The organism is Desulfoluna sp. (assembly GCF_030145185.1).
Classification (GTDB): domain Bacteria; phylum Desulfobacterota; class Desulfobacteria; order Desulfobacterales; family Desulfolunaceae; genus Desulfoluna.
Map to the genome: position 1 here is coordinate 1 of NZ_JAQYWB010000007.1, position 57,671 is coordinate 57,671.

Sequence of the window (57,671 nt, forward strand, 5' to 3'; positions counted from 1 at the left end):
TACAGTGCTGCGCCCCTGTTTTCTTTTTGAAATATCGAAGAATGCATAACCATTATGGCAAATAATGGATGGGGGGCTATTTGTCTCTTGACAGGGGGCAATCATATCAGGATGGGCAAAGCGCGAAGCGTGCCCATCATTGATTGATAAACCGCCGCCGATCATAGTCCCCGAAACCCTTGCTCTTAGCCTATTCCTGTTGTCGTGAGGGCACGCTTTATGTTTTGTCTTCCGTCATGTCAGCTGGAAGGGCTGTTCCTGCATTGGCCTATTCGGGCATCGATTTACAATCACACATTAAGTTCAGATAGAATCACCGGGATTGTCATTTCTTTTGTGCTGGAATCAGCCGAGAAGAACACCTCATGACATGAGATTCACGGGCCGGTGCCTGTCCCCTGGTTTGCTGGTTTTCGTCTGATCGTCTGATTGGTTGCACGGATCCGGTGCGGGTGGATCGTAAGGCTGCCGACTTGCTGGGGCTGAACCGGATACCCCGGCACCTGTCATAGATTGGCATCGTGAGGTTCCTGATGTCTGACAACCACCATATCATTCTTCTCCACCCCCAGAAGTTCGGCAATGGGGGTGCATTTTGCGATCAGAAGAAAAAAGATATTCGGATGATCGTTTTCCATCAGCCCCTCAAAATTCCCCTGTCCTTTTGAAATCACCAGATCCGCTGCGTAAAACGCCTGTTTGAATTCGTCCGAGCTGAGATCCATGAGTGTGGATGGCGCATCCGCTCCATTGGAAAGAATCCGGCACACGCGGTCCATGCCAACATACCCGGCATCTTCTTCTGTCACGTCATTGATGATCGGCTTCCCTCGTACGACAAAGGTGACATTCGGATGCCCAAGGGTCTCAATCAGCAGCTTGTCAAAAATCACCTCGCCGCAGTTATCCCCAAGGTAGAGCACGCTTTCCGCCCTGCCCAGCGCTTCTTTCAATTCCGCACGCATATCGACGGTCAGATCTCGTTGAAAAAAACCCTGGATTTGAGCGGAGATATCACTGCTTACACTGTGAGCACCATAATCGATGATATTTCCGATCACGGCTAATTTTACGGCAGTGAGTAACGGTTCATCGGTGCCGCGCACCGTCTTTTCCCAGTCTGCATACTGGCTGAGCAGCAGATCATTTGCCTGTTTTTTTTCCGCTGCATACAGATTCACCTTGTCAAGGTGTTGCTTGGCAATTCGGTGAACCTGCGTTGCAAGCTGCGGATTCGGCATACCACGGTTGGCGGCCAGCAAGTCATGCACGGCAAAAATAAAGTCTTCTGCGGTCTCCGCATCCGGCGTGAATTTACGAACCAATGCCTCAACAGTCTTGATATGACAAAAATAACACTCGTGTCTCATTGTGCTCTTTCCTTTCCTTTTTTCAAAAAGCGACCCGTCGGAGGCAACTGACCAACGCATGAAAAATGCCATGAAATGGTGTGCAACCTGACAGATCTCCCACCGCGTGGAGCAACCCAAACCCTCCCCATCGATAAATGCAGCCCTGAAGTGGGGGGCTAATTCCCCCGTCTTTCGAACAACACCCCGAGTTTGTTCATTCGGCTCTTGAGCGTGTTAACCGGTAGCCCGAGGAACTCCGCGGCCCCGCCTTGCCCGGTGATTTTCCCCTTTGTGAGCCTGAGCTCACTGGTGCCTGTCCCCTGGTTTTCTGCCTGGTCTGTTTTGACTTCAACCATCTACAGTTCAATCGTTTTGTAAACGATATTCTTCACGAGACACAGGGAAATGTCTTTCCCGGTGGAGCTCTTAAATCCCTTTTCCTTAAGGGCCTCAGCGGTCTTTTTCAGGGAAAGGCGTTTACCGTTCTGGGGTTTCCTGCGGAGTCTTTGAATTTCTGCGATGAGTTCTGGTTGAGTCTCTTCATATGACTTATGACCTTCACACGTCTCGGTTTTGGCCTTTATCCTGTCCCATGAGGCCTTCAGAGTCTGCATGGTCTTAAATCCTTCATTGTGGACCATGCCGTTGGTGCTTCTATTTTGATATCCATCTATGAAGTCTCCATAAAAACGTTGTAATGGGCGCTAAATCCTTGGCTAGCTGTGCTGGATTCTTATCTGCCTTCTTCAGAGAGAAGGGTGGCTACACGTCAGACAAAGCATGCTTTCTACATAATTTCAATTGTAACTATTCAGCTTCTGTTAAATCAAAAGAAGTTCCGGTGAAATGGGGCACGAAAAGGGAGGGCAAATGCGCTCGTATAAGACGCATTTTCCGCGGTGCGGGGACTATATGAGAAAGGGTGTGCTTGCGCACCATGGGCCAACCGTAACGGTCATGAAAACCCGTGGCCGGTGATCCCTTGCTCTGCCCAAAATGGCAAAAGTCGTTGGTGTTACAAGCAAATGGTGCGCAAGCACACCCTTGTGTGGTGTCACGTGGCGAAATGTTTTTGTTAACCTTTCGGCCTGAGGCAGATTGGGCTGAATAGTTACAAACAATCTTAGGTAAATCGATAACCAAAAGCACATTTGCAACCTGCTTTCCGAGGCGGCACACCTTGCCGCCGGGTTTATTCCGGTTAAAGTCAACGGCTGAGTTGAATTCTGAACACCTGCAACTCATGCACTTGCGAAATATTAACCCGGCGGTTAAATGCGTGAATGTCGAGGGACGTTATCGCCCCGAAAAAGTTGACATCTATTTTACCTGTTGTTTCGTATAGTAAGTTGCCGGGTTAATACCGTGCGTTTCCTCGTAATTCACGCGAATGCGAATACATTTCAGCCTGGAGTAACGACTCCCAGTGCGCATTCGCAACCCGCTTTCGAGGTGGCATACCTCGCCGCCGGAGTTATTTCAGTTAATGTCAACCCATGAGTTGATACGGAAGCACCGGTAACTTATGTGCTTGCGACACACGAGGTACCCCCTCACCCTTCACGCGAATGCGGACGCGGGGTGCTGCAAGTACCGATAGCCAGGGAGCATTCGCAAACCCGCTTTCAAGGTGGCGCCACCTTGCCGCTGGAGGCCCGATTTTGGTTTTTACTCCAATCCCCTGGCCTTCTCAATCTCCGTAAACGAATGAAACGGCATGGGACGGTTTTTTTCATTTTGGATCCGGTCGTACATAGCCTGGACGCTTTCCGGAACATCCGGCATCCGGTCGGTGTCGCGTTTGCTGAGCTGTGCGGCGCCTTCGGGGCAGGTGGTGGTGCAGAGCCCGCAGCCCATGCATTTCTCTGGGTGGATGGAGGCTTTGCCGTCGATGATGCGGATGGCTTTGAACATGCAGCGATCGAGGCAGGTTCCGCAGCCGGTGCATTTATCCAGGTCCACTGTGTTGATGTATGAGGCCTTGGTGAGCTGGTTGTGGAGGCCCAGGTGGACCACGGTGGCCATGATGCCGCAGCTGCATTTGCAGCAGTTGCAGATGTAGTCGAGGTCTCCGGCGGAGTTCTGGGTCTGGGTGACGAGGCCTTCCCGGTCGGCCATATCCATGATGGCGATGGCCTCTTCCTTGGTGATCTCTTCGGCGCGCAGGTCGTTTTCAATAAAGAAGTCGGCGCATCGGTTGAGGGAGAGGCAGGTTCGGATCGGGTGGTCACAGCCTCGCCCTTCAGCCTTGGATTTCAGGCGACAGAGGCAGTCGGTGAGGGCGATGCGATCCGCTTCCATGATTTTTGTCTTCACCACATCGTGGGGAAGGATCTCCTGAATGGATTCCACGCTTTTCTCAACGGGTACGATGCGGAACAGGGAGGTTTGACTCCCGAACACCTCGAATCCCATGGCCTCCATCATGTATTGATTATGAAGGTCTGTGTACTCTTTATCCAGACGATTGATCTGATATTCGTAGATTCCTACGATGTAGGGCGCCAGGATGTAATGGCGTTCACCTTCGATATCGGTGTTGATGAGGAGGCCACGCTTTCCCATGCGGTTCAGTCGGTTTTTGCAGAGCTCTTCCGTCAGCCCCGCTTTTTTTGCCACTTCATCTGCCCGCTGGGGGGTGGGGATGAGGGTCAGTGTCAGTTCGGCCTCCTCGGGCTCGAACATTTTTTTTAAGAGGGCGATGTCCACACCGCTTTCGGTGGCGGGGAACCCCATGGGGAGCTGGTTGAGGTGCTCTTGAAGTTTTCTGTAGACGGAATCCGGCATGAGGTCTCCTCGAAAATATCTGTGTCGTATTGTTTTGAGACAGTCAAGACGGTGGGTTTACTACCGCCTTGTAGATGGAGCATGACGGGCTGATGGCCCGGATCTGTAATTGCGTCTGTGAGGCTATCGGAAGTGGTGTGCCTTTGTCAATATACTTGATGTACGAACTAAAAAAGCTTGTTGTTCAATCTTCTGTCGTGTTGTGTACACACAAATAATGCGGTGTTTGGTGTGTCCGGTGTGGTTGGAATGGATGTGCATGAATGAAAGGAGTGCGTTTTATGGCAGGCGGGCGATACGATTATTCATCAGATATTATGAATTATTCTTAAATGATATTAGGAAAGTTATATTCTGTTTGAAAAAAAACTTTTAAAGTTTACTTGTATTGAAGCGATTAATGTAGAAAAGTGTCCATGACTGAATATAGCTCTGGTCGCTGCAGTATAGTTATGAATGATGCAGGGTCCTTTGATTCTGTGAATAATAAATGAAGTAGTGTGACGGCAGATAGCCGTTTTTGTGGTTCTGAAACAGGGAGAGAGTCTATGGCTGGTGGACGTATTGAACGACAACACAGGGATCAGGTAAATGAGAAAAAATACCAGGATCTTTACTCACTTTCGGGTGCTGCCGTGGTGGCATTTTTTGTAATTTTTTGTATTCTTCTGGGGGTCACGCCGATTGCGAAAGAGCACTCGGGGCTGGCGGGTTGTTTTTCCCTGGCCATCATCATCATGTGTGGGGTAAGGCTCGCGGCTTCCCGGCAGGTCGAGGACGCCTATGAGGGGAATCCCGAGTTCTGGAATCATTTTTTTGTTATTTCCACCATTGTGTCCGGGCTCCTTTGGGGCGTTTTAGAGTCTTGCGTGATTCACTGGTATGGTGTCACCTCAGCCTACAGCGTTTATTCCATGGTGATGACCTGCGGTTTGGTGGGGGGGTGTGTGATCTCCCTTGCACCGGATTATAAGCTTCTGGCCGGGTATGTTCTGTGTCTGGTGGGCCCCGTGATTCTTCTGACCGGGGTGACCATGGATTGGGCCATTGCCCTTGTATTTTTTGTGTATTTGCTGGGAATGATAAGCGTTGGGAAGAAGACCAACGCCTCGTACCGGCTGAATATTGAAAATTCCGTGTTGCTGGACGAAAGGGCCTCGGCCATTTCCCTTCTGGTGCATGAGTTGTCAGAAAAAGGTGAGAATCTTACCGGGACCTCCAAGGCCCTGCGAGATATTTCTGAAGAGATGGTCGGTGCCTCGGAAGAGACCTCCAGTCAGATTCATGGTGTGAAATCCGACGCCTCGGTCATGCGGGAGAACCTGGCCTCTATCTCTGCGGCGGTGGAGCAGGCATCCGGAAACATGGACACCACTTCGATCTCCATGAAAGAGATGGCCGATGCCGTGACTGAAATCGCCGGTCAGTCCTCACGGGCTCTTGAGATTACGGCCCAGGGCGTTCTTCGCGCTGAGGAAGCCTCGGTGAAGATCACAAGGCTCGATGAGGCGGCCCGGGAGATCGGCAAGATCACCGAAGTGATTACCGAAATATCAGAACAGACCAACCTTTTGGCCTTGAACGCCACCATCGAAGCCGCAAGGGCCGGGGAGGCAGGCAAGGGCTTTGCCGTGGTGGCCAATGAGATTAAGGAGTTGGCCCGTCAGACAGCCGAAGCCACCAGCGGGATTCGAGGGCAGGTGGGGGGGATCCAGGATGCCGCAGCCGATTCAGCAAAACAGATTGGACTCATTGCCCATGTGATTACCGATATCGATGCGATTGTTAACGGCGTGGCCGCCGCCATCGAAGAGCAAACCGCTTCGACCCGTGAAGTGGATCTCAATGTGGGAGAGATGAGCGGAGGCATGGGGGACATCACCTCCAAGGCAGCGGAAAGCAACCATGCCAGTGAAAACATCCTTGGTCGCATCGAACAGGCGGCCACGCAAACCCGGGGCAACTTGCAAAACAGTCGCCGGGTCATGGATCGCGCCAAAGAGGTCCTCGATATGGCCGACGCGTTGAATGAGGCGGTGGGAAGGCTTTCTGTCTAAAGGACCGCTGATATCAAAAGGTATTTGTCTCAGGTAAGGCCGTTTTTTGTGATCATCCGGAGCGCTTGATGCTTCGACGGGTGATCGCTGGAAAGCGGCCTTTTTTGGGTGTGCCCACGGATTTGGGTTTATTCGTTTGCCTGTTCCTGGGGTGCCAGAATGGTGAGAAGGACCCCGGTGAGAATGAGCACGCTGCCACCGTATCCCAGGAGCCCCATGGTTTCGTTCCAGAGAAGCCAGGCGAAGAAGGTGGCGACAACGGGTTCCAGAGTGGCCGTAAGGACCGCCCGGGTGGGGGCGAGGTAGCGCAGGCCCATGTAGTAGAAGCTGTTGGCGCTGTAGGAGAAGAAGGCCAGGAGCACCAGGTGGAACCAGTTGATGGGAGTCTTTGTGGTGAACTCCACAAAGGGGAGAAGGCCCAGGATGCCGGTGGGCAGGATCCAGAAAAAGAGGGTGTAGGGGGGGTAGGTGCCTGAGAATTTTTTCCCGATGATGTAGTAGAGGGAGTAGCAGACACCGGCGGTGAGTCCCCAGAGGACCGCTGTGCCCACGGACTCACCGGCCACAGGGCCGCCGTCGAGGCAGATGCCCCAGACTCCGGCGACCGCCAGCATCATGGCGACACCTTTAATAAGGGTCATGCGTTCTCCGAAGAGAAAGTAGGAGAAGAGGGCGACCCAGAAGGGAGCCGTGTACAGAAGGACCGAGGCGAGGGCGGCGCCGCCTTTGTCGATGGCCATCATGTTGGCGACATAGAAAAGAGAGATGCCCACAAACCCAAAGGCAAAAAGGATGGGCAGGTCTTTTTTATCGGCCTTTACCTGTTTTTTTGCGGTGGCATGGATGGCAAACATGATCCAGGTCAGGAGGGCACGGTAGAAGCTCGCTTCGATGGGGGTGATCCCTGCTGCGAAGAGGTATTTTGAGACCGGTCCGAGGAGACCCCAGAGAAGGGCGGCTCCAAAGATGAGAAAATAACCTCTGAGGCTGGATTGCGGGGTGTTCGTCACAGGGTGCTCCTCCACGTATTTTGGAAATTCATTACGACGTATTCTCTCCACGGGAATTTGCGGACTATCTTCCGATCGCCGGAGGCTAAGCTGAATAACGATGGCAAGTCAAGTTTTAAGGTGTTCGTGGGGGCTGCGTTCAGAGGGTGTCTGGGAAGAGTGAACCACAGAAATTTCATGACTCTCCGTTTTTCAATGCATAGTTCATGCGGTGGATGGCCTTTTTCGGGTGAGCCTGTGGTTACCACTATAACCCGGATATTTCACAAGTCGAGTGCGCCCATATTCAAGGCACAAAAGCTGCAAATGCAGTACATTTTGCATTTTTGAAACGACTGAAAATATTACTGCAAAAATCTGTAATTATGAATTATTCCTTTGCCACGATTGTTTTCTCATGAAATATCCGGGCTAAAGCCGCGGCAGGGGGCATGGTCTGGTGGCGTTCCTTGTTGCGTCCAGGCAAAAAGGTTGACAATAAAAATTGTGGCATGGTATTTCTGATTGATAGTTTGCTCAGATCCATTGTTTTTTTCTTGATCCAAGTCGGGTTTTCCCTTTTCAACGATTCCGTGAATGATAGCCCTTGTAGCGCCTGTTGACAGTGCTGTCATCTCTCCAGGGATGGCCCCTCGGGAGGGTCCGTACCCGCTGCGACCCGATTGTGGCTGTCTCTATCCGTCTTTTGATCGAAAAGAGGCTTCTATAAGCCCCTCCCACCCACCAAAGCACCTAAGCTGTCGGCTTATCCATCGGTTTTCTCTTTGAATATGCCTCCTCTAACCCGGATATTTCACGAGTCGATTGCACCCATGTTCAAGGTATCAAAGCTGCAGATGTAGTGGTTTATCTTAAATCTCTGATAACGCAGAAGCTGGGGGGCACTCGGCTCATCCGAAGGGTGAGAAAAGCGAGCAGAAAACGGTGAATTACGGTTTGCATTTTTGAAGTGTCTGCATCTTTCTTGGTAACGATCTGTAATAACGCATTATTATTTTGAAGCGGTCGTTTTTCATGAAATATTAACCCGGCAACTTAATATACAAAAAAGCAGATGAAAGAGATGCCAGCTTTATCGGGGTGATAACGCTCCTCGACATTCATGCATTTAACCGCCGGGTTAATATTCGGGTTCGTTTCTCTTTATCAACCCTGCATTGGAGACATCCATGAAGATTCATGAATACCAGGCAAAGGAACTCTTCAGGACCCACGGCATCTCTGTCCCCGAAGGGGTCGTGGCACGCACCCCGGGTGAGGCGGCTTTTCGTGCGGTGAGCATGAAAGGATGGCCAGTGGCCGTGAAAGCACAGATTCATGCCGGGGGACGTGGCAAGGCGGGCGGGGTGAAGCTGGTGCATTCGGCAGAAGAGGCAGAAGCCGCGGCGGAAGCCATTCTGGGGGCGACCCTGGTGACCCAGCAGACCGGTCCCGAAGGCAAGGAGGTGAACACCCTTCTTATTGAAGAGGGGCTTGATATTGCGAGGGAACTCTACCTCGGTATCGTTCCGGATCGGAAGAGCGGTGATATCGTGATCATGGCGAGTCTGGAAGGTGGCATGGAGATCGAAGAGGTGGCGGAAAAAAGTCCGGAAAAGATACTCAAGGTGCGCCTCGACCCCCTGGCAGGACTTTGGCCCAGTCATCTGCGTCAAGTGGTCTACGGCCTTGGGTTGGAAGGGGGGGCGGCCAAGTCAGTGATGGCCCTCATTAAAAAATTGTATGAATTCTTTGTGGCCAAAGACTGTTCTCTTGTGGAGATTAATCCTCTGGTTATCACCCGCGATGATGAGGCGGTCGTCCTGGATGCCAAAGTAGATTTTGACGACAACGCGCTTTATCGCCACGCAGAGATTTCTATCCTCCGGGATATTACCGAAGAGTCTCCTCTGGAGGTGGAAGCCTCCCGGCATCGCCTTAATTATATCAGTCTCGATGGCAACATCGGCAATATTGTCAATGGCGCTGGCCTGGCTATGGCCACCATGGATCTGATTAAACTGGCCGGCGGGAAACCCGCTAACTTTCTGGATGTGGGCGGCGGTGCGACCAGTGAGATGGTGGAAAATGCCTTTCGTATTCTCCTCAAGGACAAAAAGGTCAAGGGCGTCCTCATTAATATTTTCGGAGGGATCCTCCGGTGTGACATTTTCGCAAGGGGAGTGGTGGATGCAGCCGCCAAAATTGGCATGACGGTTCCTGTCGTGGTGCGCATGGAGGGGACCAATGTGGAAGACGGGCGCCGTATTCTTAAAGAGTCCGGCCTTGATCTTCAGACTGCCGTCGATCTAAATGACGCTGCAGAAAAAATTGCGGCCATTGTGGGCTGATTAACCACCGAAGGAAAGCGCAGATGCGCTGCCTCAGCAGGCCAATGGGGTTCGGACGCAATTTCTCTGGATTCGAGGAGACTCGGGTGAGATGCCTCGGCCGTCTGTTGGGTGCTTGTTTTTGTCCATGCTGGAAAGGAGGTTTTTTGTGAGTATATTCATTGATCAATCGACACGACTTCTGGTTCAGGGAATGACTGGGCGCGAAGGGAGTTTTCATACCGGCCAGTGCAAGGCGTATGGCACCCGGGTGGTGGCGGGGGTGACCCCGGGCAAGGGCGGGCAGGTGCATGAAGGTACCCCTGTGTTTAATACGGTCATGGAGGCCAAACGAGAGACCGGGGCCACCGCCGCGATGATTTTCGTGCCGCCTCCTTTTGCCGCCGATGCCATTGTGGAAGCCGCAGAGTCTGGACTCGGGCTGGTGGTTTGCATCACCGAGGGGATTCCCGTCCTCGACATGGCCCGGGTGAAGAAGGTTCTCAAAGGGACATCAACGCGCCTTATCGGGCCCAATTGCCCGGGTATCATCACGCCTGGTGAATGTAAGATAGGGATCATGCCCGGTCCCATGCATCGGTCCGGTGGTCCGGCCGGGGTGGTCTCTCGATCCGGGACCCTTACCTATGAGGTGGTTCACCAGCTGTCGGCCCAGGGCATCGGGCAAACGACCTGTGTGGGGATCGGCGGAGATCCGGTGAATGGCACCTCATTTATCGATGTTCTTGAAGCCTTTCAGGCCGATTCTGAGACCCGGGGGGTGGTCATGGTCGGCGAGATAGGCGGTGACGCCGAAGAGGAAGCGGCAGAGTATATTAAAGCCCATATGACCAAGCCTGTGGTGGGCTTTATCGCCGGTCTTACCGCTCCCCCCGGACGGCGTATGGGGCATGCCGGTGCCATTATCAGCGGGAACAGCGGTACGGGACAGGCCAAGGTCGCGGCCATGAAAGCCTGTGGGGTTCATGTCTGCAAAGACCTGGGCCGACTGGGGGAGATGTGCCGGGAGGTTTTTATGTAAGGATCACCGGTTGCTCTGTGCCCTCAAATAGAACAACGTCACCTAGCCCGAAGTGCGGGAAAATCGAACAGAAAATCGGGAATTACATTTTGTGTATTAGAAATATCGAAATTTTTAGCAATAACTGTCTGCAATAACGACTTGTTTCTTTTGGCTTGATCGGTTTCTCATGAACTGTCCGGGGTAGGGCGTTTTTTATGGGGTGATCCAGCTCCACAGAATTGAATGAATCAAGCAAGGTGATAATCATGGATTTCATCGGACGAATCGAGACGCCTGTGGGGAAAAAGATGCTCATGGGGATCACGGGGCTGGGATTTTGCGGGTTTCTGCTGGTGCACCTGGCAGGAAATTTTACCCTGTTTCAAGGGTCGGAAGCGTTTGGCGCGTATACGGCTAAGCTCCATTCTCTGGGCATTTTGCTTAAACTTTCTGAGTTTATCCTTTTGGTGATGGCCGCTCTGCATGTTTTGACGGGGGTGGTGCTGGCCTTGGAAAACCGGGCCGCTCGGCCGGAAAAGTACCAGATGACGGCTCGCCACGGTGGCCGGACGCTGGCCTCATCCTCCATGATATACACCGGCCTGTTGACTCTGGCTTTCATTACCCTTCACCTTATCGGCTTCAAGTTTGCCCCGTCCTCAGGGCCTTCCCGATACCCTGTGGTTGTGGCGACCTTCGCGCATTTTGAATATGTCGGGGCTTATCTCCTTGGGGTTATCGCGATCGCGTTTCATGTGAGCCATGGCTTTTGGAGTGCCTTTCAGAGCCTGGGGGCCAACGGGGAGGGGGGCACTCCTTTTTTGAGGCGGTGTGCCTTGGGGCTGGCCTTGGGGGTGGGTGTGGGGTTTGGATCGATGCCGGTGATTTTTTTTCTATTTCAGGGGAGATGATGAATGGCGCTTGACGCAAAGATTCCGGGCGGGCCTTTGGAGGAGAAGTGGGATCGGCATTGCTTTGATATGAAGCTTGTCAACCCCGCGAATAAGCGCAAATACACTGTCATTGTGCTGGGGACAGGGCTTGCTGGGGCATCGGCATCGGCCACCCTGGCTGAGCTGGGCTACCGGGTGAAGACCTTTTGCCTTCAGGACAGCCCCCGAAGGGCGCACAGCATCGCAGCCCAGGGGGGGATTAATGCGGCCAAAAATTATCAGAATGACGGGGACAGCGTCCATCGTCTCTTTTATGACACGATTAAGGGGGGGGATTTTCGAGCCCGTGAGGCCAATGTGTACCGCCTGGCTCAGCTCAGCTGCAACATCATCGATCAGTGTGTGGCACAAGGGGTACCCTTTGCGCGGGAGTACGGGGGGCTTCTTGCCAATCGGTCCTTTGGCGGGGCTCAGGTGTCGCGGACATTTTATGCGCGGGGTCAGACCGGGCAGCAGCTTTTACTGGGGGCCTACGGCGCTTTGTCCCGGCAGGTGGCGGCAGGGGGCGTGACTCTATTTACCCGCCGTGAGATGGCGGAGCTGGTTGTGGAAGAGGGGAGAGCTGCGGGGGTTATCGTCCGGAATCTTGTCACCGGTGAGCTGGAACGTTATGCGGCCGATGCCGTGGTGATGGCCACGGGCGGGTACGGCAACGTGTTTTATCTCTCCACCAACGCCATGAGTTGTAATGTGTCTGCGGCTATGGGCGCATACCGGAAGGGGGCACTTTTTGCCAACCCCTGTTTTACCCAGATTCATCCCACCTGTATCCCGGTTCATGGCGAGTGGCAGTCCAAATTGACGCTGATGAGTGAGAGCCTGCGAAATGACGGCAGGGTCTGGGTGCCGAAAAAAGCCGGGGATACGCGGAAGCCGTCAGATATCCCGGAAGGGGAGAGGGATTACTATCTGGAAAATAAATATCCGGCCTTCGGCAATCTCGTGCCCCGGGACGTGGCCTCCCGAAATGCCAAGGAGCAGTGCGACGCGGGTAAGGGGGTCGGGGCGACGGGGTACGCCGTTTATCTGGATTTCCGTGACGCCATCGTGCGGGACGGCCGGGATGTGATTCAGAGAAAATACGGCAATCTCTTTGCCATGTATCAGCGTATCACAGATGACGATCCTTATACCCTGCCTATGCGTATTTACCCGGCGTCTCACTACGCCATGGGGGGGCTTTGGGTGGATTATAACCTTATGAGTACTGTCCCCGGTCTTTTTGTGCTTGGGGAAGCCAACTTCTCTGATCACGGCGCGAACCGGCTGGGTGCCAGCGCCCTGATGCAGGGCCTTGCCGACGGTTATTTTATTATTCCCTACACCCTGGGCGGCTATCTGGCCGATCGGCCTTATAAGGCCCACACCGAATCTTCCGGGGCTTTTAACGATGCCGAAGAGGCCGTAAGACAACGCATCGAGGGACTCTTGAATGCCAGGGGGAGACGTACCTGTGACGATTTTCACCGTGAGCTGGGGCGCATCGTTTGGGAACATTGCGGCATGGCTCGCAGCAATGTCGGCCTGGATAAAGCCCTCTCCCGAGTGGAGGCGCTTCAGGAGGCCTTTCGGCAAGACCTGGCCATGGTGGGGACGGCCAAGGGGGTGAACCAGACCCTTGAAAAAGCGATGCGGGTCTCTGATTTTATCTCCTTTTCCAAAGTGATGATCGCCGATGCAAGGGCTCGCCAGGAGTCCTGCGGGAGCCATTACAACCTCGCATTTCAAACCGAAGACCATGAAGCGAGGCGAGACGATGCTGATTTTGCCCATGTCTCAGCCTGGAAATACACGGGGGAGGATGAGGCCCCGGAGAGGGAGGTCGAGAGGCTGACCTTTGAACATGTCAAGCTGAGCCAAAGGAGTTATAAATGACCCAATCCCTCGGATTGACCTTAAAAATCTGGAAGCAACGTGGCCCTGATGTCAAGGGGGCCCTTCAAACTTATGAAGTAAGGGATATTTCTACCGAGGCGTCTTTTCTTGAGATGCTTGATATTTTAAATGAGCGGTTGGTGCTGAATGGCGAGGAGCCTGTGGCCTTTGACCATGATTGCCGGGAAGGGATCTGCGGGGCCTGCGGGGCGGTGGTCAACGGCAAGGCCCACGGTCCCTTGAAGGAGACCACCTTGTGCCAGCTTCACATGCGTCATTTTAAAGACGGGGACGTGGTGGTGATTGAGCCCTGGCGATCCCGTGCGTTTACTCTGATTAAGGACTTGATGGTGGATCGAAGCGCTCTGGATGCCATTATTCAGGCGGGGGGGTATGTTTCTGTGAATACCGGGGGCGCTCCCGACGCCAACGCCGTGGCTGTTTCCCAAGAGCTTTCGGAAAAGGCCATGGACGCCGCCGAGTGCATCGGGTGCGGTGCGTGTGTGGCGGCGTGCCCGAATGGAGCAGCCATGCTTTTTACCAGCGCCAGAGTCTCCCATCTGGCTCAGCTCCCCCAGGGAAAGCCTGAGGCAAAAAAGCGGGTGGCGTCCATGGTGGCGTGTATGTCGGAGCAGGGATTCGGCAACTGCGGGAATGAAAGGGAGTGTGAGGCAGCCTGTCCTAAAGGAATTTCTATTACTCATATCGCACGCATGAATCGTGAATTTCTAAAATCCTTCTTTAAATGACTGAAAGTGAGTGGAATATCCATTTTTCATGCAATAGATAATTCTTTTCAAGCCTCTGTCCAGACGAGATATAACATGCTATAAAAACGCCGATACGTGCCGAAAATGAAAGGAATGGAAGTTATCTGCTTTTTTGATGAAGGGGATAGATGAAATATGGGTATTTATGATTTGCAGTTTGATGAATACGGCAACACCAGGGGCCTGAAGGTCAACGCGAAAGGCAATGCCGTTCTCTTCCACAACTACACGAATAAAGGAGTTGCTTTCTCTGAGGATGAACGCGAAAGATTCGAAATCAGCGGGCTGATTCCCCCTGAGGTGAAAAGCCTTTCCCAGCAGGTTCTCAATGTACAGGAGATCATCAAAGGGAAGGAGAGTGATTTTGAAAAATTCATTTATATCCGTTCCCTCTTTGACCGGAATGTCACCTTGGCCCACGCCCTCCTTGCAAGCGATATAACCCGCTACATGTCCATCGTGTATACCCCCACCGTGGGGCTGGTGTGCCAGAGATTTTCTGCCATGTTTCGGCAGGGCAACGGCCTTCACTTTTATCCCGGTAATATCGATCAGGCCGAAAAAATTTTGCGTCGCTACGAGCGGGGAGACATCCGTGTGGCCGTGGTTACTGACAACCAGGGGATCCTGGGAATCGGCGATCAGGGCGCAGGAGGTCAGGCCATCTGTCTCGGCAAACTCATGCTTTACACCCAAGGGGCAGGTATTGCTCCCTGGCACTGCTTGCCCATTTCCCTGGATGTGGGTACCGACAACGAAAGGCTCTTGAATGATCCCAAATACATCGGGTGGCACCACAGACGCCTTACCGGGGATGCGTACTTTGATTTTGTGGAGACCTTTGGGAAAGCCTTTAAGAAAGTGTTTCCCAAAGCCATCTGCCAGTGGGAAGATTTTTCCAAGCAGAATGCCTTTACCGTTCGTGACACCTACGTGGATGAGATGATCAGCTTCAACGACGATATCCAGGGTACCGGGTCCGTTGCTCTGGCCGGAATCTTTGCGGCCCTGAAGGTCAAGGCAGAAGGCCTTAAAGATCAAGTCTATCTGATCCACGGGGCCGGGGCGGGCGGCGTGGGAATCGCCGAACAGATCGAAGCGGCATTGATTGAAGAGGGCCTGGCCGTGGATGAGGCGCGTGCGAGAATTTATACTCTGGACTCACGCGGTCTCGTCACCACAGACCGCAAACTCGATCATTATAAAGAGAAATTTGCCAAAGATCCTGATGCACTGGCATGGTATGGCAACTCTGAAGACGGTGCCCTTCTCAATGTGATTGAAAAGGCGGGGGTTACCGTTCTCATCGGCACCTCGGGTCAGTATGGCTGTTTCACAAAAGAGGTGGTGACCAGGACCCTTAAAAATACCGATAGACCCATTATTTTTCCCTTGAGCAACCCCACGGCCAATGCCGAAGCCATTCCATCTGATATTTATGCCTGGACCGATGGAAAAGCCCTCGTGGCAACGGGCAGTCCCTTTGACTCTGTTGTTCACAATGGCTCTGAATATCGCATCGGGCAGTGTAACAACGTCTTTATCTTTCCCGGTGTAGGGCTGGGCGTTATTGCCTCCGGTGCGACCAAGGTGCTCCCCGAATTTTTCACCGCCGCCGCCTTCGCCGCAGCCAGTTGCGTGAGTGACGAGGAGCTGAAACGCGGGGCTCTCTTTCCTTCCGTGGATCGCCTCCAGGAGGTGACCGTGAAAGTGGCCAAGGCCGTTGGTCGCACAGCCATCCGGAACGGTGTGGCCCAGAAATGCGCTTTCAGCACCTTCGACCACCAGATGGATCCGGATCGCCTTGATGAGGCCATCGATCAGATGATCTGGAGACCGGTTTATCTGCCTTTGGAGGCTTAACCCGGATATTTCACAGTAACAGCCTGTTGTTGATATCTTATTACTGTGGCAGGATCGTTTTCTCATGAATAAGGCTGACCGTGTGCCCCCGAAGGAAAGGTGATCCCCTGTTTCTCGGGGGGCAAAAGATGGTATTAAGCCGGCAAGTCATATATGAATGGTCAGATGTAACTATTCAGATAGTGCCTCCGGCGGCCCTGCCGGGGGCTAAACTTTTGAAAAGTTTAACAAACAGGTCTTAAATAAATATTTCAAATTTACGTCGACCCAAATACGGATGTGATTTGATCCGAGGAACGAGGGGCAAAGCGCGTTCGTAACCAGCTTTCAAGGTGGCACACCTTGCCGCCGGAGGCTTTTTTTGGAGGTGAATAGTTACGGTCAGATGATGAAGACAGCAGGCATCCCAGGGTGCCTGTGCGTATCGACAATTCTGCATTTCACCGCCGGATTAATAAATAAGTAAAGTACATTGTAAGGGGACCATTTTTCACCCATGACCCGAGATTTTCTGTTAATTCATGTGGCAACCCTGCTTTTTGGCGTGGCAGGGCTTTTTGGTAAACTGGTTTATCTTTCGCCCGTGGGCATCGTCTTCGGGCGTGTTTTTTTTGCGGCTCTTTTCCTGGGGCCTGCGCTGTTTCTGGCCGGGCGAAAGATAAGGCTTCAAAGAAGACAGGATTACGTTTTTCTCGGGCTTCAGGGCCTGATTCTGGCCCTTCATTGGGGAACTTTTTTCAAGGCCATCCAGGTCTCCTCGGTGGCGGTGGGGCTTCTGACCTTTGCCACTTTTCCTGTGTTTACAACGCTTCTGGAACCTCTTTGTGAGAGGAAGGCCTTTCAGTGGACGTCCCTGGCCCCGGCTCTCTGGACCCTTGTCGGTGTCTTCCTGGTGGTGCCCAGCTTTGAGGTGGGAAGCGCGATGTGCGAGGGCGCGCTCTGGGGCCTGGCCTCTGGCCTCACCTTTGCCGTACTCTCCCTTTTTAACCGTCGTTTTACCAGGCGTTACCATGGTGCTGTGATCTCATTCTGGCAGGATACCGCCGCGGCTCTTTTTCTGCTTCCCGTCCTTCTCATATCGCCTGAAATTCCCACGAAAGCCGATGTCGGTCTTCTTCTCCTTCTCGGTGTGCTCTTTACCGGTATCTCCCATACCCTTTTTATCCAAGGCATGCGTACCGTCTCCGCTCGAAGGGCAAGCATCGTCGTTTCCCTGGAACCCGTCTACGGCATCGCCGCAGCGCTTTTGATCTTAGGGGAAGTGCCCGCCGTAAGATCCCTTGCAGGCGGTGCCATGATTCTTGCTGCGGCATCGTGGGTGACCTTGCGCAGGGCATGAAAAAAAGGCAACCATGACAGACATATTGAATGCGTCGCTTTTACTGGAATGGTACGACACCCACAGGCGACTTCTGCCTTGGCGAGAGACGGGTGATCCTTATCGGATCTGGCTTTCTGAGGTGATGTTACAGCAGACCCAGGTGGCCACGGTGATTCCTTATTATGAGCGGTTTATCAAGGCGTTTCCCACCCCCACGGCCCTGGCGGATGCCCCGGATGATCGGGTGCTGAAGATGTGGGAAGGGTTGGGGTACTACAACCGGTGTCACAATTTTCTTAAAGCGATGCGCAGGGTTCGGGACGAGCATGGGGGCCAGGTTCCCGATATACCGAGCCTGTTTTCATCATTGCCCGGTGTGGGGCCTTACACCTGCGCGGCGGTTCAGAGTATCGTTTTCGGCCATCGGCTCGCAGCCGTGGATGGGAACGTAAATCGTGTGGTAACACGTCTTTTTGCCATGGAGGGGGTGGTGACCGGCGCAGCCGTGAGGCGAGCCATTCAAGACGCCGTGGACATTGCCATTCCTGAAGAACGCCCTGGAGATTTCAATCAGGCGATGATGGAGCTTGGGGCCATCGTCTGCACCCCGAGACGACCGGATTGTCTCCATTGCCCTCTGCGGATAGGGTGTCAGGCCCGGATCCTTGGCCGGCAGGAATCCTTTCCCGTTCAAGGCATGAAGAAAAAAGTCCCCTTATACCCCGTGGCCCTGGCCGTGTTGGTGGATGATGGAAAAATTCTTGTCCAGAAACGCCCTGCAACCGGACATCTTGCCGGGATGTGGGAGTTCCCGGGGGGGCGTATCCTGACGGGTGAGGATCACGCCATGGCACTGAAAAGATGTCTCTCCGAAGAGCTGGGGGTGGTCCCGGAGGTGGGGCTCCTGGTGGGATGCGTCACCCACGCCTATTCCCATTTTAAGGTGGAGCTTTCCCTTTACCTTGCCACCGTTCGAGAGGGCACCGCTCTCCCCAAAAAAGGCCAGGCCCTGGCGTGGATTACCTCGGAGGCGTTTGAGACTCTGGCCTTTCCTGCGGCCAATCGAAAACTTTTTCCCTTGCTGGCGGACGCGTTGAAAGTTCTGCCTTCTGCGATTTAATCTTGGTAAAAATTTGCCATCGGCCTTAAGGCGCCCCCTTGAAAACAGGTTGAGAATATTCCCAACCGTCGTACCTCGGGTCGATTGCATTTATAGACGCTATCCGGCCGTTGTGGATGTCCAGGTATGGACATTTTCTCAGGGTATTTTGCATGCGTGTTGATGCGTGAGGTCTGCTATCTGGAGTAGGGTGTTTGAAATATGAATTGATTTAATACGTGGAATCGTTATCATACGTTATCATTTATTATCGTATGAATCCAAACAGGTGACACTATATGGACGTGATGAAGGACAAATGGCTGACCATTGATGAGCTGGTAGCCTATCTTAAGATGGGGCGGACCAAACTCTACACAATGGCTCAAAAGGGAGATATTCCTGGCTGCAAGATCGGTAACCAGTGGCGCTTTGATCGTGAAGAGATCGATGAATGGATTAAATCTGGGCGAGCTGCCGATATGAGTAAATCTTGAAATTGTGGACATGACATTACGATTATATGGATTCCACGTTTATATAGAGATAGGCGAATAATGAAACCGCAACTGACAAAAGAGATCGCGTATAAAGCCCTTCAAAATTTTTTCACCCATAAACCCTTTGTCCTTTTTGGCACCGGGACCTCTTGCGCCGTGGATAAAAATTTTGGCATGGGGGCATTAGAAGCCTATCTAAAAGATGAAATCCCCAAGGTTATTCAAGATGATACCCAGATAAGTGAGTGGGGGAAAGTGTTGGAGGCGTTGAAGGATCATGGTGATTTCGAAGCCTCCATGAACTCCATTCAAGATGAGACGTTGCTTTTTCAGGTAATTAACAAGACAGCTGACTTGGTCTCACGTGTAGACCGCAAGAATGCGTATTTAATTTTAAATGGGACGATTAAATGGCCTGCCATCGGTTTGCTTCAACGCCTTGTGGAACGGCTTCCTGAAACGGATCGTACCCTTCATGTGGCGACCCCTAATTATGATTTGATGGCTGAGTATGCATTCGTGAAGGCCAATATCCCTTACACAACTGGCTTTTGGGGAGGTGTGTTGCGTAAGCTTGATTGGACGCAGGCTGAGCGACAGATGACCAGACCTGAAAAAATGGTGAGTGGACGAACTAAGGTGGCCTATATAACCCGGGTAATAAAACATCTTCGTCTTTACAAAGTGCATGGGTCGCTGAATACCTTTGTCCATGACCACCAAGCGGTGGAAACGGATATGTGGAGTGTGGTTCCCAAAGGTGTGGAGAGACTTATGATAACACCTGGGACGTCGAAACATGAAAAGCTTCTTGGTTGCAGGGACATTCTCCTTAAAGATTATGATCGTGCCGTCAGTGCGCACAGCGCCTTTCTCTTTCTTGGCTTTGGATTCAACGATAAACAGTTGGTAGACAATGCCATTGGAGAGAAGCTATCCTCACAATGTTCTCCGGCCTTGATCATTACGCGCGACAGTAATCCTCGGATTGAAGCATTGCTAAAAGTAAGCCCGAAAACCTGGCTTGTATGCAAGCATCCCGATAATGATAATTCTTCTACCGTTATCAAAAATTCTCAATATATGAATGACCTTATTTTGTCGGATAGCAGGCTTTGGCAATTCGACCACTTTACATCTGAGATTCTCGGAGGCTGATATGGCACTTTTTGAATTCATTGATAACGCACATCTTCTGGGTACGGTCAGGGAAGTGGATACCCGCAAAGTCTCCATTCATGTCAAAAGTGATGAAGACCTCCGGAAGGCGAGGGTAGGGCAGCTGGTGTCACTTCAAATTCCAGGTGGTGTTGAAACCTGGCTTATCGGTTTGATAGATAAGGTGATCAAATCGGTCGCCATCACCCCGCCAACAATGAATTCGGAAGAGGTTGAAGAGCTCGAACTTGAGGGTGCAAGTGAGGAGGTCGTTAATACGGTGCGTTTGACGTTGGTGGGTACGGCGCGTTGGGATGCCGCAACAAGCCGAAATGTGTTTTCTCGATCCCTCATGCAGGTGCCGGAGATCGAGTCTCGATGTTATGTCCTTCAGGACAAGCAGCTTGAGTCATTTATGAATCTTCTTGTAACAGCTGGAGATACGGAACACTCCCTTGCTCTTGGGGTTTATGCCATGGATGATTCAGCAACGGCGTATTTGGATGGAAATAGGTTTTTCCAGCGGCATGCTGCTCTGCTTGGGAGTACAGGCTCTGGCAAATCGTGGACCGTTGCTTCCATTTTGGAGCGGGCCTCCAAACTTCCCACATCAAATCTTATTGTTTTTGACCTGCACGGTGAATACAGAAAACTCAGTTATGCACGGCATCTTCGCATTCCCGGTCCTGAAGAGTTGGGGCAATCTTCAGACAATCTTCTCTATCTTCCGTACTGGCTTTTAAATGCCGATGAGATGCAGGCGATGTTCATCGATCGGTCTGAATTCAGTGCCCACAATCAGGTGATGGCCTTTCAGGATGCCGTGATAGAAGAGAAAAAGGCTGTCTTGCAGGAGCTTGGAAAATCAGAGGTTTTAAATGCCTTTACTTTGGACAGCCCCATTCCATTTTCCATCGACCGTGTGGTCACGAAACTGACAGATCTTAACGAGGAGATGGTACAGGGTGCCCGGGGGCTCAAGCAGGGGAATTTTTATGGTCAATTCAGCAGGCTCCTGACTCGCCTCCGAAGCAAGTTGAGCGATAAACGATACGGTTTTCTTTTTCATGCTCCCGAAAAAGCACACCATTACGATGCCATGGCAGCCATGGTGCACCAGTTGATGGATTACAAATCGGACAAGGCACAGGTCAAAGTCATCGATTTTTCCGAGGTGCCTTCGGAAATTTTGCCGGTGATAGTGGCGCTTGTGGCTCGGATTGTCTATCAGGTTCAGTTCTGGACCAATCAGGAGACGCGTCGTCCTATTGCCCTGGTTTGTGACGAGGCTCATCTTTACTTGCCTAAAAAAGAGGGCCAGAACCCTGTGGAAAGGCGAGCCATTGAAGCCTTTGAGAAGATCGCCAAAGAGGGGCGGAAGTACGGGGTGGCCCTTCTCATTGTCAGCCAGCGACCGTCGGATGTGAGTACCACGGTGTTGAGCCAGTGCAACAATGTGATTGCCTTGCGGCTGACCAATGGAGATGACCAGTCAACAGTGAAGAAATTGATGCCTGAAAGCCTTGAAAGTTTGCTTGATGTGTTGCCTATTATGGATGTCGGGGAGGCCCTGGTGGTGGGGGATGCGGTGCTTCTTCCAAGCCGGATCAAAATTACCGAACCCACAGAGAAACCGTTGAGTGCGACCATCGATTTTTGGTCGGAGTGGCAACAGGATGCAGATCAACCCGATTATGTGCGTGCGGTTGAAAACATGCGTAGACAGGGGCGAGGTTAAATGAAACGCAATACATTTGGAATCAACGTGGATGAGGGGATCGCTCTTACCACGGATGAGGAGTTTGACCAACTTTTTGTCGATGTTGACTCAGAAGCGGCGGTAAAACTGGAAGCCTGGATGAAAACAGGTCGACTGTCTGCTCTTTTCGGGGGGCAGATTGGTTGCGGTAAAACAACGCTCATTGAATACATCTTTAAGAAAACAGGGTGCCTACCGGATATTACCTTCCATTTTGATAGAGGGAGCCTGAATCTTTCATCCATTGATGCTTGGTCAATCGTATTTACGGGCTTGTTTAAATACATTGCTGAGATGTCACATGAGTCTATTCCTCTGATTCCCAAAGATTTTTGTGGGATTATTGGTAATAATCCAGAGGCTATTCTTCAGTCTGTTTCACAGATTCGGCTGGAATCTTTTTCTACTGAGGCTCGTGAGAAAAATAGACGATTCAGCGATCTTTTAAACTCGATTGAATCTGATTTATCATCATTTTTCGAGACCATTGTCGCTGATTTAGAATCCAAAAGAACCACCCCGTTGTTTTTTTTCGCCTCCGGTATTGATAAATTTGAGCCAGGAACAACAGCCTTTTATGCCTTAAGGGAGGTGGTTTATCCTCTGTCAGAAGAAAAAACCCTATTTGAGGCCAATGCTGTTCATCTTTTTTTGAATGAGCCCCTGATGATGGCTGCAGATAAAATTTATCTTGCAGCATGGGATACGCCCCAAATCGTGGAGATGCTAAAAAAACGCCTGGGTGGATATGCCAATGCCTACGACAAGGAGTTGCCTTTGATCGCGGAGTTTTCGGCGGGCATGCCGCGGCAGGCACTTCGACTTTTGGACTCATTTTTAGCTCATAGGAAAAAGGCAGCTAACTTTACAGAAGCCTTTACTCAGGCCGTGGCCCAATCGAACCGGGATTTTTTTGCATTTGCCCCGAGGCCGGAACAGGACCTCATGGCTGCGGTGTCCAAAAAGGAGATGTTGGAAACGAGTTTGGTGGGTGTGCCTGGGGACTCAGCCACCGCAAAAAGGGCTGTTTTTGGCAACTGGATTGTGTTGAAAAGCCCCGCCGCAGAAAGTTGGTGGAAGGCATCCATAAATCCCTTGATCAAGGACACCTTTGTAAAGGTCACCCCTGAGGAGCCGGAAAGGGTTTTATTGAGAGAGTACGCTCAGCAGCAGGGGATGAGTGATTTTGGGCTTGATGTGAGGGTTGATTCTTTTAAAGGAAATCAGATCTTGCAGGATCAGTTGGAAACGCCCATAGCCCATCGGATCTTGCAGGATCAGCTGGAAACGCCCATAGCCCATCAGATCCTACTGGGTCAGTTAGAAACGCCCATAGCCCTTAATGTGACCGAGATTCTCGATGCGATTTCCAGTGCGTTGTTGTCGGTTAATCGATCGGACCGTGTGATTGTCGCCTACGAAGACAAAGCCATAGCAGGTGTGGTGCGGGCCTATTTTGCGGCGAATTCCAATGCGTATGAATATCAGACGTGGAAACATCACAGCCTTCGGGGTGATTCCGAAATTTCGCCGCTTTTTCAGCTCATGGAGATATTTTCCGAGAATGCTGCTGATATTATTTCCCTCGATTTTGTAGGAGATTTTTCCCAAGAATCCTTGGATGAATTGAATGTACGAAGAGATTCATTTCTGGACAGGCAACTTATCTGGTGGATTCCCAAAGATAAATTGAACACGTACCTCGCACGGTGGACTCAGCTGAGGCAGCTTTTTCAGGTCTTTGTTTTGGAAGAGGACTTGAGAAGATCCCTGAGCGTCGAAGAGATTGAAGCGGATCTTGATTTCATGGCGGAGCTTGTGGATTCAGAAGGGACGGCACCTTTTTCTTATGTCCAGAATTTAAAGGTTGTTCTGGCGTATCTGAAAGGGGTGAATCATGGCTAAAGCGAAAGGCATGGATGAAAAAATAATTCGGGCTTACCTTTGGCAGGATATTCTCAGACTGGCTTTTTCTCCCTCTAAGACGAGTGATCAAAAAACGTGGTTGCTACTTTATGGGCGTAGCTTAAAAGATTTTTGGGGGGTAGAATCGTATCCGAGTCTTCCCGGGCGCAAAGGTAAAGGACCACTATCAGGCGAAGTCGATTCTTGCGCGGATTTTGGTGTTACTTTTGAGTATGATATTACAACCGATCAAAAGTATGGTACCACATGGAATCATTATCCACCCTCTCAAGAAAAACAACCGATGTGGGTTCATGATGTGGATGGGAAGTATTTCACTATTCCAGTTCAAGAGTTGCTTACGGCCCATGGTTCACGAAATGACGCTGCCCGGAAGATGAAGTCAGAAGATGTGTCATTCGTTGTCGAATCTATGATTTTTCATCCAATGTCTCACCAGCATATCGATAGCAAAATCATCATGGATGATGATACCGACGAAATGAAAAAGAAGAAGCATACAATACGTATTGGTGGGGGTATTTTAAACCCCTTTCATTACCTGTTCCATCTGAGAGTCCAGCTCTGTTTGGATCAGAGAATAAAAAATCTGGAGAAGGCGCGTTTGAAAGATCTTTTTACCACTGCGATAAAGACGAATAGCCCCATTTCGGCCAATGATTTGATGAGAGTTCCATCATAATCACAAAATGTATGGATAACGAAATTGACCATGAATACATTTGAAAAATGCCCCTGGTGCGGTGAGACCCCTGTCTATGTGGCGTATCATGACGAAGAGTGGGGCGTTCCAGAGCGCGACAGCAGAAAGCTTTTTGCCATGCTGCTCCTGGAAGGATTCCAGGCCGGGCTCTCCTGGATTACGGTGCTCAAGAAGAGGGAACACTATCTTGAGGTGATGGATGGGCTCGATCCGGAGAAGATTGCACTCTATGATGAAACGAAAATCGCGGCGCTTCTGACCGACCCTGGGATTATTCGAAACAAGCTGAAGGTACGGGGTGCGGTGAAAAACGCAAAAGCGCTTCTGGCTTATGAAGCCGAGGTCGGCTCTTTTTCTGACCTTCTCTGGAGTTTTACCGGTGGGAAGACCCTGGACAATGGGTTTGTCTCCATAGAGGAGGTTCCGGCCAGCACTCCGGCGTCTGATGCCATGAGTAAGGACCTTAAAAAACGTGGATTTACCTTTGTGGGGTCCACCATCTGTTATGCGTTCATGGAGGCCGTGGGAATGGTGAACGATCATCTGGTGACCTGCCCGAGGTACCGGGAATTGGGCGGGGTTAAAACCAGAATCAGTTAAGCATGCGCGGATAATTTTTAGAAGAACCGGCCTATTTTTAATGTGGCTGGCCGAAACGATGAGTAAGTCCGCTTTTTGATATGCTTTTGGCTCATCTTAAGCTTGCAGTATAAATTCTGTACACTGGGTATTGTTGGCAACCTGTAGGATGGGCAAAGGTAGTGCCGTGCCCATCTGGCGCGGGTGCAACCGATCACACCGGGGAGAGATGCTGCGTCGTCAAAATTTATACAATTTTCAGCGTTGTGGGTTTCCCGACTGCCAGATGGGCACGCTTCGCGCTTTGCCCATCGATGCTACGCTTGTTCTGCCCTCACCAGCTCTGCCACCCTCTCAACATACCCTTCAATATTGCATTTTCGTTTCAGGCCTGAGGCCATCATGGACCGCACCTTCCCAAAACCGGGTTGGTTGGGCCAGGCGCGGTCGTGGAGCCCGAAGATCCAGCCTACCCCGGCGTAGGAGTTGGGGTCCCTTCCGTCCAGAAAGTATCGGTTGTTGAGGTAAAGTGCTGTTTGATAGGCCTCCTTGGCATCGCGGTGCCATTCTAAAATTTTTTTTCCCCAGTACATTCGCATGTAGTTGTGCATGAAGCCGGTGTGGACCATCTCGGCCATGGCGGCGTTCCAATAGGGGTCATGCGTGGCACAGGCCGTGAGCTGCTCCCGGGTGTAGAGGTCTTTTTTGATGCCGCGGGCAGCCAGAGTCTCTATCGCCCATGCAGGGGCTGTCGCTTCGAAGGTGTCGTAATCGGGTTCATACCAGGCGTAATTGACGGCCAGCTCCCGACGGACGATGAGCTCCTCGATAAAAACAGCCACGGAGTCTGAATGGCCTGCGTCGTTATGGCTTACGGCAAGGGCTGCTTCTATGGGGGAAAGCTGGCCGAAGTGGAGGTAAGGGGAGATTTCAGATATGGCATTTTCCTCGGGGCGGTTTCGATGGGTGGCGTATCGTGGAAGGCCCTCATCAACAAAGAGGTGCAACCGCCGGAGGGCTTCTTTCTCTCCTCCCTTAAAACGTTCGGTTGCCCCCACGTCGCGGTCTACATGGAAGCTCCCCGGAAGGGATTTTAAGGGATTGATTCGGTCCGAAGGCAGCAGGGTAGACGGACAGGGATTTTCAATGGGCGTTGGGACAAGCCCGATGAGATAGCGATCCAGGAGCCTCTCAATTTTGGGGCGAAGGGTCCGGGCTGCATACTCTCGTTTGATCGAAGCAACCTCCACCGGAATCACGGCATCCGATTCTACCTCCATAACGGGGCAGGGGATTCGTTTTGCCATCTCTTTTCGCCACATCCTCTGATGGCGAAGATAGCCCCGATCACAGACGAGAAAGGCGGCCTCTTCTCCCAGCTTGATGGCTGCGTCTACCGGGGTTCCGTTGAGGATGCAGAAGCCAATTCCCCGTTCATCCAGTCGTTTCATCACCTCAACGAGACCCTCCATCATAAAGTGATAGTGGCGGTATGTGGCCTCGGGGTAAGCTTCCATGAGGCCAAATCCTACGAGAAGGGGCAGCCCGAGTGTGTTTGCCTGACGGACCGCATACTCCAGGGCATGGTTGAAACGAGTGCGCTGACTTTGTTGCATGAGGTAGAGGACATAGCGTCCCGGTACCGGTTGGGTTTCGTTGAGACGGTGGAGGCGACTTTCGTCGATGAAGGGGGTTGCGGTGATGACCATGATGATCTCCAGAGCCCTTTTTTGATGGCGTGTGTCTGCTTTAAAGGTATGAAATCTATTTTCTCACGATTGCGGGATCAGGGCAATGAAGATGCAGAGGGTTGAAGAGACAGGACGATACGCTCGGCTGTGGTCGGGGTATCCGTTCCGGGGGCAGGAAAAGGGGTTCCACGGCTTTGTGGGGTGAGGTAGGTTTAGAAGGCGAAAGGTGAAAGGTGAAAGGCAATAGGCGAAAGGCAATAGGCAATAGGCAATAGGCAATAGGCGAAAGGCCAAGGGCGATAGGCAAAGGGCAAAGGGCAAAGGGCGAGGGGCAAAGGGCAAAGGGCAAAGGGCGAGGGGCAAAGGGCGAGGGGCGAGCGTTAAACGTAAAAGATCGATTGGCGTATTGAATGTCGGGTGGGTTCATGGTTTTTTGTAAAAGGATCATATTCGGGTTTCGTTTGTTTTGTTGACGTATCATATGGGAAATCATGAAAGAGTTTAAAGAAAAGCTACGATATTATGGTGAAATTGTCATTGTGGTCTTGCTCCCTGGGTTGGGATATGTGGCAGGGCTTTTTTTATATCTCTGGGAGTATGGCATTGAAGGCCGGAAACCTCATCGAGTTCCGGGATTGGACAGGAGGAACCTTCGATGAAGAATCAACCCTCCTCTCTTCGCATCTGTCTGGTGAGTTACCGGAGTAACCCTTATTGCGGCGGTCAGGGTGTCTATATCCGCCATCTTGCACGCGCCCTGGCGGATTTGGGGCATCAGGTCCATGTCCTCTCTGGCGATCCGGCGCCTCATCTCGATGATGATATCGGTTTGACGGTCCTGGGGGGGCTGGATCTGTACAGCCGAGAAAACTTCGATCAGATGCCCGCCTATAAACGGTTGAAAACCCCCCTTAACTTGTGCGAGTGGTGGATCAATTCAACCATGGGGTACCCCGAGCCCTTTGCCTTTGGGATCCGTGCCCAACGGTTCATGGAAACCGAGGGGCACAGGTTTGATATCATCCACGATAATCAGTCGCTTTCGTGGGGGCTTCTCCATATCAGCCGGAACATTCCCACGGTGGCCACCATTCACCATCCCATAACAAGGGATCGGGATATTGAGGTTATGAGTACCCGATCCCTCTGGAAACGGGCCAAAGCCATGCGGTGGTATTCGTTTATCGGGATGCAGAAACGAGTGGCTCGAAAGCTCCCGGCCCTCATCACGGTCTCTCATGTCTCGAAGAGAGATATTGTTGCTGACTTCAGCGTGTCTCCCGATAAATTACATGTCATTCCCATTGGCATCGATACGACTCGGTTTTATCCCGTCGAGGGGATCCAGAGGGAACCCCATCGGTTGATCGTGACCAACAGCGCAGACAGCCCGCTAAAGGGGCTCTATTACCTGATGCATGCCGTGGCCTCCATGAAGAAAAAAAACCGCTTTGTGCTGCTTACTGTGATTGGCCAGCCCAAGGAGGGGGGGATCGTTCAGCGGCTTGTGACCTCTCTGGGGCTTTCCGAGGTGGTGGAGTTTACCGGACGGGTTTCTGACGAGCGCCTTGTCGAGGAGTATGCACGGGCCTCCGTGGCGGTGGTCCCCTCACTGTATGAAGGCTTTGGCTTGCCCGTTGGTGAGGCCATGGCCTGTGGTGTCCCTGTGGTTTGTACCGACGGAGGCGCATTGTCGGAGGTGGCAGGGGATGCGGCACGGATCGTGCCGGCCGGTGATGTTTCTGCCCTTGAAACAGCTATTTGTGATCTTCTTGACGACAGAAAGCTGGGTGTTGACCTTGCGCGTAAAGGCGTCGATAGAGTTCATGAGCGTTTTGTCTGGAGGCAGACGGCCGAAGCGACGGTGAGTGTTTACCGTCGGATGATTCATTCGCGCTAAACAATCCGTTATTTGATTTGCCAGGATTATTTTCGGATTGACAGAATGGATCGAGGTGATCAACTGAACCGCAACCTCGCGAGGAACTAAGGCGCGTGCTAAAGATAATGTGTATTTAGACGAATTTATATAATTTACGCGAACAAGGTTGACACGCTGTGACTATGTTTATAGGCTATTTGTGCTTTTTTGATGGTTTTGTAAAAAAGTTCGTGTGTCGGTTTATGGTCACTGGCATTGTCTCCTGTTTTGAGTTTTCAGGTATGAAGTTTTAATGCCTGTCGATGATGTTTTTTAAGGACGATTTTATTCAGTACGCACGATTCGGCACGTCTCACGAAGTGAAGGTGATCGTGCCGGTGGTTGCCCTCAAAGTTGATGGTGGATGATTGCGGCCAGTCAATGATGACTGGTTCATCACCTTTGCACATGGGGGAAGAGGGGAGAGAAGGGTGAGCAGGATGCTTTGGTTATGATGCATTCGTAAGGATTTAAATGGTCGAATTGTAGGGAGGTATGGCTGTGATTGATCACAACGGACCCACATATTACACAGATGTTGCTGCTGTCGTGGATTATATTATTGAAAAGTTTGATAAGAAGATCACCTTTTGTATGCCGATCGCCTTGGGTAAATCGTATCAGATTTCTAATGAAATGTACCGACGAGCCAAGAATGATCCGTCGATTGATTTGACGTTCGTCACGGCTCTTTCCCTCGAGAAACCCACGTGGTCAAACGATCTCGAGAGACGTATGATGCAGCCCCTTCGAGATCGTGTCTGGAAGGGCATCCCTGATTTTGATTATATGTTGGACCTGAGGAAAGGGGCTCTGGCACCCAACGTGAAGATGAAAGAGTTTTACTACAAGGCCGGCTCCGTTAAAAGTGATCCCATGGCCCAGCAGAATCATTATAGCTCCAATTACACCCATGTGGGTCGGGATATGATGGATGAGGATTGCAATATTCTCTATTGCCATATTGTGGCCAAGAAAGAGATCAATGGCAAGGTCTGTTACAGTGACAGCTGCAACGCCGACCTGAGTCTTGATATCAAGAAATATATCCCCGACGCCAAAGCAGCCGGGCGCAAATTTCTCCATATAGGGCATGTGAACAACGCGCTGCCGTTTATGTACGGCGATGCTGTGGTAGGAGGGGATGATTACGATATTATTCTGGAAAACCCTGAGTACGACACGCCGCTTTTTTCTGTCCCCAAGGCACCGGTGACCACAGCCGACCACATGATTGGTCTCCACGTCAGCTCCCTTGTCAAGGACGGTGGGTCCCTTCAGATCGGTATCGGCTCTTTGGGCGACGCCATTGCCGCCGCGCTTATCATGCGAAATAAGGCCAATTGGGATTACAAAAAGGTCCTCGACGCTGTGGGCGTCAATTCAAATTATGGTGATCTTGTGGATCGCATTGGAGGGCGGGAGCCTTTCGAGGAGGGGTTGTACGGGACCACAGAGATGCTCGTAGACGCCTTTGTCGAGCTTTATACTGCCGGCGTTATCAAGAGGAAGATTTATGGCAATCTCGAGATTCAGCGTCTCGTTAATGAGAAGGTTCTTACAGAAACCCTGACCCGCGAATCCGTGAAGGCTCTTCTTTCCCAGGATGCTTTTCAGCCTATTTTGAAAAAAACTGACTTTGAAAGTCTGCAGAAGTATGGCGTGTTCAAGGAAGCTCTGGTCTGGGACGACTACGCCATCGTGGACGGCGAGTCCCGTTACTCGACCGATTTACGAGAGGCCGCCAATCTGGATGCGATTTTAGACCATTGCATCGGAGAATCCCTTGAAAACGGTGTCATCGCCCATGGTGGCTTCTTTATCGGGCCCAATCAGTTCTACGATACCTTGAGAAATATGAGCGAGAAGGAGCGAAAGCTCTTTGAGATGACCGGTGTGGCCGTCCTTAACCAGCTGTATGGGGATGAAAAGCTTCGGACCCTCCAGAGAAAGGATGCGCGTTTCGTCAACGCAGGGATGATCGTTTCGATTGTGGGGAACATTGCCTCTGATGCGCTTGAAAACGGCACCGTCATCAGTGGGGTTGGGGGGCAGTATAACTTTGTTTCCATGGCCCATGCCATTGAAGATGCCCGGTTGATTATGATGATCCGAGCGGTAAAGGAGACGGCTCAGGGACCCAAGTCCAATGTGGTTTTTAATTATGGCTATACCACGGTTCCCAGGCATCTTAAGGACATTGTGGTGACCGAGTACGGGATCGCTGATTTGCGAGGCAAGGTGGATCACGAGGTGGTGGAAGCGCTCATTAACGTGGCGGACTCCCGCTTCCAGGACGAACTGGTTCAAAAGGCGAAGAAAGCCAGGAAGCTGACGCCTGACTACGAGATTCCCGCACAATTTCGAAACAACTATCCCGAGGTCATTGCCAAAAAACTGGCTCATTTCCGTCAAATGGGCAATGGATATTTTGATGTGTTCCCCTTCGGCTGTGAATTTACCAAAGAGGAGATCGTTCTCGGACGATCCCTGCGTGAGTTCAAGTCCAAGATGGACAAAGATAAGATCAAGACCATCATGGGGTTGGCAAAGCAGATGCTGACGGGCCTTCCTGAGGGCTCCGAGCCCTACCTGAAACGGATGCAGCTGGATCATCCCCAGGCGTTCAAAGAGAAGCTTACTCAGAAGCTGGTTGCCTTTGCTTTGAAGAGCTCAGGGCAGATCTGATCAGAGGCTCTGGCCTCTATCCCGGATATTTCACGAGTCGAAAACGGTGAATTACATTTTGCATTTTTGAAATGGCTACATCTTTCTATGCAACCAGCTGTAATGACATATTATTATTTTGCCCCGTCCGTTTTCTCATGAAACATACGGGTTAGCTCGTGTGACCCTGAGATGCAACAGTGATGAACCGGTCGGTGTGGAAACACATCGGCCGGTTTTTTTTTTGTGCTGGCAGTGCCTTGGCGGGTTAGACTTATCTGCGACCACCAAGGGACCTTTTTTATTCTTGAGAAACCTGAATGAAGCATCCGCCACTGCTGCTGCTTGAAGACGCTGGAGCTGCCTGGGTCGTGAAGGTCCAGACGACTGGTGCGGCCAAAGCGTTGCCAGCGGTATCCTGAATGCCGGGGGTCAGGGTGAAGGTGTAGGCGGTGAGGGGAGCCAGAGGTGACTCTGGCGTGACGGTGGCCGTGCGGCTGGCCGCATCGTAGGTGACCTGTCCGGAAAGTCCTCGGTTGTTTGTAAAGGTCGCAGCAGAGAGTGTGTCGGGGTTCATTGTCTCGTTGAACTGGACCGATATTGAGCTGTTGACTGGAATCTCCGAGATGCCATTTGAAGGGTAGGTCCGGACAACGGCCGGTGGCACGATATCATAGGTAATGGAAAGGCTCTGGCTGGTTTCGTTCTGAGTCGTGGCATTGTCTGTTGCCGAGACTGTGATGGTATTGCTTCCGGTGACCAGGGGGACCTCGGCACTCCAGGTCGCGGTTTCCCCGGTAGTCGCGGAGCCGCCCTCGGCCGGTAGCCCGTTAACCGTTACCTGTTGGACTCCTGAGTCTCCTCGTCCCAGGTCAGATGCGGTGCCGGTCAGGGTGAGGGTGTCGGTTTTAACCAGGTCACCCGAGGTATGACTGGTAATGGAAAGCAGAGGACCCACCAGGTCGTCGAGTCCGTCGGGCATGGTGACCGTGAGGGTGGAGGGGCCGTTTATCAGTGTATGGGCAACCGTCTGGCTGAAACCGCCGATGGATGCGCGGATTCGGACGGTACGACGGGTTGGATGGATGGCATTCGTCAGTCCCGAGGCGTTGGTCAGATCAAAGGGGGTCTGGTTGATATAACTCCCGCTTGGGGCTTTGTCTCCCATGAGAACGTCGCTGTGGGTGACGTCGCCATACACACGCCCACCTTCAAGGCTGTCTTGGCCGTCTCGTGGGGCGGCGGCGTCCAGAAGCTCGACAGTGATACCGGGGACGGGTATATCAGCGTTGTTGACCACTTTTACGGTGAAGGTGCTGACGGGGTACCCATGAATCAAGGCGGCTGCATCGTCTAACTCCAGGCTTGCTTTGTTATTCTGTCCCGGGTTCCCCGCTGAATAGAGCCAATACATGGTCGCCTCCTCGAAGTTTGCGCCACACCCTTCAGAACCGGCATTCTGACACTCAACCCCGGCATGGCTGAGGCCTGCGCTGTGACCGCTTTCATGGGCGACGACGGCCGTGGTATTGATGGTACCGCCGGTGCCGTCTCCCCAGTTGAATTCTTCACCGTTAAAGGCGATATCTGATTCTACGGCACGGTACGAGGTACCGCTTCCCTGGGTCCACGTGGTGCTGATGGCCAGAATTCCCTCGCCGATCATGTTATTTCTTGTGGCAAAATCAGGGTCGATGTTGATGAGGTTTGTTTCGTCTTTTGAGACGGATGTGAAGGCTGAGGTACCTTGATAATCGAAGAGAAAGGAACTCATTTCCAGGCTGTTCCACAGGTCAATGCCGGCTTTCAGGGAGACAATGAGGGGATCGGGTGTGACGTCGGAAATGCGGTATTCTATTGTGCCGTCGGTCCAGAGGCGGAGGTTCCCGTTGCAGCAGGACTGTTTGTATTGGGACGACGCGCAGCCCAGGGAAGTGCTGCCCGTGTCGCGGATCCAGCACCAGGCATGGAGGCTTGCAGGGCACAGCGACAGCGCAAGAAGAGCCGTAAAAATTTTCAAAGAAAGTAATTTCATGGGAACCTATGGGTTTCGTGTTTCGTCGGATGGAGGAAGCAGGTCTCGAACACGCTGGAAAAAAGCATCCAATCCTTCACCCTGAGGAGGCAGGGGATTGAGGCGGAGAGCTTTTGTGTTTAAGCTTTGGGTGGTTCGGGCTCGGAACAGGGGGCCACTGACTCTTTGAGTGGCATCCAGCGGGTCTGTTTCGATGCGGCAGAGGCCATAATAGAGCCCGAAGATCGTGTAGGCCTGGTCGTCTTTTTTGAGAAAGAGGATCACCTCGTCATCGACCTTAAGTCGGGGCACGCCATGGACCTCCATGCGCATGTCGTCGACCTGGCCCCCGAGGGTTCTAACAACAATGACCGTAGGACGATCTGGGGTGGGGTGCTTGAGGAATTCCATGGTTTCTATGGTGATATCGGTGTAGATGCGGCCTTCGTCCCAATAGGCTTGGGACTCCTGCACAACACCGGCCACGATGGTGTCCGCCTTTTCAGTCAGTTGGGTAAGGCTGACGGGAAGCACGGTTGTTGCCGACAGGGACGGAGGGAAAAAAAAGAGGAGCGGGATGAGAAAAAAAATGACGTGACGCAGGGGAGCCATACAAGCCTCATTTGTTTCTTGTGTCATGGTTATTGTGTTTGATAATCTATACATATCTTATCGGCATGATCGGTGAAATAGTAGCGGTTTTTTTTTAAAAGAATATTATTTTATTTTAATTGGATAAAGCCGAGCTCTTTCAAAAGAGCGAACAGGGTTGTGGCAGCTGCCATTCCGCTTTTTTTATCAAAGGTTTCATTTTTCCCATGGGTGAGTCGCTGGGGCCGGGTATGGCGCTGCGAGCGGGTGCCGGGGCCCATTACCACGGGGAAAAAGCGGGCGGCCAGTTTGGGCTCCATGGTGTTGAGGATGGTGGACGCATCTGAAATGCCGGTGTTGTGTTCTATGGTGATCGCAAGGGGAGGGGGCGTCATCGTGGCGAGAGCCTTCTGGAAGGGAGACCCTTCCCAGCGACTCCTCATGTCCATGCCCGGTGAGATGCGGAATTCTTTGAGCTCCCGGTAGCGGATGCCCGCGAGCTGCTTCTGGACCTCTGTGAGGCTGTCAAAGGATCGGTTGCTTAAGATCAGGGCGTGGGACAGAGGTCGTGCGGCTTTCCCCCGTTTGATTTCTGTGGGGATAACCCCAAAGCTGTCAGGTTGTCCTGCAGAAAGCAGGTCTGTTCCATCGGCCGAGAGGATGATCTCGGTGAGGCGGTTTTTTTCCCGCGGGATGGAGCATGCGTGTCCTCCCTTCTGGGTGATGACCTCGCTCCAGAGGGGGGGAGATGTTTCCGGATAAATGCAGATTGGGTTCCAGCTCTGGAGCTGTGTCAGGGTCTGCTGAAGTTCAGTAAGGGGCCCGGAAACCTCAATGACGAAATTTCCTCTCTCCGCCGTGTAAAGGCCCAGGGAGGGCGATGCTCCTGTGCTTACCGTGTTCTCCAGAACGAGCAGGAGGGTCTCTGCTTCACTGACGGGAAGGCTTTTGCCAAGGGCCCGGCCTATATGGACGGCGCTCTTGTGGCCCGCCCCTTCCTCTTTAAAACTAAGGCTGAAGATGAGGTTCTCAAACTCCATGTCCCCGGCGCCGGCAAGCTCGGCCAGGAAGAGCTGAAAGGCTACACCGGCTTTGCAGTCTGAAACACCGCGGCCCACCAGTTCATCTTCGCTCTCATAAGGGACAAAGGGGGAAAAGGGGGCATCCCATTCATCCTGATGTGCGTCGACGGTGTCCACGTGGGCGCTCAAATAAAGAAGGGGCTTTTTCAGGTTGAGGGTGTGGGGGATAGCCAGCAGATTTCGGCCTGGGTCCTCATAAAGGGTAAAGCCGGGCAGGTGGGTCTCCAGAGTCTTCCTGCAGTACCTCATGGCCTTGTCCACATCGTCTGGTCGGGTAAAGACCGACGGGATGGCGACCAAGGCGCGAAGATGGGAGAAAAAAAGCTCTGCTTTTGCTGAAACTAAGTTTGTCATGATCCACACTCCTTACGCCAGAAAGCCCGAATAAGCCGGCTTTAAGGCGGATTTAACGGGTGCGGTTATTAATTTCGCTTGTTGCATACCACAGTGGGGCTTGACTTGGAAAGGCAAGCTTTTTATTCTGAAGCTAAGTGATTTAACCCGGCTCGCCCGAAGGGTGAGAAAATCAAACAGAATACCGTGGATTACATTTTGCATTTTTGAAACGACTGAAAATATTTCTGCAAAGAAGTGTAATGACGAATTATTCCTTAGTGCTGATTGTTTTCTCATGAAATATCCGGGTTAAATGAAAGATGGGGATTTTACATGCCCTCATCGTCCCTCCTGAATGCGATATATCCTCGAAAATGAGATCAGTCCTGTCTGCAGAAAACGGAAACGGTTCAGCACATCCAATGGCCGTGTCCACTGGAATAAACCCATGAAAGAGGTGCAGCGTCATGACACGATCGGAAAAGGAAGAGAAAAGGGCGAAAGTGATTGAGGTGTTGAACAAGGCCCGGGCCATGGAACTCCAGGCCATTGGGCAGTATATGAATCAACACTACAGCCTTGATGATCTGGATTTTGGTGAGCTGGCGGCACAGATGAAGCTGATCGCCATTGATGAGATGCGTCATGCCGAGACCTTCGCCGAGCGTATCAAGGAACTGGGGGGGGAGCCCACCACCTTTGCTGCAAATACTGTGGAGCGCGGCCAGGGGATCGAAGTGATTTTTGGTTTTGACACCGAACTGGAAGATGAGGGCATCACAGCATACAATCATTTTCTTAAGGTGTGCCAGGATTGCGGAGACAGCGTCAGTGTCAAACTTTTTGATGCGGTCATTGATGAAGAGCAAGCCCATTTTAATTATTTTGACAATGTGGATGGCCATATTAAAAAATTGGGGGCCGCTTACCTGGCTCATAAAGCCGGGTCGTCATCTGCCACAGGCCTTAATACCCAAGGCTTTGTTGCACGTAGATCCGGAGCCACGCCGGTGTAAGTTTTTTGTCTTCGAAGGGGCTCATCGGTTTTGATGATGGGTTAAAAAAACGGGTAACTGTTCAACTTATGCCTCCGGCGGCCCTGCCGGGGGCTAAACTTCTGAAAAGTTTAACAAATAGGTTTTAAAAATCATTTTTGATTAAATTTTATCTTAAAGGCGAATGTGATTTGACCCGAGGGACGAGGGGCAAAACGCATTCGCAACCTGCTTTCAAGGTGGCACACCTTGCCGCCGGAGGCTTTTTTTGGAGCTGAATAGTCAGCATTTTTTTATTCTCAGGCCTTCAGATTTTTCCCTAACTGGCGATATAAGACATGAGCATTCGGGTTCATCCGGCTGATGAATTCATCATTATTTTATGCTCTACAGAGCTCAGAACAATCCCGCCACATGGATGCGTCGGGCTGGGCTCCTTGTTGCGGAGGCAGCAAAAACCCGTTGATTGACCAAGGAAGGTTATGGGACGACTTGCGATTTTAAAGATTCTAAGTGCCATTTGTGCACTGATGTTGTTGGGCCTCGTCTGTTCTCCGGCCTGGGCCGGGGGGGTCAATGGGTACGGCCCTGATGGGTTGAAGCCTGACGCCGAGGCGATTGCCGTTGTGGCCAAGGCCGTGGAAGAGGTCTCCGCACGTCTTCGTGACGCGAAAGAACGGATGGTGATCCTTGCCGTTGAAGGCAATAACACGCGTGATGAAGCCCGGGAGATTGTTCTTCTGGAAGAGGTGCTTTTCAGCCATAAACGTGAGTTTGCAGGGATGGTTCAGGTTGTGGCCGATGCCGGTGAAATACCTGTGTGGCTCAAGGGAACGATGGCCGTTGTCCTGGAAAAGCAGGGATCCATCGCCGATCCTCATTTTGCGGTAAAAAAGCGTTATCGAAGCCTTCACGCCGACCTGGCCACTCAGATTGAGAAGAGTGATGTGGGGTCATGGCTTACCCTGGATAAAAATCGAACCGAGCTGGTGGTTCACCTGGAACTTCCCGTGATTTTTTCAGCGGGGGGGAGCCGGGTTTCCGGTGAGTATCGTGAAACCCTTCATCGTGTGGCTGACGTCTTGAAACCTTATCGCCCGGCGGTGATGGTGACGGGATACACCGATACCTCAAAGGCGAAAAAACATTTTGTTTTAAGCGCAGAACGGGCGGCCAATGTGGCCCGTGAGTTTCTGGATGCGGGGATGACTTCAGATGATTTATCCATCCGAACCCGTCAGGAAAAGTCGGGGATGGACCGGGTTGAGGTCTCTTTTCGCATCCCAGCGTCCCGGGAAGTCGTTCCGGGTTGATTTATCGCTTCAAGCCAGGCCCCCCTGCAGGATCGCCTGAGCCTTTTTTCCAAGGCATTCCGATGGACACCCAGAAGGCTTGTGTTCCCTGCTGAATCTTCTTGACAACCAAAAATCCGCCGTGGTATTCCTGTCTCTACTGAGCATTCGTTCAGAATATAAAACATCGTTTATAGTCTTGCAGCACAGCTGAGTTTTTCTTACTCGTCTTTTTCATCTCCTATTTTCATGAAATATTCGGGATAGGGCTTTTGAGCCCTCGAACCGAATCCATTCGACAAATCAACAGATCAAGCTGGCGTTTATCATGGAAGGAGAACCCCATGAAGGTGCTCCACGTGGACCACATTGGTATTGCGGTACACGGGATTGATGCAGGTCGCCTCTTCTGGGAGGACGTTCTGGGTCTTTCCTTTGAGGGAGAGGAAACGGTCGTTGAGCAGAAGGTGACCACTGCTTTTTTTCCCGTGGGTGAGAGCGAAGTGGAACTCCTTGAGGCCGTGGAGGCTGACAGCCCGGTGGGGCGATATCTTGCGAAAAGAGGCGAAGGGGTTCACCACATCGCTTTTCGCGTCGAGGATATCGATGCGGCCCTTCAGGAGCTTAAAGCCAAGGGGATCCGTTTGATTGACGAGATCCCCCGCACCGGTGCGGGGGGAGCCCGTATCGCCTTTATTCATCCCAAAGAGACGCAAGGGGTGCTGGTAGAGTTGTGTGAGAGGTCGGGGAAAGGCGATGGGCGATAGGTGATAGGCAATAGGCTAAAGGTGATAGGCAATAGGCTAAAGGCGATGGGTCAAAGGTGATAGGTCAAAGGTGATAGGCCAAAGGTAATAGGTCATAGGCGCTTTAGACATAGTTTCGGCCGAAGGCCCTTTATGCTTTTTATGTCCTTCGTGATAAATACATTTTTTCCCCTCTTCCCCCTATGACGTCAATTTGCAAACAACTTTCGCTTGAGCCGGAGAATAAAAATCTGATGCCCATCCATTCTAAGCAACACGTGATCGTTTCATTGTGAGTCTGGGAGAAGCCCTCACCCGGATATTTCATGAGAAAACGATCGATTCGAAGAAATAAACATTTATTGCAATGAGTTATTGCGGAAAATTCAGTTATTTCAAAAATACAAAATGTAATTCACGATTATCTGTTCGCTTTTCTCACCCTTCGGGCGAGCCGGGTGCACTCATCTGCTGCGTTATCAGAGCTTTGAGGTAAACCACTACATCTGCAGCTTTGATGCCTTGCAGATAAGCGCATCCGACTCGTGAAATATCCGGGCTAACCCCGTAGGATGGGAAAAGCGCGAAGCGTGCCCATCATTGTTCGATCAACCTCCGCGGACCATATTATTATCAGCACCACAGGCAGCCCAACATCCTGCTCCCGGCAGGGGCGGTTGCCACCCATTGAGATGGGCACGGCATGACCTTTGTCCATCCTGCGACGCCGCCGAAATTCCAACGGTGTTGGCGACATGGGGCCTGAATTTATAATGGATGGAGCGCAGCGACGCCTCGAACGAAGCACGAAGAACAAAGAACGAAGAACCTCCATTTATGGAGCGTAGCGACGCCTCGAACGAAGCACGAAGCACGAAGAACGAAGAACCTCCATTTATGGAGCGCAGCGACTCCTTGAACGAAGCACGAAGAACAAAGAACCTTCATCGATGGGTGCTGAGAAAGGGCGGCGATCAGATTGCTTTTTACCCTGAAAGGAGAATCGGTATGGGCCGTGGCAATTGTCTTGAAGCCTGGCGGAAGTTGGCGGAGAAGGAGCTTCGGGACAGGGAACTTGAGAGCCTGACCCGGACCACGCCGGAGGGGATATCCATCAAGCCCTTGTATACAGAGGGAGACCTGGAGGGGCTGCCGTGGGCGGGGGCGTTGCCGGGGTTGCCTCCTTATGTCCGGGGACCGAAGGCCACCATGTACGCGGGGCGTCCCTGGACCATTCGGCAGTATGCTGGCTTTTCCACGGCGAAGGAGTCCAACGCCTTTTATCGAAGAAACCTCGCAGCAGGTCAGAAGGGGCTCTCCGTGGCTTTTGATCTGGCCACACACCGCGGGTACGACTCGGACCACCCGAGGGTGGCAGGCGATGTGGGCAAAGCCGGGGTGGCCGTGGATTCCGTGGAGGACATGAAGATCCTTTTCGATGGGATCCCCTTAGATGCCATGAGTGTCTCCATGACAATGAACGGCGCGGTGCTTCCGGTGCTGGCCGGATACATCGTGGCCGCGGAAGAGCAGGGCGTGCCCCACGAGAAACTCACCGGCACCATTCAGAACGATATTTTAAAAGAGTACCTCACCCGCAACACCTATATTTATCCCCCGACGCCCTCCATGCGTATTGTCTCGGATATCATCGGCTTCTGTTCAAAGGAGATGCCCCGGTACAACACGGTGAGCATCAGCGGGTATCATATGATGGAGGCCGGGGCCGATTCGGTGCTTCAGTGTGCCTTTACCCTGGCGGATGGCCTGGAGTATGTGAAGGCGGCCCTTGACGCCGGGCTCGATGTGGACGATTTTGCTCCGCGACTCTCCTTTTTTTTCGGCATCGGCATGAACTTTTTCATGGAGATCGCCATGCTTCGGGCGGCCCGCTTCCTCTGGGCGGAGATCATGGCCCGGTTCAGCCCCAAAGACCCACGATCTTCCATGCTGCGCACCCATTGCCAGACCTCCGGGTGGAGCCTGTCCCGGCAGGACCCCTACAATAATATTATTCGCACAACCGTGGAGTGCCTGGCCGCCGTCCTGGGAGGTACTCAGTCCCTTCACACCAACGCCTTTGACGAGGCCGTTGGCCTGCCCACGGAGCTTTCATCCCGGGTGGCCCGCAATACGCAGATTGTCGTTCAGGAGGAGAGTGGGGTCTGCAACGTGGTTGATCCTCTTGGGGGCTCGTATTATGTGGAGTCCCTCACCCGGGAGATTGTGCTCAAGGTGCGTGACATTCTTGGCGAGGTGGAAACCCTCGGCGGCATGGCTCGTGCCATTGAATCGGGCATGCCGAAAATGCGTATTGAGGAAGCCTCGGCCCGTCGTCAGGCCCGTATCGATCAGGGGCTCGATGTCATCGTGGGCGTGAACCGTTATCAGGTGGAGGACGAAGACGAGCTGGAGGTGCTTGACGTGCCCGCCACCATCCGGGAAGAACAGATCGAAAGGCTTCAGGCTCTAAAGAAAAATCGTAATCAGGACGAAGTGGACGGTTGCCTTTTGGCCATCACCCGCTGTGCCGAAGGAAAAGGCAATCTCCTGGAGGCAGTGATCCCGGCCATGCGTGCCCGCGCCACCGTGGGAGAGGTCTCCGATGCCATGGAGACGGTGTTCGGCCGATTCACCGCCACCACCCGGTGTATCTCCGGGGTTTATGCCGGAGAAATGGGAGACAGCGACACCCTGGCCACCCTCCGAAATCGTACCGATGCCTTTGCTGAACATCATGGAAGACGACCGCGTATTCTCCTGACCAAAATGGGCCAGGACGGCCACGACCGGGGGATAAAAATTATCGCCACCGCTTACGCCGATTTTGGTTTTGACGTGGATCTCTCCCCCATGTTTCAAACCCCCGAAGAGGCAGCGAAAATGGCCGTGGAAAACGACGTCCACGCCGTCGGGATTTCTTCTCTTGCCGCCGGTCATAAAATTTTAGTCCCGGAATTGATCCACCACCTCACCGAGCACGGCGCCCGCGATATCGCCGTCTTCGTGGGCGGTATCATCCCGCCGGCAGATTACGACCTTTTGGCGAAGATGGGCGTGGAAGATATTTTTGGCCCAGGCACCCGCGTCACCGAATCCGCAAACCGAATTCTTAATGTTCTGCTGGACGAGTAGGGGATGGGCGAACCACAGAGGCTCAGTGTGCACAGAGGAAGGGCGAAAAAGCGTGCCAGGCTCGCGGTATGGGTTATGCGAGCACGCCCTTATGTGACGCGTTGCCGATGGTGTAGGGGATGTGAGGTAGGGTGTGCTTGCGCACCGCCGAAGAACCGTAACGGTCATGAAATCTCATGTACGGGTGACCTTCAAGCCGCATAGAAATGGCAAAAGACGTTGGTTTTCCGAACAAATGGTGCGCAAGCACACCCTACCAGCCGTTCACCGTTCACCACTCACCATTAACCCTTCACTACTCACCACTCACTACATACTACATACTACATACTACATACTATCCTATGCCCACTTACTCCTACAACGCCACCCGTCTGATCCAAGGTGTCCTCGCCGGAAACCGGCGGGACCTCGCCCGAACCATCACCCTTTTTGAAAGCAGAAACCTTGCCCATCAAGAGGTCGCCTCTGACGTGATGCGGGGGCTCGCCCCCCATGCCGGGGGCGCTCTGCGCCTGGGAATCACCGGTGTCCCTGGGGTGGGGAAATCCACCTTCATCGAGAGTTTTGGGATTTATCTGGTTGACCGGGGCCACCGGGTGGCTGTGCTGGCCGTGGATCCCTCCAGTCGGCTCAGCAGGGGGAGTATCATGGGAGACAAGACGCGCATGGAAGGCCTTTCGCGGCGTGATGAGGCCTTTATCCGGCCCTCTCCCTCGGGAGGGACCCTTGGCGGTGTGGCAGCACGGACCCGTGAGGCCATGGTGGCCTGTGAGGCAGCCGGGTTTGACGTGATTCTCGTGGAGACGGTGGGGGTCGGGCAGTCCGAGACCACCGTGAAAGGCATGGTCGATTTTTTCCTGCTCCTGATGCTGGCCGGAGCCGGAGACGAGCTCCAGGGCATCAAACGGGGCATCATGGAGCTGGCCGATGCCGTGGCCATTACCAAGTCCGACGGAGAGAACCGGGAGCTGGCAGAAAGAGCACGGAAATCTTATGAAAACGCCCTCTCTTTTTTCAGCAGGGATCGAAAGGTGCCCGTGGTGACAGCCAGTGCCCTGGATGGCAAGGGGTTGGATTCCCTTGAAACCATTTTGTCTGATTTCTATACAGAGGACAAAGCGTCCGGTGCCTTAGAGCATCGACGGAAAAAACAGCAGATTGACTGGCTATGGGCGCTGGTGGAAGAGGGGCTTATGGAACGGTTTAAACAAGCTCCGAAGGTTGTTTCTCTTGTGGATGAGATGGTGGCTGGGGTGGAAAAAGGGGAGATTTTCCCCGGCCACGCAGCGCGGAAGCTTTTGGATCGGTTTTCAGGGTAGGGGAATTGCCTTTGTAACTATTTAGCTCCAAAAAAAGCCTGCGGCGGCAAAGTGTGCCATCTTGAAAGCAGATATCGGATGTGAATTAACCCACGGTTCTCGGGTAAATTACATCCGTTTTTTTTCGTTTCATTGCTCTCGTCTCATAAGCCGAGAGCAATAGTAATGACTGTTGTGGATGGCCTCATGATAACTTAAAAATGTACGATTTGAGATTCATAAGTAATATAGCAAGGAGGGGTTTGAGATATGATTTAATCACAAATAGATCGCGAATGCTGAATATGATTTTATCGTCTTTTCTCCATAGAACCACATTCTAAGCTCTTGATAATTGTTTCTATCTTTGCTATTTTTCAATCCATTAGGTAAGCACAAACTCTGGTGCCCCCCGGTTTGACCGTTTCACCAGTGGCCATTGAACATCAAAATTCGATGTTATGACTAAAAAACAGGCATTTCTAAAATGCCAATGATTATCCGCTACGGAACAAACTGTAAGATTTAATGGCCAACGTTCTATCCGTCCATTAGCCCGAGCTGAGCCGTGATAAATACGTCAGGATAAATTATAGCGTTCGTTTAGCCCGAAGGGTGAGAAAATCAGACAGAATACCGTGGATTACATTTTGTATTCTTGAAACAACGGAAAATATTGCTGCAAAGAACTATAATTACAATTTATTCCTTAGCCCTGATTGCTTTCTCGTGAAATATCCGGGCTAAATCGCTTTGGACAGCCATCAAGTCTGCGTTTTGACAAGATGTCATAACTTAAAAGAGCAAATACAAGGAGTCTATGGAATGAAGAAGTTTATTTTAATGTTTCTTTTAATCTTAATACCCATTGAATCGCCTGCAGCGATGTGGACAAAACAAGTCGACGCAAAAAGCGCTGATGATCTATTTGATGGTTATTATATACAAACGACGGATAATAAATTTTATGAACTGAATATGGGGTGGGACGTGTACCCCTCCAGATTTATGGACTGTTATGATGCTGAAAAATTCTCTTCCAGAGAAGAAGCAAGAAAGAGTCGTAGTCACATATGTTGCCTCAATCCTAAAGATAGCTCACATGAAATTTATAAAACAGACATTTCTGCAGATAAAATAAAATTTTTTATTTATGTGCCAGATAGTAGTAACCATGATTGGATGGGTTTGAAAATGAGAGAACTCAAGAAAAAGAATGTTTATTTTCGTGATGACGAAAAAGTAAGTCGATTTACTTTTTCTGAAGACAAGCGATATGATATCTTTTCTAAAGAACGAAAAAGAAATGGAATTATAATTATTAAATTGAACGAACATCCAAAATCAGAAGTTCCTTACATTATAAGCTATGTTGGTGAGGGTAGATACAGCTTTCCCATCCAGTTTAAGTAGTATCTGCTGAGTTTCTGTTTTATCGGCGAAAAGAACCTGTTGAATGGAGTCACTTCCAACCGCTGTGTTCTATTTTTGAAACAGGTCGGTGGACTTTTTGGCCTCTCAAATTGAGAGGCTCACCGAATTAAAGATCCTCGAGACGGAAAGAAGGTTTGTGTGGCACATTCACGACGTATCGTTTCAAACTTTTGTTGAATCGATTGCCGTGCCTCCTGAAGAATCAGTGCTGGATTTTGATGGCACTGATGATCCACATTATTGGGATCAAGTCGGCATATTCTGCAACTCATATTAGGACCATTATTGGTTTTTCCACTGGATGTATCTTGTAGCACACAGCTGCTTGTACCGAATCTCAGGCTGTAGTGGCCCGAAGGGTGAGAAAATCAAACAGAATACCGTGGATTACATTTTGCATTTTTAAAACGATTGAAAATATAGCTGCAATATACTGTAATTGCTGGCCATTCCTTAGTCCAGGTTGTTTTTTCATGAAATAATCGGGTTAGGTGCAGAAATAGATCGCTTTGAGCGGTTAACAACCAAGCCTCCTGTTTGACGGGAGGTTATGATTTTCGAGGACGTATTATGCAACGAGCACTCAGTCTATTTATCGTAGCTGTTCTTTTCATCACTCAAGGTTGTATGTCAAGCCGCATGAATTTGACCTCAATTAATAGTAGCAGAACAGACACCCCAAGTATGTCACTGCTTATTGAAGAAGGCTTAAACTCCGGGTGGAAGCACCATACAAGCCATGATGGTAGCTTGATAGCTGTCTACAATGGTAAAGATATAGTTATTAAATCAATATCAACCGGAAAGACAATTAAGCGCCTTAAAATAGACACCTATTTATTTGCGTTCGCATCGGCAGCAAATTTTTTCTATGTGAAAGAAAAAGGCAAACTACATGTCTGGAATATTAATGATGGCTGGAAGCACAGCTCCTTTAAAATACCTAAAAATATAGTCGCTAAATTTTACGTCAGCCCTTCTGGACAGAAGGTATTCGTAAAATCATGGAGCAAAAATGCAACGGCCTATATTTATTCCATAGATGGTAAGAAACTGAGTAGTTTTCCTTTCTTGTATAAGAAGAATGAACTAACAGAAAGGGTTGTGTTCTCCGGTGAGAATGAGCTGTTGACAACCTATAAATATAGATTGCTTAGAGTGACATTTGGGGCAAACCGTCACTCCATACGAATTGTTTATAATGGAAAGTCTAAAGCGAGGTTTAAGGACTTTGATAAACAATTCTACAGTAACGGCGAAGTTAAGGGGATTAGCCGGAACGGGAAATATTTTGCAACAGGTTACATTGATCCACATAAAAATGTGAATATGAAAGGAGAGACAACAACCATTAAGATAAGAAGGTGTCGTGATGCCAGGGTTGTACGCCGTTTTACCGTGAATAAAAATTATGATGAGCGTCCTTCTCAAAATTCAGCCATATCCATCTCCAATAATGGCCGGTATATCGCAGCCAGCGTGAATGGGATACCGACAATCTTTCACAATAAAACCGTTAAAAAGTTCAAAGATCACAGAGGTGGAGATATTGAATTTATTGAAGGTCTGTCACTGGCACTGGTGATCCCGGATAAAGGGGCATCGATACCATCGGTACTGTACGATATAGATAACGAGTTTGTTGTTACTGAATTCAGTCCCGGGCAGCGTCACGTTAAACGGCTGGTTTTTAATGATAAAACCAGTGATCTGTTTATGGATGGTTATCGGGTTAACCTGTCAACCGGTGCTTATATTCCATACCCATATAAAGATGGGCAGATTATAGTCAACAGCCTTGGAGAAAGCCTCTCGGTTACCACACGTGGTGAAATCTATAAATTAAATAACTTATCGTGGAAGCGTGTTTATGCATTAAATAAGAATCATATATATAAAGGGTTAGGGGATAAGTTTTTCGATTCTCTTGAATTTCACTATGAGGTATCTGGTGATAAAAATACCTTGGTCGCCATATCATCCATCGGGGACATGTTTGTTATTGACCTAAGGAATTTGATAGTAAAAGAAGGGCTGCCAAGATTTTCATCACCATATCAATATACAGACCTTGCTTACTATCGTCGAGTTGATGGGCGGTTGGGGCGCTACGTTTTCAATGAAAACGGATCTTTTATTGGGTTTAAAGACTATCCTGGGACCTCAGCCTTACTTCAGAAGTACAAAGACTATTTAAAGACAACATTTAATCCTCTGAAACATGGTTTAAATTCCAATTCGCGTGTTGCGGCCCTGTCTCCCAACGGCCGTTACCTGGCGGTCTCTGAATCGGTAACCGGCCATCAGCCCGCAAATGCCATTCGTGTTTTTGATTTGAAATTTAACAAAGTTATGGCCTCTTTTGATGCACAAGAATTTGACTTTAAATCAAATAGGAGCATGCTGGTTGATTATCTGGAATTTACCCCAGATGGAGAATGCCTCGTTGCTGTCTCCCAGGGGGGGACACTCTACAAAAAAAAGGGACAGCCGCAAGTTTGCAATGATATTAAGGTTTGGCGAGTCTCCAATGGTGATGTTGTTTATACCCCCCGGGGAAAGATGGGGGTCCCCCTCTTTGGTTTGGTTGTCTCCCTTGACTCTAAACAGGTCGCTGTGCGTGGAGAATCTGGCGGACTAAGAGTCCTTGACCTCAACTCAAAAAGGGTTGAAGTGTTTAACGGAGTCGACTTGAGAGGGGTTACAGCCCTGAAGGCAACCCGCAGTGGGTTTGTTGTCGGTTTATCGGATGGGTCTTTCTATGATGTGAATAGCAACAGGCATGTGCATGGCTACTTCAAAGAAAAGATCACTGACATCATCGATTTGGGTGATCGTTTGGCTATTTCAAGTGATGATGGCTCTGTCAAAGTCTTTGATGCCGGACCAATGAAGTACCTGTACAGCGTTGTCTCTCTTTTAAAAGACAACTACTTGATTGCAAACAGTGACAACTATTACATCTCTTCACCGGAAGCCAGTAAGTATGTCCGCTTTAAAGAGGACGATACGTTCTATTCATTTGAAGATTATGACTTAACGCGCAACCGGCCAGATCGAGTTTTGAATACGATAGGCTTAACCTCTCCTGGGGTTATTGATTTTTATCAAAAATTACATAAGCGAAGAAATCAGCTTTATAATCAGGGCAATCTATCCGCAGAGTCGGGAAGTGATCTGACACAAACGCGTCCCGAAATTGATATTACCCATGAGGTTCCGTTTGTTGTCAACACGAGCAAGTTAAATTTGACGTTTGATTATGATGGGCATGGTGTTGGAATCGCAGCTGTTCACGCCCGCGTAAATGGGGTCCCACTGTTTGGGGCAACGGGGAAAAAGATCTCGGTAAGTGCAGCATCACAGAATAAAATGTCAGTGCCATTGGTTTTTGGCCGTAACAAAATTGATCTGTTTGCCATCGACAACAAGGGTGTGCAGTCAAAAAAATCAACGGTATTTACCAATAACATCCGAGAGCAGGTCACAAATCTGTATGTTGTGAGTATTGGTGTTTCTGACTACACTGATAACAGACTCGACTTAAAGTATGCAGCAAAGGATGCTCACGATGTTGCCTCGTCACTGCTTCGCCAATATGATCAGAAAACAATCAACAAAGCTTATAAATTGGTCATCACCGATAAAAGGGCGACAAAGAAAAATATTCTTACCAAAACCCGTTCATTCCTGGCTAAGGCGAAGTTCAATGATATTGTCGTGCTGTTCCTGGCTGGGCATGGCTTTAGTGAAAACGGCCAGTATTTCTTTGCTTGTAATGACATCAACATAGATAAAGTTGTTGAATCGGGGCTTCCATTCGACACCTTGGATGCGCTACTAAGCAGTATTACCCCCAACAGAAAGCTCATGTTATTTGATACCTGCTTTAGTGGCCAGGAAGATCTCTATAACTCGGCAGAATCAAAGCGGCTGTTAAGCAGCAATGTGCGTTCCAGAAGTATTCCGATCAGTCGGGGATTAACGCTTAAAAAGGGGCCTTCGATACGATCTGAGATTGTAGAACGATTGGCATTTAATAACCTGAGTCAGGGCTCTGGCGCCATTGTGTTATCCAGTTCGGGTCAGCAGGAATTCAGTTATGAAGATGGCACTTACAAAAATGGTATCTTTACCTATTCACTACTCAAATCATTGAGTGATAAAGCATCGGATTTGGATGGAGATGGAAGCCTTTCCATTAGAGAAATCGAAACGTATATTTCGAATAAAGTTGAAGAGTTAACCTCAGGGCAACAACAGCCTAATATTCGTAATGAAAATGTGAATATGAATTTTGAGTTGGTTTCGCAATAGATAAAAAGAAAGGCAAATATTTTATATATTTGCCTTTCTCAATGGTGCCTGTGGCCTCTCGTAAAAAGGGGAAAAATTGACCGGCCACGCAGCGCTGAACCTTTTGAATCGATTTTCAGAATAGCCTCTCCCTTAAAAAAAAAGAAAACAGGCGGACTCTGGGAAAGTCCGCCTGTTCTCTAAGGGGGGAATGCTGTTGATGAGGGGAATTACTTTAAGATGTAATATATGCGAAAAATGGAGACGCGTCTATGAAGTGAAAGGCTCAAATTTATGGGGGGTATTCCTGGGAAACGGGAAAAAGTGGGTGAATGGTGAGTAGGGAATAGTGAGTGGTGAATAGTGAGTGGTGAATGGTGAGTAGGGCATAGGGAGTAGGGCATAGGGAGTAGGGAAGGGGGGGGCATTTTGTGCTGAAAAGTACAAAAGGGCCGACCCATCAGCGGATGTGGTCGCCCTGAGGAACGAAGGGCGGGAGCATTCGCAACCTGCTTTCAAGGTGGCACACCTTGCCGCCGGAGGCACGTTTTTGCCCCGAACTTTAACCATAGAAGAGATAAAAACCGCCTCCCGGGTGTGGTGTTACCCGGAGAGGCGGTTTTTTTTACGAATCGATGGGCTCATCGAGTCCCAGGGTGCCGCCGGGATTCATGATGTTGTGGGGGTCGAAGTGTTTTTTAAGGGCTTTTAATGTGTTCATTTGGCCTTTGCCCAGGTGTTTCTCCATGAAGGGCGCCATCATGCGCCCCACGCCGTGGTGGTGGGAGAGGGTCCCGCCGTTGGCTTCGATGCTGTCGATGACGCCGCGTTGAAAAGTGACGAATTCTTCGCGGGTTTCAAATTTACCGATGAAGATGAAGTAAAGATTGGTTCCCTGGGGATAGATGTGGGAGCAGTGGGTCATGCAGAGGGTGTCGGGGCGTTTTTTTATGTAGTGCCGGACGCCCATGTGGACCTGGTGGAGGTTGTCCCATTTGACGCCGGTCTCCAGGGTGTCGATGACCACGCCGTAGTCGTTAAAATCTTCTCGCATATAGGGGTCGTTGAAACGGCCATGCTGCCAGAGCTTGACGGGGTAGCCGGTGAGGCTCATGGCGCCGTTGGCCTTTGCGATGCGATGGACGTTTTTACGGACGTTTTTGGAGAAGCCTTTTTCGCCCTCGGTGTGTCCGAGGAGGAGGCAGCGCTGCTCGGATTTGTAGCCCTTTAAGCCCATCAGGGTGTCGAGAAGGGTCCCTTCGATGCCGTGTTGTTTGAGGCCGATGGTGGTCTCTTCGGGGTCGGAGATGCGGAAGACCGAGGGCATGCCGCATTCGGCCTGGGAGATTTCCCGGGTGGCGTTGACTGCGTCCTGCCAGGTCGGAAAGATAAAACTGAATCGCCTGCGGGTCTTCGGGGTGTTGCGGAAGACCTTGAGGGTGGCCCGGGTGAGGACCCCGTAGGCGCCTTCACTTCCTTTCAGGATGTCGTTGACCATGGGGCCGGTGGCGGTGCCGGGAAAATCGAGGGTGGTCACCTTACCTGTCGGGGTGACGCAGGTCTGGCCGAGGACGAGGTCCACGGCGTCGCCGTAGTAGGAGGACTGCTGGCCTGAGCCTTTGGCTGCGATCCAGCCGCCCACGGTGGAGAACTCGAAGGACTGGGGAAAGTGGCCGCAGGTGTATGAGTGCCGGGTGTTGAAGGTGTTGGGGGCGTTGTTGAGGAGGCTTTCTAAGGCTGGCCCCATGATGCCGCACTCCACGGTGATGGTCTGGTTGGTTTCGTTAAACTCCACCACGCGGGTCATGTGGGTGGCCATGACCAGGGTGACACCGCCCTTGCCGGGTGTGAGCCCTAAGGTGACGGAGCTGCCGCCTCCGAAGACGTGCAGGGGAATTTTTCGATCATGGCAGAGGGCCACGATTCGGGAGATCTCTTCTTCGGTGCGGGGGTGAATGATGAGGTCGGCGAGCTTGTCCGGCTTGCCGTCTCTCAATGCGTAAATCTCCTCCATGGTTTTGCCGGTGGAATATTTGACGCGGTCGTAATCGCTTGCCGAGATATTTTCTGCACCGGAGATCGCTGTCAGGGCTTCGACGGCCTCTGAATCGATGACAGGGGCGTGGTTTTTAAGTGTGACGGGGTCGTCTCCGGTGCCCACCGGAGCGCTGAATGCCTCGTCGGTAAGGCCGAAGGTCTCTTTAAGCAGGGCATACAATTTGGTGTTGGGGTGTTTGAATCCGTCGGGTGCCCCCCACTTGAAAATGGAGCGCCAGCTTCCGGGTTCGGGGGGGGTGGTTCGCCATTGGGGCTCAAAGGTTTTCTTTTTTTGTTTCATTGGAAGGGCTCCTTTATTCGGGGTATCCGGTGATATCCCGGATCTCTTTGTAGATGGGGTCCAGGCGTGGGTAGATGCGCTTATAGACCCGTTGGTATAATTTATTGTAAAGGGCTGCGCGGTCGGGGCTCGGCTCAAAGGTCGTGTCGTAGTGGACCATGGTGTCGATGGCGGTTTGAAAGTCTGCGTGGAGTCCAAGACCCACAGCGGTGACGATGGCGGCCCCCAGCCCAGATGTTTCCGTGGTTTTTCCCCGGACCAGGGGGCGGTTGAAGATATCGGCCGAGATCTGGCAGATCTGGTCACTTCGAGAGGCCCCACCGGAGACGGCGAGGCGCTTTACAGGTATTTTTGTCTTTTTTTCAAGTCGTTCCAGACCTTCCAGCAGAGCGTATCCCAGCCCTTCAATCACCGCTTTATACACATGCTCTTTTTTGTGAACATCACCGAACCCAATCATGGCTCCCTTGGCGTTGGGATGCTCAAGGCCCGGCCCCCAATAGGGCTGAACCATGAGCCCCATGGCACCGGGGGGGGCGTTCTCCAGGAGGCGGTCCATCTCGGCTTCCGGGGCAATCCCCTTTTCTTCGGCGCGTTCCACCTCTTTGTGGGAAAACTCATTTTTAAACCAGGTGATCATCCAGTAACCCCTGAAGATTTCAATCTCCGGGTTCCAGTGGCCGGGGATGGGGGCCGGGTAGGCGGGCATGAAGCGCAGGGGCTCAAAATAGCGGGTGGTGCTGAGCTGAACCGTGGCGGTGGTGCCAAAGCTGAGGCTGGCCATTTGTTCATCGAGGACGCCCATGCCGAGGGTTTCGCATCCTTTGTCCGACCCGCAGGCTACGACGGGCAGGCCTTCGGCAAGGCCCGTGTCCATGGCGGCCTTGCGGGTGATGTGTCCCAGCACCTCGCCGGGAGCCACGATTTCGGGGAGTTTCTCCCTTTCTATGGGAAAAAGAAGCGAGGAGGGCTCGAAACGGGACGCCCAGCATCTTTTTTTGTAATTGAAGGGGATGTGGCCGATCTGGGAGGCCGAGGAGTCTGCGAATCGTCCGGTGAGCCGGTGGTTGAGAAATCCGGAAACCTGGAGATATTTATGGGTGTTTTCCCAGATGTCGGGCTGATTCTGTCGGATCCAGTTTGCTTTGCCCTCTTTTTGAACCTTGGTCAGGATGGACCCCACGCCGATGGCGTTGAGGATGGGACCTAAGGGAAAGGGGGGGGTGAATACAGGGGCTGCTTTTCTCTGGTCCAGCCAGGTGATGGCCGGGCGCAGGGGAGTGCCGTTTTCATCGACATTGATCATGGTGGCCCGCTGGGTGGTGATGCCCACCCCTTGAATGGCGGCCATGTGATCGGGGCAGCGTTTCTGGAGCGCCTGGCATCCGTCCACCAGGCTGTCCCACAGCAGTTCCGGATTCTGTTCGGCCCAGCCTGGATTATCGCTGAAATAGGGGGTGTATTCCACCTGCTCGCTGTCCAGAAGGGTGCCGTCCCCGGAGAAGAGGAGGGCCCTCATGCTTTGGGTGCCGCAGTCGATAGAGAGGATCACAGGTTTCATGGGGGCTCCTTTGGGGTTAGCTCCGTAAAAGGGTCGGTGTGGCTGCGATGCCACCCGATCTTTGCCATGGGGTCCGACTAAACTCAGGTGTATAAGGCTGTGAACAGTACAGAGATAGGCTAACCCGGATATTTCATGAGAAAACGACCATACCAAAGCAATAATACGTTATTACAGCGTGTTACCAAGAAAGATATAGACATTTCAAAAATACAAAATGTAATTCACCGTTTTCTACTCGCCTTTCTCACCCTTCGGGCGAGCCGAGTGCACCCATCTTCTGCGTTATCAGAGCTTTGAGGTAAACCACTACATCTGCAGCTCTGATGCCTTGAATATGGATGCACTCGACTCGTGAAATATCCGGGCTAAACCTGTTTACGTTCAACGTACAATTATTTTTTACAGGGTAATCAGGCTGTTGATGCCTTGACACCGTTTTACGTATAGTGGTATGACCACTTATCAGATATTGACTTTGCTGCAAAGAAAAAAATGGAGGATATCAAGCGATGAGTAGCAGTGCCAACCCTTTACGTCCCACGAAGTCCTTTGAGCACAAGCTCGTGAGTGCCATTTTGGATGGTACCTACCCTCCGGGGGCCAAATTGCCTGCAGAACGGGCGTTGGCCGTTGAAATGGGGGTGACCCGTCCGACGTTGCGGGAAACCCTGAAGCAGATGGAGGCTGAAGGGTGGATTACCATTGCCCACGGGAAACCCACCGTGGTGAATGATTATCTGAAGACGGGTGGGTTGGGGATTCTCTCCACCTTGACGCGTCACAAAGGCTTTGTATCCAAATCCTTTGTTTCTCATTTTCTTGAGCTGCGCTCTGCGCTCATGCCCCGGATGGCTATGTTTGCTGTCTGGGAGGAGAGGGATCCGTTGCTGGCATACCTGAGGGAAGCCGAGGCCCTTAAGGAGGATTCGTCTTCCTATGTGACGTATGACTGGGGGTTGCATCTGAGGTTGGCGGATCTCTCAGGGAATCCGTTTTATCGCATGATTTTAAATGATTTTGGGGAGATGTATCTTTCCATGGGGACGCTCTATTTCGATGAGCCGGACCATCGCAGGGACTCAAAGCTCTATTATGGGGCCTTGCGGGAAGTGGTCGAAAATGGGGATTGTAAAGGGGCTTCGGAGTTGGTGCGGGAGACCATGGAAAATGCGTCTACGCTCTGGAGATCCATGGTCGGGGCGTAAGCCCTGATATTTCACGAGTCGGTGTCGTTTTGAAATAATTGCATTTTCAGCAATAACCTATTGCAATAACCGTTTATTGCTTTGAATTGATCGTTTTCTCATGAAATATCCGGGTAAGGGTGATGAAAGGGGGAGTGATGGGTCGATGTTTTGAAAAGAGCGCAGTGGATTTGGTGATTGTCGGCGGAGGCGTAACCGGCGCGGGGGTGTTCCGGGAGGCGGTTCGAAACGGGTTGAGGTGTCTGCTGGTGGACCAGAAGGATTTCGCCTGGGGGACGTCGAGTCGGTCGTCCAAGTTGATACACGGCGGGCTTCGTTATCTGAAAGAGGCGCAGTTCAAGCTGACGCTGGAATCGGTGAAGGAGAGGGAACGGCTCCTGACGGAAGCCGAGGGGTTGGTTTCGCCCATCGATTTTATCATGCCCCTTTATGATGGAGCCGGTCCTGGCCGTGCTGCGATGGCCGCAGGGTTGACAGTCTATGACATTCTGGCGAAAAAGTTTCGGCATCGTTATCTGCGGAGTCACCGTGTAAAGGAGTTGATTCCCGGAATCAACACCGAAACGTTGAAGGGCGGCTATCTTTTTATGGACGCTCAGGTTGACGATGCCCGGCTGGTACTTCGGCTGATTGGCGAAGGCGTGCGCCAGGGGGGGCGAGCCCTTAATTATACGTACGCCCGGTCGATCCTGCGGGATGCTGAAGGGCGGGTGACAGGTGTCTCTTTGATGGACCAGGCGACCGGCGCAGAGTTTGAGGTGTCGGCTCCTGCTGTCGTCAATGCCACCGGCGTCTGGGCAGAAGCGCTGCATCCGTCGCCGGAGGCCCACTTGCATCTTCGGCCCTTGCGGGGAAGCCATCTTGTTTTTTCCCGGGAAAAACTCCCGGTGGACCAGGCGATCAGCTTCTTCCATCCCACCGACAAGCGCCCTTTGTTTATCATCCCCTGGGAGGGGGTGGTGCTTCTCGGCACCACGGATCTGGACCATGAGGGCGATGTAAACCTCGAACCGGCCATCACCGATGCGGAAGTAGAGTATCTGCTGGGGGCCCTTAAGGGTGTGATTCCCCATGCCGGGCTCACTCGGGAAGATGCCCTGACCTCCTTTGCCGGGGTGCGGCCGGTCCTCAGCGAAGGCGGGAAGTCGGCCTCCCAGGAGTCCCGGGAGCATGCGGTCTGGGTGGATCGGGGGCTGGTGACCGTGACCGGGGGCAAGCTCACCACCTTTCGAAAGCTGGCCTGGGATACGTTGAATGCAGCGCAACCTTTTATTCGGGAGGACCCGCTGACCGGAGAAGGGGACGCGGTTTTTTCCGAACGGAGAGGGACAACCCCGGAAGGCGTGGGGCACGAACTCTACAAGCGCCTCTGGAGTCGATATGGCAAAGGAACCCTGGCGCTTCTGCAGGGCGCTGGGCCGCAAGGCCTTGAGTTGATTTCAGGGACGCCTTATGTCTGGGCGGAGTTGGCCTATGCTGCGGAGCATGAGGGGGTGTGCCACCTTGAGGATTTGTTGCTCAGGCGGGTTCGCATCGGGTTGATTCTGAAAAATGGGGGGCTGGATCAGATGGCCTCCATACGGGCGGTGGTTGAAAACTATCTTAACTGGGATGATGAACGATGGGAAAAGGAGGTGGCGGATTACAGGCGGTTGTGGCAAGGTTGCTACAACCCGTGCCCACCAGAAAATAAATAAAAAAACGCTGATTGTAACTTGCGCCCCATTGTCTGTTCAATGAGCCGTTTCGTTCCTGACTTTTAAAACATTCTGGGGCGAAGCGGCTTTACGGTTTGCCCCCCTGTTCTTTCTCTTTATTTTCATCCTTATCTTGAGTCTGTTGCCCTCTGCTTTCAGGTGTATTTAAAGTCAATGGCTTGCTGCCTTTGGGGTATTCTGTTACATAAGGGAGGTACTTGGCAGTTGCGATGGGTACACGTCCGGGGGCAAGAAAAAAACGACGGCTCCATAGATAATCAGAGAATTGTATGGCGATGTACCGATGTCGGGTTGCTTGATTTGTATGACAAAGTGGATGATGGCTTATCTCCTTTGTGGTGACTTCAGCGACGGCATCATTTTTTTTCCCACATCTCAGTGCGGATACCACCATGAAATCCTTCAAAAGGATCCTCCCTTTATTCCTGCTGCTTGCCGCTGTTTTCTCTTTTTTTCCTGAGAAGATTGATGCTCTGTGGCGCCTGGCCGATCACTGGCTGCGGGCCATTGCTGAATCACTCACTTTTTTTATCTTGTTTATATATAATGATGCACCCGTCACAGAGGAGGGGATAGCTTTCTTCCTCGTGGCAGGGCTTGTCGGGGTGGGCTTCCTGAGTGTCTTTTCATCAGACGAAAAGAAAAATGACGAGGGGCGCTCTCAAGATGACGGCACCCTCTCTGAGTCGGAACACGACGATGAGGTGGAGGTTGAATATCGTTACGTCGAAGCGGATGTGGTGAAACACTTCTTAGAGATCTATCGTGCTCAGCTCGGGGCACGGGTGGATGCTCCCTGTCGGTTCGAGCCTATGGAGGGGTCCAAGGGTGCCTCCGACGTTATTTATGAGCTGGGCATCATGACTGGGGGGGAGTGGCATACGCGCCGATTGACCATCGGTCCTCTGGGGGAAGCCGGAACCCAGAGAAGTTACACATGGTTTGTCATTTACGATCGCTATATCGTGGTGAAAATTCCTCCCAGACCTCTGACAGATTTCAGCGCCTACATCAAGGAGTTGGTCTACGGCAATTCCCTTGCAGCGCGTCTTTCCCCCACCGAGTGCGTGGTACCGAATGTCTCGGTGATCATGGAACTTCTCACTCCGAATCGGAACACCTCTCTTTCGACCACTGAAATTGAAAAAGGGCATGTGGGCGGGCTCTCGGTGAATGGCAATTATCAGAAACATCTGATGATCGGCCCCTCCTTTGCCTTTTTCATGGACCTGTCAAAATACTATTTTCTTGGCAAGGTTCTGGATGATATCCACATTTCTCAGAAATCCATTGAAGAGGAAATCGTCGGGCATCCCCATATTCTCTGGGATCCCAATGACTTTGAGGGCCGTTACGGTAAAGAGCGGGCCGTGTTCTGCCTTAAGATTACAGGCGTTTTTGAGCTGTTTGAAGAGGGGGTCAATCGTCTCCTCGTCCAATTTGGTATCGGTACCTCTTTGCCTGTTTTTAGTGTGCGCTCATGGTTTGTTCAGTATCTTGCCGGACGAAGGACCCCGATCACGGACCAGAATCTGTCGGCGACGTTTATGGAGGAACTCAACACCATGGCCACCCTGACCATGGCAGAACAGGCCGAAACCATTTCGTCATATCGCAAGATGATCCACGGTTACCTTTTTGAAAAGAATCTGTTGAAGACCCGGGCCATGATCTGCAGCATTGTGACCAATCTACTGGATCTTCTGGCAGGGCTTAACAAACGCTATATTTCTATTCGTGATATCAAGCCAGATAACCTCCTCATCGCCGGGAGCCCTGAAAATTATCCCAGTTTTTTGACAAGTCCCACGGGTTTTAAGGTGGGTATCATCGATGTGGAGACGGCGGCCTATCTCTCCATGGGAGAAAATGGTCGTATCGATCAACCCCTTTTGGGTGGCACCCCCAAATACGCCACGCCAAGTAACCTCTTCTCCAATGACGTCATTCGGGAACACTTTGGTGAGGTCGCTCGTATTTTAAGGCTTCAGGATTGGTATGCCACCACCGCGCTGATTTTCAAGGTTGTGACGGGCAAGGATCTTTTTGAAGATTCTGCGCAGCTGATTCCCGAAGTGCTTCGGATTTTAACCGTGGCTTCGGATGAGCAGGGACCGGAAGTGCACGAATACGTCAGCCGTATCTATTTTAAGAGAGCCCTGACGGAGTTTGACCAGAAAATTTACGCTCACAAGGCTGTTTTAGATGGTTTTCAGATTATTGTGCTTCGAAAGAATCAGAAGATTCTGAGAACGGAGGTCGAATTCTGCAAGGTGGGGCTTGAGGCCCGTGTAGAGCAG

The 57,671-nt window shown here is 51.4% G+C and carries 40 protein-coding genes (1 of these 40 running past the window's edge); 27 read left to right on the forward strand and 13 right to left on the reverse strand.

All coding sequences use genetic code 11. The features are described from left to right. Positions 1 to 506: 506 nt before the first annotated feature. The 3 genes from Q1Q75_RS03215 to Q1Q75_RS03225 all read right to left on the reverse strand — a co-directional run bounded on the left by Q1Q75_RS03215 (position 507) and on the right by Q1Q75_RS03225 (position 4,139). Positions 507 to 1,370 carry an ARMT1-like domain-containing protein gene (locus Q1Q75_RS03215; protein WP_300667567.1) on the reverse strand — a complete coding sequence of 288 codons (864 nt, stop codon included), beginning with the start codon at positions 1,368 to 1,370 and terminating at the stop codon, positions 507 to 509. A 338-nt stretch (positions 1,371 to 1,708) separates the two neighbouring features. Next, positions 1,709 to 1,966, reverse strand: coding sequence for a hypothetical protein (locus Q1Q75_RS03220; RefSeq protein WP_300667568.1), 258 nt, complete (start codon positions 1,964 to 1,966; stop codon positions 1,709 to 1,711). 1,054 nt (positions 1,967 to 3,020) lie between these two features. Next, positions 3,021 to 4,139, reverse strand: a complete 1,119-nt coding sequence (locus tag Q1Q75_RS03225; protein WP_300667569.1) for a 4Fe-4S dicluster domain-containing protein — start codon at positions 4,137 to 4,139, stop codon at positions 3,021 to 3,023. A 548-nt stretch (positions 4,140 to 4,687) separates the two neighbouring features. Between Q1Q75_RS03225 and Q1Q75_RS03230 the strand changes: the two genes are divergently transcribed. After that, positions 4,688 to 6,196, forward strand: coding sequence for a methyl-accepting chemotaxis protein (locus Q1Q75_RS03230; protein ID WP_300667570.1), 1,509 nt, complete (start codon positions 4,688 to 4,690; stop codon positions 6,194 to 6,196). Positions 6,197 to 6,324: 128 nt separating this feature from the next. Here the strand turns inward: Q1Q75_RS03230 and Q1Q75_RS03235 are convergent, their stop codons facing one another. After that, entirely contained in the window at positions 6,325 to 7,206 is an 882-nt protein-coding gene (locus Q1Q75_RS03235) for a DMT family transporter (protein WP_300667571.1), read from the reverse strand. A gap of 395 nt (positions 7,207 to 7,601) precedes the next feature. Beyond that, positions 7,602 to 7,820 (reverse strand): hypothetical protein, encoded by a 219-nt coding sequence (locus Q1Q75_RS03240; RefSeq protein WP_300667572.1) that lies wholly within the window; start codon positions 7,818 to 7,820, stop codon positions 7,602 to 7,604. Between the two features lie 555 nt (positions 7,821 to 8,375). On the opposite strand from Q1Q75_RS03240, the gene sucC reads away from it, so the two are divergent. The 14 genes from sucC to Q1Q75_RS03310 all read left to right on the forward strand — a co-directional run bounded on the left by sucC (position 8,376) and on the right by Q1Q75_RS03310 (position 25,066). Next, complete coding sequence (gene sucC, locus Q1Q75_RS03245; protein WP_300667573.1) at positions 8,376 to 9,536, forward strand: ADP-forming succinate--CoA ligase subunit beta; 1,161 nt, start codon at positions 8,376 to 8,378, stop codon at positions 9,534 to 9,536. A gap of 148 nt (positions 9,537 to 9,684) precedes the next feature. Then, positions 9,685 to 10,557, forward strand: coding sequence for a succinate--CoA ligase subunit alpha (gene sucD, locus Q1Q75_RS03250; RefSeq protein WP_300667574.1), 873 nt, complete (start codon positions 9,685 to 9,687; stop codon positions 10,555 to 10,557). Between the two features lie 248 nt (positions 10,558 to 10,805). Then, positions 10,806 to 11,450 (forward strand): succinate dehydrogenase cytochrome b subunit, encoded by a 645-nt coding sequence (locus tag Q1Q75_RS03255; protein WP_300667575.1) that lies wholly within the window; start codon positions 10,806 to 10,808, stop codon positions 11,448 to 11,450. Positions 11,451 to 11,453: 3 nt separating this feature from the next. Next, entirely contained in the window at positions 11,454 to 13,367 is a 1,914-nt protein-coding gene (locus tag Q1Q75_RS03260) for a fumarate reductase/succinate dehydrogenase flavoprotein subunit (RefSeq protein ID WP_300667576.1), read from the forward strand. Then, positions 13,364 to 14,116 carry a succinate dehydrogenase/fumarate reductase iron-sulfur subunit gene (locus Q1Q75_RS03265; RefSeq protein ID WP_300667577.1) on the forward strand — a complete coding sequence of 251 codons (753 nt, stop codon included), beginning with the start codon at positions 13,364 to 13,366 and terminating at the stop codon, positions 14,114 to 14,116. Before Q1Q75_RS03260 ends, Q1Q75_RS03265 begins: the two co-directional genes overlap by 4 nt. 156 nt (positions 14,117 to 14,272) lie before the next feature. Beyond that, positions 14,273 to 16,000: an NAD-dependent malic enzyme gene (locus tag Q1Q75_RS03270; protein WP_300667578.1), complete on the forward strand. Its 1,728-nt coding sequence runs from the start codon at positions 14,273 to 14,275 to the stop codon at positions 15,998 to 16,000. Positions 16,001 to 16,496: 496 nt separating this feature from the next. Next, entirely contained in the window at positions 16,497 to 17,339 is an 843-nt protein-coding gene (locus Q1Q75_RS03275; protein WP_300667579.1) for a DMT family transporter, read from the forward strand. A 13-nt stretch (positions 17,340 to 17,352) separates the two neighbouring features. Next, the gene (mutY, locus tag Q1Q75_RS03280) at positions 17,353 to 18,441 is read left to right on the forward strand and encodes an A/G-specific adenine glycosylase (protein ID WP_300667580.1); all 1,089 of its coding nucleotides are present in this window, start codon (positions 17,353 to 17,355) and stop codon (positions 18,439 to 18,441) included. Between the two features lie 278 nt (positions 18,442 to 18,719). Further along, positions 18,720 to 18,917 carry a helix-turn-helix domain-containing protein gene (locus tag Q1Q75_RS03285; protein ID WP_300667581.1) on the forward strand — a complete coding sequence of 66 codons (198 nt, stop codon included), beginning with the start codon at positions 18,720 to 18,722 and terminating at the stop codon, positions 18,915 to 18,917. Between the two features lie 60 nt (positions 18,918 to 18,977). Then, a complete protein-coding gene (locus tag Q1Q75_RS03290) occupies positions 18,978 to 20,078 on the forward strand; it encodes an SIR2 family protein (RefSeq protein ID WP_300667582.1) in 1,101 nt (366 codons plus the stop codon). Position 20,079: 1 nt separating this feature from the next. Continuing rightward, the gene (locus Q1Q75_RS03295; RefSeq protein WP_300667583.1) at positions 20,080 to 21,816 is read left to right on the forward strand and encodes an ATP-binding protein; all 1,737 of its coding nucleotides are present in this window, start codon (positions 20,080 to 20,082) and stop codon (positions 21,814 to 21,816) included. Next, the gene (locus tag Q1Q75_RS03300) at positions 21,817 to 23,742 is read left to right on the forward strand and encodes a hypothetical protein (RefSeq protein ID WP_300667584.1); all 1,926 of its coding nucleotides are present in this window, start codon (positions 21,817 to 21,819) and stop codon (positions 23,740 to 23,742) included. It begins immediately after the preceding gene. Beyond that, positions 23,735 to 24,445 (forward strand): hypothetical protein, encoded by a 711-nt coding sequence (locus tag Q1Q75_RS03305; RefSeq protein ID WP_300667585.1) that lies wholly within the window; start codon positions 23,735 to 23,737, stop codon positions 24,443 to 24,445. The genes Q1Q75_RS03300 and Q1Q75_RS03305 overlap by 8 nt, the downstream gene beginning before the upstream one ends. 30 nt (positions 24,446 to 24,475) lie before the next feature. Then, positions 24,476 to 25,066 (forward strand): DNA-3-methyladenine glycosylase I, encoded by a 591-nt coding sequence (locus tag Q1Q75_RS03310; protein WP_300667586.1) that lies wholly within the window; start codon positions 24,476 to 24,478, stop codon positions 25,064 to 25,066. Between the two features lie 296 nt (positions 25,067 to 25,362). Here Q1Q75_RS03310 and Q1Q75_RS03315 read toward each other — a convergent pair whose 3' ends face one another. Beyond that, positions 25,363 to 26,754, reverse strand: a complete 1,392-nt coding sequence (locus Q1Q75_RS03315) for a deoxyribodipyrimidine photo-lyase (RefSeq protein WP_300667587.1) — start codon at positions 26,752 to 26,754, stop codon at positions 25,363 to 25,365. Between the two features lie 637 nt (positions 26,755 to 27,391). Here Q1Q75_RS03315 and Q1Q75_RS03320 point away from each other — a divergent pair. Further along, positions 27,392 to 28,636 (forward strand): glycosyltransferase family 4 protein, encoded by a 1,245-nt coding sequence (locus Q1Q75_RS03320; RefSeq protein WP_300667588.1) that lies wholly within the window; start codon positions 27,392 to 27,394, stop codon positions 28,634 to 28,636. Between the two features lie 516 nt (positions 28,637 to 29,152). After that, positions 29,153 to 31,345 (forward strand): acetyl-CoA hydrolase/transferase C-terminal domain-containing protein, encoded by a 2,193-nt coding sequence (locus Q1Q75_RS03325; protein WP_300667589.1) that lies wholly within the window; start codon positions 29,153 to 29,155, stop codon positions 31,343 to 31,345. Between the two features lie 280 nt (positions 31,346 to 31,625). On the opposite strand, the gene Q1Q75_RS03330 is transcribed toward Q1Q75_RS03325, so the two are convergent. The 4 genes from Q1Q75_RS03330 to Q1Q75_RS03345 form a co-directional block, all read right to left on the reverse strand. Then, the gene (locus Q1Q75_RS03330; protein WP_300667590.1) at positions 31,626 to 33,359 is read right to left on the reverse strand and encodes an Ig-like domain-containing protein; all 1,734 of its coding nucleotides are present in this window, start codon (positions 33,357 to 33,359) and stop codon (positions 31,626 to 31,628) included. A 6-nt stretch (positions 33,360 to 33,365) separates the two neighbouring features. Further along, the gene (locus Q1Q75_RS03335; protein WP_300667591.1) at positions 33,366 to 33,950 is read right to left on the reverse strand and encodes a hypothetical protein; all 585 of its coding nucleotides are present in this window, start codon (positions 33,948 to 33,950) and stop codon (positions 33,366 to 33,368) included. A gap of 110 nt (positions 33,951 to 34,060) precedes the next feature. After that, positions 34,061 to 35,365 (reverse strand): M20/M25/M40 family metallo-hydrolase, encoded by a 1,305-nt coding sequence (locus Q1Q75_RS03340; protein WP_300667592.1) that lies wholly within the window; start codon positions 35,363 to 35,365, stop codon positions 34,061 to 34,063. Between the two features lie 12 nt (positions 35,366 to 35,377). Continuing rightward, positions 35,378 to 35,644 (reverse strand): hypothetical protein, encoded by a 267-nt coding sequence (locus Q1Q75_RS03345; RefSeq protein ID WP_300667593.1) that lies wholly within the window; start codon positions 35,642 to 35,644, stop codon positions 35,378 to 35,380. 170 nt (positions 35,645 to 35,814) lie between these two features. Between Q1Q75_RS03345 and Q1Q75_RS03350 the strand changes: the two genes are divergently transcribed. The 7 genes from Q1Q75_RS03350 (at position 35,815) to Q1Q75_RS03380 (ending at position 48,567) form a co-directional block, all read left to right on the forward strand. After that, positions 35,815 to 36,363: a ferritin-like domain-containing protein gene (locus tag Q1Q75_RS03350; RefSeq protein WP_300667594.1), complete on the forward strand. Its 549-nt coding sequence runs from the start codon at positions 35,815 to 35,817 to the stop codon at positions 36,361 to 36,363. Positions 36,364 to 36,824: 461 nt separating this feature from the next. Then, positions 36,825 to 37,655 carry an OmpA family protein gene (locus tag Q1Q75_RS03355; RefSeq protein ID WP_300667595.1) on the forward strand — a complete coding sequence of 277 codons (831 nt, stop codon included), beginning with the start codon at positions 36,825 to 36,827 and terminating at the stop codon, positions 37,653 to 37,655. Between the two features lie 323 nt (positions 37,656 to 37,978). Next, positions 37,979 to 38,401 carry a methylmalonyl-CoA epimerase gene (gene mce, locus Q1Q75_RS03360; protein WP_300667596.1) on the forward strand — a complete coding sequence of 141 codons (423 nt, stop codon included), beginning with the start codon at positions 37,979 to 37,981 and terminating at the stop codon, positions 38,399 to 38,401. A gap of 987 nt (positions 38,402 to 39,388) precedes the next feature. Continuing rightward, positions 39,389 to 41,515 (forward strand): methylmalonyl-CoA mutase, encoded by a 2,127-nt coding sequence (gene scpA, locus Q1Q75_RS03365; protein WP_300667597.1) that lies wholly within the window; start codon positions 39,389 to 39,391, stop codon positions 41,513 to 41,515. A gap of 344 nt (positions 41,516 to 41,859) precedes the next feature. Beyond that, positions 41,860 to 42,837, forward strand: a complete 978-nt coding sequence (meaB, locus tag Q1Q75_RS03370; protein WP_300667598.1) for a methylmalonyl Co-A mutase-associated GTPase MeaB — start codon at positions 41,860 to 41,862, stop codon at positions 42,835 to 42,837. Between the two features lie 804 nt (positions 42,838 to 43,641). Then, positions 43,642 to 44,229: a hypothetical protein gene (locus Q1Q75_RS03375; protein WP_300667599.1), complete on the forward strand. Its 588-nt coding sequence runs from the start codon at positions 43,642 to 43,644 to the stop codon at positions 44,227 to 44,229. 591 nt (positions 44,230 to 44,820) lie between these two features. Next, complete coding sequence (locus Q1Q75_RS03380; RefSeq protein ID WP_300667600.1) at positions 44,821 to 48,567, forward strand: caspase family protein; 3,747 nt, start codon at positions 44,821 to 44,823, stop codon at positions 48,565 to 48,567. 604 nt (positions 48,568 to 49,171) lie between these two features. Here the strand turns inward: Q1Q75_RS03380 and Q1Q75_RS03385 are convergent. Both Q1Q75_RS03385 and Q1Q75_RS03390 read right to left on the reverse strand, forming a co-directional pair. Beyond that, complete coding sequence (locus tag Q1Q75_RS03385) at positions 49,172 to 50,884, reverse strand: FAD-binding oxidoreductase (RefSeq protein ID WP_300667601.1); 1,713 nt, start codon at positions 50,882 to 50,884, stop codon at positions 49,172 to 49,174. Positions 50,885 to 50,897: 13 nt separating this feature from the next. Next, positions 50,898 to 52,445: an FGGY-family carbohydrate kinase gene (locus Q1Q75_RS03390; RefSeq protein ID WP_300667602.1), complete on the reverse strand. Its 1,548-nt coding sequence runs from the start codon at positions 52,443 to 52,445 to the stop codon at positions 50,898 to 50,900. 512 nt (positions 52,446 to 52,957) lie between these two features. On the opposite strand from Q1Q75_RS03390, the gene Q1Q75_RS03395 reads away from it, so the two are divergent. Further along, a complete protein-coding gene (locus Q1Q75_RS03395; RefSeq protein WP_300667603.1) occupies positions 52,958 to 53,653 on the forward strand; it encodes a GntR family transcriptional regulator in 696 nt (231 codons plus the stop codon). A 137-nt stretch (positions 53,654 to 53,790) separates the two neighbouring features. Next, the gene (locus Q1Q75_RS03400) at positions 53,791 to 55,350 is read left to right on the forward strand and encodes a glycerol-3-phosphate dehydrogenase/oxidase (RefSeq protein WP_300667604.1); all 1,560 of its coding nucleotides are present in this window, start codon (positions 53,791 to 53,793) and stop codon (positions 55,348 to 55,350) included. A gap of 88 nt (positions 55,351 to 55,438) precedes the next feature. On the opposite strand, the gene Q1Q75_RS03405 is transcribed toward Q1Q75_RS03400, so the two are convergent. Continuing rightward, the gene (locus Q1Q75_RS03405) at positions 55,439 to 55,777 is read right to left on the reverse strand and encodes a hypothetical protein (RefSeq protein WP_300667605.1); all 339 of its coding nucleotides are present in this window, start codon (positions 55,775 to 55,777) and stop codon (positions 55,439 to 55,441) included. Here Q1Q75_RS03405 and Q1Q75_RS03410 point away from each other — a divergent pair. Then, positions 55,764 to 57,671, forward strand: partial view of a hypothetical protein gene (locus Q1Q75_RS03410; RefSeq protein WP_300667606.1) — the 5' portion only. The gene runs 411 nt beyond the window's last position; the window shows 1,908 of its 2,319 coding nt (coding positions 1-1,908); it begins with the start codon at positions 55,764 to 55,766; its stop codon lies off the right edge, out of view. The two genes, Q1Q75_RS03405 and Q1Q75_RS03410, sit on opposite strands and share 14 nt — an antisense overlap.

Bases quoted from the DNA above. Each gene is read 5' to 3' on its own strand.
- Q1Q75_RS03215 (WP_300667567.1), bottom strand. From the start codon at position 1,370: ATGAGACACGAGTGTTATTTTTGTCATATCAAGACTGTTGAGGCATTG.
- Q1Q75_RS03220 (WP_300667568.1), bottom strand. From the start codon at position 1,966: ATGCAGACTCTGAAGGCCTCATGGGACAGGATAAAGGCCAAAACCGAG.
- Q1Q75_RS03225 (WP_300667569.1), bottom strand. From the start codon at position 4,139: ATGCCGGATTCCGTCTACAGAAAACTTCAAGAGCACCTCAACCAGCTC.
- Q1Q75_RS03230 (WP_300667570.1), top strand. From the start codon at position 4,688: ATGGCTGGTGGACGTATTGAACGACAACACAGGGATCAGGTAAATGAG.
- Q1Q75_RS03240 (WP_300667572.1), bottom strand. From the start codon at position 7,820: ATGACAGCACTGTCAACAGGCGCTACAAGGGCTATCATTCACGGAATC.
- sucC (WP_300667573.1), top strand. From the start codon at position 8,376: ATGAAGATTCATGAATACCAGGCAAAGGAACTCTTCAGGACCCACGGC.
- Q1Q75_RS03255 (WP_300667575.1), top strand. From the start codon at position 10,806: ATGGATTTCATCGGACGAATCGAGACGCCTGTGGGGAAAAAGATGCTC.
- Q1Q75_RS03260 (WP_300667576.1), top strand. From the start codon at position 11,454: ATGGCGCTTGACGCAAAGATTCCGGGCGGGCCTTTGGAGGAGAAGTGG.
- Q1Q75_RS03265 (WP_300667577.1), top strand. From the start codon at position 13,364: ATGACCCAATCCCTCGGATTGACCTTAAAAATCTGGAAGCAACGTGGC.
- Q1Q75_RS03270 (WP_300667578.1), top strand. From the start codon at position 14,273: ATGGGTATTTATGATTTGCAGTTTGATGAATACGGCAACACCAGGGGC.
- Q1Q75_RS03275 (WP_300667579.1), top strand. From the start codon at position 16,497: ATGACCCGAGATTTTCTGTTAATTCATGTGGCAACCCTGCTTTTTGGC.
- mutY (WP_300667580.1), top strand. From the start codon at position 17,353: ATGACAGACATATTGAATGCGTCGCTTTTACTGGAATGGTACGACACC.
- Q1Q75_RS03285 (WP_300667581.1), top strand. From the start codon at position 18,720: ATGGACGTGATGAAGGACAAATGGCTGACCATTGATGAGCTGGTAGCC.
- Q1Q75_RS03290 (WP_300667582.1), top strand. From the start codon at position 18,978: ATGAAACCGCAACTGACAAAAGAGATCGCGTATAAAGCCCTTCAAAAT.
- Q1Q75_RS03295 (WP_300667583.1), top strand. From the start codon at position 20,080: ATGGCACTTTTTGAATTCATTGATAACGCACATCTTCTGGGTACGGTC.
- Q1Q75_RS03300 (WP_300667584.1), top strand. From the start codon at position 21,817: ATGAAACGCAATACATTTGGAATCAACGTGGATGAGGGGATCGCTCTT.
- Q1Q75_RS03305 (WP_300667585.1), top strand. From the start codon at position 23,735: ATGGCTAAAGCGAAAGGCATGGATGAAAAAATAATTCGGGCTTACCTT.
- Q1Q75_RS03310 (WP_300667586.1), top strand. From the start codon at position 24,476: ATGAATACATTTGAAAAATGCCCCTGGTGCGGTGAGACCCCTGTCTAT.
- Q1Q75_RS03315 (WP_300667587.1), bottom strand. From the start codon at position 26,754: ATGGTCATCACCGCAACCCCCTTCATCGACGAAAGTCGCCTCCACCGT.
- Q1Q75_RS03320 (WP_300667588.1), top strand. From the start codon at position 27,392: ATGAAGAATCAACCCTCCTCTCTTCGCATCTGTCTGGTGAGTTACCGG.
- Q1Q75_RS03325 (WP_300667589.1), top strand. From the start codon at position 29,153: ATGGCTGTGATTGATCACAACGGACCCACATATTACACAGATGTTGCT.
- Q1Q75_RS03330 (WP_300667590.1), bottom strand. From the start codon at position 33,359: ATGAAATTACTTTCTTTGAAAATTTTTACGGCTCTTCTTGCGCTGTCG.
- Q1Q75_RS03335 (WP_300667591.1), bottom strand. From the start codon at position 33,950: ATGGCTCCCCTGCGTCACGTCATTTTTTTTCTCATCCCGCTCCTCTTT.
- Q1Q75_RS03340 (WP_300667592.1), bottom strand. From the start codon at position 35,365: ATGACAAACTTAGTTTCAGCAAAAGCAGAGCTTTTTTTCTCCCATCTT.
- Q1Q75_RS03345 (WP_300667593.1), bottom strand. From the start codon at position 35,644: ATGAGAAAACAATCAGCACTAAGGAATAATTCGTCATTACACTTCTTT.
- Q1Q75_RS03350 (WP_300667594.1), top strand. From the start codon at position 35,815: ATGACACGATCGGAAAAGGAAGAGAAAAGGGCGAAAGTGATTGAGGTG.
- Q1Q75_RS03355 (WP_300667595.1), top strand. From the start codon at position 36,825: ATGGGACGACTTGCGATTTTAAAGATTCTAAGTGCCATTTGTGCACTG.
- mce (WP_300667596.1), top strand. From the start codon at position 37,979: ATGAAGGTGCTCCACGTGGACCACATTGGTATTGCGGTACACGGGATT.
- scpA (WP_300667597.1), top strand. From the start codon at position 39,389: ATGGGCCGTGGCAATTGTCTTGAAGCCTGGCGGAAGTTGGCGGAGAAG.
- meaB (WP_300667598.1), top strand. From the start codon at position 41,860: ATGCCCACTTACTCCTACAACGCCACCCGTCTGATCCAAGGTGTCCTC.
- Q1Q75_RS03375 (WP_300667599.1), top strand. From the start codon at position 43,642: ATGAAGAAGTTTATTTTAATGTTTCTTTTAATCTTAATACCCATTGAA.
- Q1Q75_RS03380 (WP_300667600.1), top strand. From the start codon at position 44,821: ATGCAACGAGCACTCAGTCTATTTATCGTAGCTGTTCTTTTCATCACT.
- Q1Q75_RS03385 (WP_300667601.1), bottom strand. From the start codon at position 50,884: ATGAAACAAAAAAAGAAAACCTTTGAGCCCCAATGGCGAACCACCCCC.
- Q1Q75_RS03390 (WP_300667602.1), bottom strand. From the start codon at position 52,445: ATGAAACCTGTGATCCTCTCTATCGACTGCGGCACCCAAAGCATGAGG.
- Q1Q75_RS03395 (WP_300667603.1), top strand. From the start codon at position 52,958: ATGAGTAGCAGTGCCAACCCTTTACGTCCCACGAAGTCCTTTGAGCAC.
- Q1Q75_RS03400 (WP_300667604.1), top strand. From the start codon at position 53,791: ATGGGTCGATGTTTTGAAAAGAGCGCAGTGGATTTGGTGATTGTCGGC.